We start from the raw sequence: 57671 nt of genomic DNA on the forward strand, positions 1-57671 counted from the left end.
CTGTTGTTCTCATAAACACTTGAAACGTTGAACCATTCATGCCTTCTGATTCTAAAAAGCAGTTATGACATGTTTGTAGTCCAAAATCATTAGTATGTCCTTCACATCTGCCGCATATTGCATTTGGCGTATTGCTAAAAATATTATGAGGCGATATCACGCGTTGTGCTGCCTCGTTCATATAAATGACCTTCCCCGCTCGATCGATAAAAATAATCATTTCAGATGTAACGCGATAGTAAGCGTTTAAAAATTGAGAGAGTTCATCATTTTTTGGTTCCACTATGTCATCACCTTATCTTCACTTGTTAAATTTCCAATACCTTTAATCTTTGAAATGTTTTGCGCAATCGGCGGCAGTGGTTTATGTGCTCTTTGTCCAAATAACAACACCCCTTTAACACGATGATTGTGCCAAAGCGGTATCGCAAGAAGTGAAGTCAGTGCCTCACTCATAATAATTGGAAAATTAAACAAAGTGTTTTGAATATCATCTGCAGTAGCATCAGAAATAATCATAGGTTTCCCCGTTTTCATGACATTACCTGCAACACCTCGGCCATGCCTTAAGACGATACGTTGATAACGATCATTAAGATTGCCTGAAACGTATCGCCATTTTATTTTAGTCGCGACATGGTCTTCTATAGGTAAGGCGATGCCAGCAAAATCAAATTGATATTCATGACGTAGTCTCTCTAATTCGTCTTGATACTCATACTGAGTAAAATCAATCTGTTTCACAGTCATCACTCCATATTAAATTAAACTTTATGCTTTCGGTAAATAATATAACTACGGCTTGCATACGAAACTGGTACGCTCCACACATGAACTAAACGTGTAAAAGGCCAACATGCCATAATAGTAAATCCTAATAGTACGTGTAGTTTAAATGCAAGTGGAACATGAGTCATTAACGTTGCATCCGGACTTAACATGAACAATCCTCTAAACCATATTGAAATCGTTTGACGATAATCAAAGTCTGGCGTTGTTGCATTTGTAACAAGTGTCGCATAACACCCAACAAATACGATAATTAACAATAGAATATTCACGAAAATATCTGATGCTGAACTTAATCGGCGTACATTTTGTTTTGTAATACGTCGTGCTGTTAATAAAAACATACCGATTAATGTTATTATACCAAAGATACTTCCAATATACACCGCGCCGATATGATACAAGTGATCAGATACACCAAGCGCTTCAAGCCAATGTGCTGGAATTAACAATCCTACAACGTGCCCCATAAATACTGGTATGATCCCTAAGTGGAATAATAAACTGCCCCATTTCAATTGTTTCTTTTCAATAAATTCACTTGATTTCGCAGTCCATGAAAATTGATCAAATTTATATCGTGCAATGTGACCAATGACAAAGATTGCAAGACAAAGATATGGAAAGATAATCCACAAAAACTGATTAAACATGTTGTGTCACCTCGTTGTCTTGTACAATACATCGTTTTAACGTTTCGCGAAGCCCGCGTATTAAATGACTATATGGGTTCTCTTTTTCTTCTAAATACTTCATAACTGGATACGTACCATCTTCAATAATCATGATGAGCAATTGGACATTCTCTTGTGCGCGACTATCTCCATCAAATTGTGCAGCATATAAAAATTCAAGCATTAACGGAAGATAATCTGACAGTTCAGAGCTCGGCATTTCGAGTCCAAACATTTCATAAAGCACTTTAAGCTTCGCAAGCATTTGCCCACGCTCTTTTTGTGTATCAAACTTATTGAAGGTCATATATAGCGTCGTTTTTTTGTTAAAATCAAACGTATCTGTGTACAGTGCTTTAATTTCTGACAAACTTTTCTCGTACATTCGTTCACGATATTGTTTCACATGAGGATACGCAGGGTGATCCTCAGTGAAAATATCGTTAAATGTTTTAGGATGAAAGGTTAACTTTTCCGGAAAACTCAATTGCTGACTCATATATCCTAATGTATCTTTATAATATTTCAGCATCTCAAGATCAATCACGGAAAATCCCTCCATAGAAATTATCATTATAAATTTCTTGTCCTGTTTTACCACCAGCACCTACTGGTACACCGCAACCATCACAGTTTGCACCAAAATGTTCGCCACCATAGCCTTGACTTCCTTGTGCAGTGTAAGTATCCATGTATTGCTCTTTATGTGATGTTGGAATAACAAAACGGTCTTCATGCTTAGCAATCGCAAGTAAACGATACATATCTTTAGCTTGTCGTTCAGTTAAGCCAACACGTTCTAATCGTGACATATCAAAGTCACGGCCAGTGTTTTGTGCACGCATATAACTTCTCATCATCGCCATACGTTGTAAAGAACCTTTAACCGCTTGTGTATCCCCTGCTGTAAATAATTCTGCTAAATATTGCACAGGTAAACGCATTTCTTCAATAGCTGGGAAAATTGCGTCAGGATTATGATTTGAATTTTTACCTTCAAAATAATTCATAATCGGACTTAACGGTGGGCAGTACCATACCATTGGCATTGTGCGATATTCTGGATGTAATGGGAAAGCAAGTTTATACTCAATTGCCAATTTATAGATTGGTGAATTTTGAGCCGCTTCAATCCACTCTTGCGCAATACCGTCTTTTTCAGCTTGTTCAATGACATCTTCATCAAATGGATTTAAGAATAAATCAAGTTGTTTTTCGTATAAGTCTTGTTCGTTTTCAGCTGACGCTGCTTCTTGAACACGATCTGCATCATATAAAAGTACACCTAAATAACGCATACGTCCCGTACATGTTTCTGAACACACTGTTGGAATGCCCGCTTCAACACGTGGGAAACAGAACGTACATTTTTCTGCTTTATTCGTTTTCCAGTTGAAATACACCTTTTTATAAGGGCACCCTGTCATACAATAACGCCATCCACGACAAGCCTCTTGGTCAACGAGTACAATACCATCTTCATCACGTTTGTACATAGCACCTGATGGACATGATGCTACACAACTTGGATTAAGACAGTGTTCACATAATCTTGGTAAGTACATCATAAACGTTTGGTCAAAATTAAATTTAATATCTTCTTCGATTTTCTGAATGTTTGGATCTTGTGGTCCAGTAATGTGGCCACCTGCTAAGTCATCTTCCCAGTTAGGCCCCCAATCAATATCCATACGGTTTCCTGTCATGACTGAATGTGCTTTCGCAACAGGTGTATGTTTAGCATCTTTCGCAGTTGTTAGATGTTCGTAATTATAAGTCCACGGCTCATAATAGTCTTTGATGACTGGCATATCTGGGTTATAGAAAATTTTCCCAAGGGCGATTTTATTAATACGTGTGCCTGACTTTAGCTCGAGTTTTCCTTTTTTATTGAGCGTCCATCCCCCTTTGTAACGCTCTTGATCTTCCCACTTTTTAGGATATCCAATACCGGGTTTAGTCTCTACGTTATTGAACCACATATATTCTGCACCCGGTCGATTTGTCCATGTGCTTTTACATGTCACACTACACGTATGACATCCTATACATTTGTCTAAGTTTAATACCATTGCCACTTGTGCTTTAATCTTCAAGCCAGTCCACCTCTTTCATCTTTCTTACCGCAACATATACGTCACGTTGGTTTCCAATTGGGCCATAATAGTTAAATGAATAACTAATTTGCGCATAACCACCCATTAATTGTGTTGGTTTTAAATGAATACGTGTAGGGGCATTGTGCGATCCTCCACGAGTACCTGAAATTTCTGAACCTGGTGTTTCGATATGTTTATCTTGTGCGTGATACATAAACATCGTTCCACGTGGCATACGATGTGATACAACTGCACGTGCTGTTACAACACCATTTCTGTTATATACTTCTAACCAATCGTTATCTTGAATATCATGTTGTGCTGCGTCTTCATTTGAAATCCATACTGTTGGACCACCACGGAATAATGTCAACATATGTTGATTGTCTTGATATGTTGAGTGAATATTCCATTTACCATGTGGTGTTAAATATCTTAATACAAGTGTATCTACGCCACCTTTTACAGTTTTATCTTTTGTGCCGAATACCATTGGAGGCAATGTTGGCTTATACACTGGTAATGACTCACCAAATTGTAAAAAGACTTCATGATCAATATAGTAACTTTGACGTCCCGTTAATGTTCTAAATGGTACTAATCGTTCAATATTCGTTGTAAACGGTGAATAACGACGTCCTTGTTTATTAGAACCTGGGAATACTGCTGTCGGAATAACTTCACGTGGTTGTGATGTAATATTTAAAAACGTAATTTTTTCAGACGCACGTTCAGCTGAGATATCTTTGAGTTCCATACCTGTTTGTGTCTCAAGGTCTTCATAAGATTTCTGTGAAACGCGACCATTTGAAGCGGATGAAACATTTAAAATCACATCAGCGACTTTACGTGCTGTATCGATTCTTGGCTTATTGTGTTTCACTGAATCATCATCCCAAGTTCCTACAATACTACGTAACTCATCATATTCTTCTTTTACTGAGAAACTTACACCATGCGCGCCGACTTTACCATTTTCAAGTAATGGTCCGACTGACACATACTTATCATAAACATCTGTATAAGTACGATCGACTACCGCGAAGCCAGGCATTGTTTTACCAGGAACCGCTTCAATATCACCTTTTGTCCAATCATGAACTTTACCATACGCTAGAGAAATCTCTTGTTTAGAATCATGTGCTAACGGTGACGTTACAACGTCTTTGAATGTGCCTGTTAAATGCACTCTAGACATTTCTGAGAATGTTTTACTTATCGTTTTGAAAATGTCCCAATCTGAACGTGATTCCCATAATGGATCAATAGCAGGATTAAATGGATGAATAAATGGATGCATGTCTGTAGATGAAATATCATGTTTTTCATACCATGTTGCTGCTGGTAATACGATATCTGAATAAAGTGGTGTAGCAGTCATACGGAAATCTAATGATACGAGTAAGTCTAATTTTCCAACTGTATCTTCACTCCACTCAATTTCTTCAGGTTTATCTGTTAAGTTCGGTTCTGCCATTAATGCTGATTTCGTTCCAAGCAAGTGTTTCATAAAGTACTCTTGTCCTTTAGCAGAACTTGAGATGAGATTCGAACGCCATACAAATAATGTTTTTGGATGATTTTTACGTAATCCAGGATTTTCAATCGCAAATTTCGTTTTACGTGTTTTAACATCTTCAATCGCTTTTTCTAAAATCGCTTCGTTTGTAAATTCTCCACGATCTCTCGCTTCTTCACCCCATAATAGACTGTTACGATCAAACTGAGGATATGATGGTAACCATCCATTTCGAGCTGCTAAGACGTTATAATCAGCTGGATGTTGTAATTTAATATTTTCTGCCAATGGTGAAGCTAAACGATCCACACCTGACTCCTCGTATTTCCATTGATCTGTCGCAAAATAGAACCAGCTTGTACCGTTTTGTAAACGTGGTGGACCTTGCCAGTCTTTCGCAAAAGCAATAGTGCTCCATCCCTCAATTGGACGACATTTTTCTTGACCCACATAGTGCGCCCATCCGCCGCCATTGACACCTTGACAACCACATAAGATGACTAAGTTCAGTACCGCACGATAGATTGTATCTGAATTAAACCAGTGATTAATACCAGCTCCCATGATAATCATAGAGCGCCCGCCTGTATCAATCGCATTTTGTGCAAATTCACGTGCCACTTGAGTAACTAAATTCGCTTTAACGCCAGTCACTTTTTCTTGCCAAGCTGGTGTATAGAATGAGTTTTCGTCGTCAAAGCCTTTGGATTCTAATGGATGATCAAAACGCTTAACACCATATTGACTTGCCATTAAATCATAAATCGTTGTAATTAAAGTTTCTTCGCCATTTGCAAGTGTTACACGACGTACTGGAATTGGTCGTTCAAATACACCATTGCCATTGTTATCGAAATAAGGGAATTGAATTGTTTCTATCGTATATTGACCCTTCGCAACAGTCATCGCAGGATCAATCGTTTGACCCGCTTCATTTTCAAGTTTTAAGTTCCATTGTTTTCCTTCTTCCCAACGTTGACCCATCGTACCGTTAGGAACTTGAATGGTATCTGTTAGTGTATCAATGACAACAGGTTTCCACTCACTATTTTCAGTTGTACTACCAAAGTCACTTGAACGTAAGAAACGCCCTGCTTTATATCCATTTGCATCTCGATCTAATCGAATCACAAAAGGCATATCCGAATATTGTTTTGCATAATTAATGAACATTTCTGACGGTTGTTCTTCATAAAATTCTTGTAAAATCACATGCGTCATCGCTTGAGCCAAAGCCGCATCTGTACCTGGATTTGGTGCTAACCAATTATCCGCAAACTTTACATTTTCAGCGTAGTCTGGAGCAACAGAAATCACTTTTGCACCTTTATAACGCACTTCTGTCATAAAGTGAGCATCTGGTGTACGCGTTAAAGGTACATTAGACCCCCACATCATAATGTAAGATGAATTGTACCAATCACTAGACTCAGGTACATCCGTTTGTTCTCCCCAAATTTGTGGAGAAGCAGGAGGTAGGTCTGCATACCAATCGTAGAAACTTAACATTTCTCCACCAAGTAAAGAAATAAAACGAGCACCCGCAGCATAACTAATCATTGACATCGCTGGGATTGGGGTGAATCCTGCAATACGGTCAGGACCATCTTTTTTAATCGTGTAAATCAATTGAGCCGCAATCAATTTAGAAATATCTTTCCAATTGACACGGATATGACCACCCTTACCACGTGCCTTTTTATAAATCATTGCTTTATCTTCATCTTCTACAATAGAGGCCCACGCCTTAATCGGATCACGATATGTTTCTAGTGCTTCTGTCCATAATTCCCAAAGTTTTCCCCTTACATAAGGGTATTTCACACGTAACGGACTGTATTCGTACCACGAAAATGACGCACCACGAGGACATCCACGTGGTTCAAATTCTGGCATATCTGGACCACAGCTTGGATAATCAATCTGTTGATTCTCCCACGTAATCACACCATTCTTTACAAATACCTTCCAAGAACATGACCCCGTACAATTCACACCATGTGTTGTACGCACAACCTTGTCATGACTCCATCTTTCTCTATACATCTTTTCCCACTCACGACTTTTATGCTCTAAAACTGACCAGTTCCCATTAAACTTTTCAGTCGGCTTAAAGAAATTCAATCCAAATTTTGCCATCTTCATCCTCCTCAATACACATCGGCATTCCTACTTAACTCAATTGTACAATTGTTCACAAATTCACGATATTAGGGAAATACCTAAAAATAACAAAAAAAGACTATAAAAAAGGTCATTGAGAGAGCGGTTTGGATTCGAGCAGAACCATAGCAATTCAAGAAATTGTTTACAATTTTGAAGAATTGCGAAGTTCTGTTGAGAATTCAGCTCTCGAAATGCCGTTCATCACCAAGGTTGTTGAGAAAGCGGTTAGGGTTTTAAAGAACCACTTCATATGGAGTCTCTTATCTAAAGGTTACTAACCACATTAAGCCTCCAGATGTTAGTGGTTCTTACAAATGCGACTAAGCGCATTTGTTCATTTAACACATGCACGTCATGGAATTCTGTTGACCTTATCAATATATGCAAATGATGCGTTGATTCAATGATTAATATGTAAAAAGGAATATAAAAAAGAGACCAGGTTGACCACTTATAAGTGTTCAATCTAGCCTCTTATTGTGATTACTATTGTTTTTGTGACTGTTTACGTCTATAACTTACTGCTAAAGTACCAACACCAATCATTGTTAGTCCTAATCCTAATGGTAGTGTTTCAGTAGTACCTGTTGCCGGCAATTCTGATGCTGCTGTTGCTTGGCTATGATGATTTGAATTTCCATCAGATGATGCCATTTTTATTGTTGGGTGTGATGCTTCTAAAGGTGCTTCTGTACTATCTGTTGTACTTTCCATTTTTGAATTGTTAGTTGTGCCTGTAGCAGTCTTAATTGTTGTGATTGGTATAACATTAGATGTTTGTGATTGTGTGCCATGTGTCACTTTTGTTGTTGGTTCGTGTGTTGCTACATGGTTTGGCTCTTCAGATACAACTGTGTCACTCGTTGTGTGTTGTGGTACAGTTTCTGGTTTTCCAGGTACTGTCGGTTCATTACGTTGAGACTCTTTTCCAACTGATGCGCCATTTTCTTCAATAGCTGAACCTCCAGTAGATGATGTGTCTTCTGATGATGTTTGACCTGATGATTCTGGTAAACCATTAATCATACGTACTGGTTCTGTTGTATCATATTGTGATAGATCTGCTTCTTTGAGATATTCAGCAAATACTTTGTCTAAAGAAACTCCTTCTTCACGTGGTCCGATTAACATATCGTAACCATCTCCACCTGAAGCTGTAAAATCATTTGTAGCAACATAATATGTGCGATTTAAGTCTAATGGTTCATATTGCTTTGTATCTTTATTGAGTACTTGAATTTCGTGAATACGTTGTCCTGGTTCTAGGTTCATATCATAATATACACGAATTGAATTTGAAATTTGAAGTAAGCCACCACTTGCAGCAAGTTGTTTTTGGCCATCTTTTTCTACTAGTTGTGCTCCTAAACTATGTTCAAATGCTTTTAAAACGTCTGACCCTTTAACTTGAATTTGAGCGATTGTATTTCCAAATGGTAAAACAGTGATGATATCATTTAACGTCACTTCACCTTTTCCAAGTGAAGCACGAATGCCCCCACTATTCGTTACCGCAAAGTCAGAAGGATGACTAAATCCAGTTTGACCATAAGATTCCATTGCATCGGCTATCGCATTACCAAGATTCGTTTCTCCAGTACGAACCGCGTCTCGCTCACCCATGAAATCAATCGTGTTATTTGGAATGATAACTTCTGATGTTGCTTTTAAATAAGCTTGGTTCGCATTATCAACTTGTTTTTGTAACGCAGCATCAGGTTGAATATTCGTTGTATCTTTCACTGAAATTAGTGATGCTTTTGCATTGTCAATTTGTGTACCATTATGGTCAAAAGTAATTTTTCCTACATTCGCAAGTGCTGTTCCTGTTTGTGCTAAAAGATTAGACCCAAACGTTTCTCCATTTTGGAGCACTGTATGAGAATGACCATCGATTACAAAAATCGGTACGTTATAATTTTGGTTTTGACTCAGTTGCTCTGTCAGATAATCACCGCGCCATTCTTTTTTGGTTGTTTCATCGATACCAAGATGAGATAAAATGACAAAAGTATCAACTTGTCCATTCAAACGATTCATCTCACGTGTAACACTTGTTAATGGATCTTCAAATGTTACACCTTTGATGCCTTCAGGTCTTGTTTTGGTTTGAGTTTCTGGTGTTGTTACACCAACGATACCATACTTCATTCCATTTTTTTCGATGATGACAGAAGGTTTAAACGCTAGCTCTCCGTCTTTGTATACGTTCGAACTAACGATTGGGAAATTTAACATGCTTTCTAATTTCTTAAGTTGATCATATCCAAAGTCAAATTCATGGTTTCCAGCAGTCATCGCATCATATCCGACAGCATTCATTGCTTTTGCCATTTCTTCACCTTTAGATTGGTTTGAAAGTGGTAAACCTTGGAATGCATCCCCTGCATCAACCATTAAATCTGGTTGTGCTTGTTCTTTAATTGTTTTTAATTTAGGCATTCCGATGACACGTCCGTCTTCTTCAACAATACGACCATGCATATCATTAGTATGTAAAATCGTACGTGTATCTGTATTTGCTTGTGTAGTTTGTGCATTAGGTTGTTGTGCTGCACGTAAAGTTGATTGTTGCTTTTGTTCATCTTGTACACTATTTACATTTGGTACAGATTGGGTTTGAGTTGAATCTTGTGTTGTTTGTGTCTCATTTGATGAGATTGTGGACTTGTTTTCTTGCGGTGTTGTTTCACTTGATGCAGTATTTTTAGCTGTTGGTGTAGATTCAGTTGTTGTTTGTGTTTCAGTTTGTGTCGCATCTTGTTGTGTTGCTAATGGTGCTGTTGGCTCTGATGTACTTGCTTTTGTCACATTATTTTGTGATACAGTCGTGTTCGTAGTCTCTGAGTTTTGAGGTGATTCAGCTGTTTGAGGTTCTACAGTTGTTGTGACCGCTTCACTAGCAGCTGTTTCAGTTACACTCGTATCACTCGATTGTGTTGACGGTACTTCTGTGGAAGATGCTATCGTATTATCTGTCTTAGCAACTTCTGAAACTGGTGCTTCTGTTGAATCTACAGTCGCTGCTTCTGTTGGTACACCATTCCACACTAGAAGTAGTCCGATAACACAACATAATGTGAGTACAAAAGGTATTATCCTATGCTTCATGTTAATCCTCCTTTTTATTGTATTCTCATTTATCCTAGCACATTTCATATGATTTGAATTAAGATTTTGTGAAATTCATTTGTGATTTATGTAAATTTTTTGACCATCTTAAAAAAGGTCAAGATTTTATGTAATTAGCGTTGAGTTAAATCTAATGAATGATTTAAAACTCTTACATCACATTTTATCTTGACCTTTATCAATTAATATTAAAATTGTTCAATTGCTTGTATTGTCGACTGATGAATCAGCTCTGTTATTTTCTCACGTTGTGTACGATGGTAGTGTTCATCATCTCGATAATCGAGATATGCAACCTTACCTTCTTCGTATAATTCATAAGCACGTGATAAACATTGTGCTCTAGGTCCTTTGAGCAGTACAACATTTGGAACTAATGGGAGTGAGGCATCAGAGCGAATATCTCTTGCTACATCACCGACAATTGTAATACCCGGACCAATTCGTTCTGGTAATTGCGATAATTGATCAATAATCGTGTGAACCGTGCCACTGATAATAAATTGATCATGACGTGATGCATTAAAAATAACTACCACTGGAAAATCCTTTTGAATATGGGTTTTAATTTGATTCATGATAATAGGTAAACGTTTAATTCCCATATAAATTGCTAATGTCCCATTATGTTCTAGCGTTGTAATATCAATATCATTTTCTTCATTTTCCTTAAAATGTCCTGTAGTAAAAGTGATATTCGTCGATACATTTCTTTCTGTTAATCCTCTACCCAGTTGACTTACCGCCGCACTTGCTGCTGTAATACCCGGAACAATCTCAAAATCAATACCATGCGCTTTCAATGTTTCAACTTCCTCAACAACACGTCCAAATATTGCCGGATCTCCACCTTTTAGACGTACGACTGTTTGATGTTGTGATGCTTTTTCAACTAACAAAGCATTAATGCGGTCTTGCTTAATATATTTAGTGTAAGGTGTTTTGCCAACGTGAATCCATTCTGCTTTCGGGTCAGAAAGTTGTAATATAAATGGATGAACGAGTTGATCATATAAAATCACATCTGCTTGTTGAATACATCGCTCTGCTTTTCGTGTAAGATAGAGCGGGTTCCCAGGACCCGCTCCTACCAAGTACACTTTCGCTTTTACAGACATATATAAATATCCCCATCAATCACTTCTACAGGATAAGTTGCGACACAACCTTCATCAGGTTCTTGTACTTCACCTGTATTTAAATCTATTTTCTGGTCATGTAAGGGACAAAACACGTAATGTTCACTTACTGTACCTTCAGATAGAGGGCCTTGTTTGTGCGGACAGATGTTATTAACAGCTTTTATGTCACCATTTTCCATTAAAAACAGTCCAATTTCTGTATCCTTTACTACTACTTTCTTACCAATTAAAGGAACTAAATCTGTGATATGTGCAACTTTTACCTTCTCTTGTAACATGATTTTACACCTTCTCAACTTCAAATATTTTTTGTTTCATGTCATCGTTTACAATGTCGCTCCAAGGCTCATCAGATACCGCTGCTTTTGCTTCCATAATGCGGTCAAACAGTGCTTGTTGTTGATCAGGGTCTAGTACGACTTCTTTAATATGGTCAAATCCTAAACGTCTTAACCAAGGTGCTGTACGCTCTGCGTAGATACCTGTCTCTCTATAATATTGCATGTATGCACCGCAAAGTCGGATTACTTCATCTTCTGTTTCAACTGTTGTTAAGTGTTCGGCAACTTCAACTGTTGTACCACCGTTACCACCTACATAAATTTGGAAACCATTTTCAACACCAATGACACCAAAATCTTTCACACCAGATTCGACACAACTTCTCGGACAACCTGATACACCCATTTTAAATTTATGTGGTGTATCGATGTATTCAAATGTTTTTTCCAATCGAATACCTAGACGTGTCGTATATTGTGTACCAAATCTACAAAATTCTTTACCGACACAGCTTTTAACTGAACGTGTTTTCTTCGCATAAGCTGAAGCTGATCGCATACCTAATGCTTCCCATACTTCTGGTAGCTCTTCTTTTTTCAAACCATACAACCCGATACGTTGTGATCCTGTCACTTTAACGAGTGGCACATTATATTTTTTAGCAACTTCACCTAGACGAATCAGTTGATCAGCATCTGTTACACCACCACGCATTTGTGGAATCACTGAGAACGTACCATCCTTTTGAATGTTTGCATGATAACGTTCATTCGCAAAACGTGACTCACGTTCATCTTCATGGTCATGTGGATAGACCATATTTAAATAATAGTTAATAGCTGGTCGACATTTCGGACAACCACCTTTGTTTTTAAAGTCTAAAACGTGACGTACTTCTTTTGAAGTTTTGAGGCCTTTCGCACGAATTTGTGTGACAATCTGGTCACGTGTTAAGTCCGTACAAGCACAGATGCCTGTCGGTGCACTTGCGACAAAATCGTCACCTAAAGTATGTTCTAATAATTCAGCAATTTGAGGTTTACACTTACCACAAGAATTTCCAGCTTTTGTCGCCTTTGTCACTGCATCTACTGAAGTTAATCCTTGATCTTGAATGGCACTAACGATGGTACCTTTACATACCCCGTTACATCCGCACACCGTTTCATCGTTATCCATATCTGCAACACTAATCGCATCTACTTCGCCTGCTTTATGCAAGATTGAAACGAGTGTGTAATCGTCAATCGTATCGCCTTTTTTCATCATGTTATAGAAACGATTACCTTCTTCAGTGTCTCCATATAATACCGCACCTACGATAGAACGATCTTTAATAAATACTTTCTTATAGATATTATCTACACTATTAAACGTTTCTACACCGTGTATGTCGTCTGTCTCATTAATGCGACCAGCACTGAATAAGTCACATCCAGAAACTTTTAAAGATGTAAACGTTGTTGAACCTTGATACCCTTCAGTTGGTCGACCTGTAATATGATCAGCTAATACTTTTCCTTGTTCATATAAAGGGGCAACAAGTCCGTATACTTTAGAGCGATGTTCTGCACATTCACCAACAGCGTATATATTCGGGTCACTTGTTTTCATGTAATCATCAACAACAATACCTCGACCAATTTCTAACCCTGCAGCACGTGCTTCTTTCGTTACTGGACGTATACCTACTGCCATGACTACCATATCCGCTTCAAGCACACGACCATCGGATAAGCGAATCGCTTCGACATGCGTGTCACCTATAATTTCTTGTGTATTCGCTTGTAATTCAAACTTTATTCCTTGTTTTTCTAAATCAGATTTCAGTAACTCTCCGGCCTTACGATCAAGTTGTACTTCCATTAACCATTCCGCTAAATGTACAACGGTTACATCCATACCTTGATCAACTAAACCACGAGCACATTCTAAACCTAGCAATCCACCGCCAATAACAATGGCTTTATGTTTTGTTTTCGCAGTTTCTAACATTTTTTCAGTGTCATCAATCGTTCTAAATCCAACAACACCTTCTAATCGTGAACCATCAATTGGTAAAATAAATGAATCAGATCCAGTTGCGATAATCATTTGATCATATGACACAATTTTACCTTGTTCTGTTTCAACATTTTGGTCGTCGCGATTAATTTTAACCACTTTGTCTCCTGTAATCAGTTGAATGCCATGTGATTCATACCATTCATAAGGATTCATAATTGTTTCTTCAACTGTCATTTTGTTTTGTAAAATGTTTGATAACATGATTCGGTTATAATTTGGATAAGGCTCTTTACCTATAATTGTAATATCAAAACGATCAGGATCACGTTCTAAAATTTCTTCAATTGTTCGAACGCCTGCCATACCATTTCCTATCATTAATAACTTAGTTTTTTGCATCATAATCCCCCTCTAATGATTTTAAAAATGCTTCAAGTTTTTCTGCATAATATTGTGTTTTTTGAATAGATTCTCCATCAGAACTGATATTGAATGTTACACCATCAAACGCCACAGTTTTCATATTAAAAAAATCAGATTGCGAACGGTCTCCCGTATGGTTCACCCATTGATGTCTCTTTGCATCTAAACGTACACGGTCGTTTACATCTTTATCATTTGTCGCAATGATAATTAAATCTGCTAATGCAATATCCTTCGCCTCATATTGCTTAGAAAAGCATTGTATATGAGCTGGTAAGTCCGCATTTAAAAATAAGGAATCAAAAGTCGGACTCACAATATCAATCGTGCAGTCTTCACCCTTAAGTTTCTGAAGCTTTCGCCATGCAATTTTGCCTCCACCTACTATGACAATGTGCTTTCGTTTAAGATTGAGTTGTATCGGATACATTGGACGCCTCCTCTAACTCATGAATACGTGCTAAAATCACATCTTTCAATATCGGATGAAAGTTAATAGCAGAAGTGAATACAATATCACTGGATAATTGCATCGCTTCAATTTGTCGTTTCGTACGATTGACTAAAAACCCATCGTAAAAGAAATAAGGAATCACTAGTATCCGTTGAAACCGTCGTGCTAGCGGTGGTAACGTTGCTTTAAAATTCAAATCACCATAGACCATTGCCGAAAAACACGCGTAGTCTAGTTTGGTAAGATGATTTGAAATGCGTTTTAAAGCGTTATCTGGCTCTTCAAAACGTTTATTACCATGTGCCAACACTACAATCGCTGTGTTATCATCAATTATTGCTTGATAATTTTCAATTTGTGCACGAACCCAAGTTTCCATTTTGTCATGTGTACCTAAAGGCTTCGCAAGTTGAAAGTGAATGTTTGGATAACGCGATTGCCATTCTGTTTTCATTTCGATAATATCTTCAAAATAATGGGATGCTGTAAATAGTAGTAATGGTACAATTTGAATGCGACGATAGCCTTGGTCAATACTTTGCTTGATACAGTGATTTAAATCGCGTGTTTCACTTTCTAAAAATGCAATGTCATAATCTAATTGCGTTCCTTCAAACAGTGAGTGCGTAAATCTCAGTAACGTTTCATTCAATTGTCCTGTTCGCATACCATGAATAACTAAAATGACTTTTCGCAACGTTACCACTCCTTTCAATTTCATTGTAAAATATTTCGCCGCTCTTTTGTGAGGTTATTCACAATAAAATAAAAAACTAGGGAATCCCCTAGCCTCTATGTTCAGGGGATTCCCTAGTTCGTTTGATTAACCCATGGCGGTGGTGCTAATAAGTCTTTATTATAACGTTCTGGAATCAAGACTTTAACCATCATTGCACCAATGTCACCTGTTTCATCTTCTTGTTCAAAAAATGTTTCATATCCACGTCTTTCATATAAATCTTTTAACCAAGCCATTTTGCGTGCAGAGGTCCCTAACACAACTGCAGGCGCTTTTAACGTATCTCTTAATATTGTTTCTTCAACATATTTCATAATGCGATCTCCATAGCCTTGACCACCAAAATCTGGATCTGTCGCAAACCACCATACGAATGGATATTTGGATACAGGATCTTTAGGCTCCCAAGGATATCGAATTGAAAGTGTTGAAATAATACGTCCATCTTTTTCTAAAACAAACGCTGTATTATATTTAATGTTCTTTTCAATCATTTCAACATCTGCATTAACAGAGGGCCATTCTATACCAACTTCTCTTAGCGGTGTAAAAGCGCGATACATTAATTTTTGAAGTGCTTCAGCATCTTGTAGTGTAGCCATACGAATTTTTTCTTTTGACATAAACATGCCCCCTTATTTTACTAGTGATACTTATAGAGTAGCAGAATCTGAAAATCCCCTCAAAATATGTGAACCCATTTTTCAAACTAAAAATAAAAAGGTTGAGACAAACAACTTCATACTCCTAGAATCTCGTTTGAATGATTCTAAAAGTAAACATTTGTCTCAACCTCTAATACTGTTGATCGTTACTTACGACGTGAACCATTGAGATAAGCATAAACTAATCCAATTAAGATTCCTCCGCCGATATAGTTTCCGATAAATGCAAACACGATGTTTTTCAATACGCCTAACCAAGACACTGCATCAATGTTATAGAAAATCATACCTACGAAAAGACCAGCATTATATACAACGTGTTCATAACCCATAAACACGAAAATAATAACACCGACTGCAATAAAGAAAGCTTTAGATAAACCTTCTTTAAATTGCATAGAAACGTAAATACCAACATTGATAAAAAAGTTAGCAAAAATCGCTTTCACTAAAATCGCGTGCCAAGTTGGCTCAATTGTTTTAGCATCAACTGTTGTTGTTAATGCAGCGATCATTTCAGGTGTCATCACTTTTGTAAAATACATTAAAATAAACAAAACAAATGCACCTAAAATGTTCCCTAAGAAACAAATGAAAAATAACCATATCGTCTTAGCAATAGTAACAGTGCGATAATAAACCCCTACAGTTAAATACATAAAATTACTTGTTAATAACTCAGAGTGCGTTAACACAATTAAAACTAAGGCGATACTAAATGCAATCGCTCCCATTAAATTAACTACCCCAGGCAGCGCACCATGCATTTGTGTTTTCATAGCCAACATAAATACTGTCACAATGGCCAATAAGAATCCAGACATCATGGATTTCAGTATGTATCTTGGCATCGCTCTATCAAGCATGACCTCTTTCATCGCAGCAGATGAAACAATACTTTCCACTGTGTCACGTGATGCAAATGAATCTTCAACTGATTTTGTTGGTTTTTGAATCCCCATTTTGAAACCTCCATATATGATATTTTTTCAAAAAATTAAATCAGCTTGCTATATCTATCATACATGAAAAACAAAAAACTTTGGGACAAAACCACCTAAATTTTTAACAGAAACGAATCATAAGTAAGATTAGAAATTAAAATACTATTGTGTGTATTTATCTCTAGTGATTTACGGCTTTCAACTATTTGCTATAGAAACTAGAATCACCTACTTCAGACCCTATTAACGATCCATTTTAGCGCGTTTCATAACTTTTAATCCATAAGAAAATACACCAAAGCCAATTGTTGTTTCTATTAACCAACGACATAATCCTCGCTGAGACAATGTACGTCCTGATAATGCTGCAATGCCACTACTGATAATATACAAAACTAAAATCTTCATATAACGCTTATTCATCTTTCTTCCTCCTCAAATATTACTAACACTATCATAAACAATCACTGAGTTATATTTGTGACAAACTAGCGAAAATCTGAACTAGCGTTAAAATTAAGGACATTCCCTTGTTATAATTTCATCATTTTATTTAACAATCATAGCAAAAGCCCTCATTGTAACAGGCATTGAAACATGCATATTACAACAAGGGCTCATTATATTTCTCGAGAAATAATATCTTTATATAGAAAATATTATCATGTTAGTTTTATAATAAACCAATCCATTTCCAGTAAGTCATACTAAACAGCACAACCAGTAAATAGCCAATCACTGTGATTGGAATACCTACTTTTAAGAAATCTTTAACAGTGAATGTTTCAGTACCGTAAGCTAACATACCTTGAGGTGAACTTACCGGTAATAAGAAACCAAAGCTGATAACGAATTGTTGTATAAGTACAAATCCGATAGATTGATCTCCTAGATTAATTGTTGATGTTAATGAAATAAACACCGGAATTAACGCTGAGGCTAAACTTGTAGCACTTGCAAATCCTAGGTGAATTAGAATATTAAATAAAGAAATAATCGCGATTGTTGCGATAATTGGCATACCTTCTAAACCAATAAAACCAAACGTTTTATCACTTAACCATTGTGCGGCATTTGTTTGAAGTAAAACCGTTCCTAATGAAATACCAACACCAAATACGATAATCGTTCCCCATGGAATACGACTTTCCGCTTCTTTCCAACTCATAATACCAACCTTAGGTAATAACATAAATGAAAGTGCGATAACCGTAATCGATGATGAATCAATCGGATGAATTAACTTTTCAGTTGACCACATGATAAGTAGAAATAAAGAAATCGCAATCAGACGCCACTCACTCGCTTTTACAGGACCCAATTCGTCTAATTGTTTCTTAACTAACTGTTTACCACCTTCAATTTCTGTTTGTTCTGGTGGTACAACTTTTAACATGATGAAATATAAAAGGATAGACATGATAATTGACCAAGGTGCAGCATATAAGAACCATTCACCCCATGACACATCATGACCTAATTGGCCGTTAATAAAGTTAACGGCTACAATATTTTGTGCTGCAGCTGTTTTAATCCCAATATTCCAAATTGACACAGCTTGTACAGCTGTAATAATTAACAACGCTGCAAGTTTACTATCTTTACTCACACCAAATGCGGCAACCATTCCAAGTAAGATTGGCACTACTGCACCCGCGCGAGCTGTTGCTGATGGCACAAAGAAAGCTAAAATAATCGCAACTAAAATTGCACCAATGACAATATTCTTTGTTTTATTTCCTACAAGTAATAACACCCATAATGCTAAACGTTTGTGTAAGTTAGTTACTTGCATAGCTGTTGCTAAAAATAACGCAGCAGCAACTAGCGCAACTGCACTAGAAGAGAACCCACTAAATGCTAATTTCAGGGCATTACTTGTACCAAAGAGGTCTGAACCACTAATAACCTCTCCACCTACTTTTGGATTGCCCAAACTCTCGGTTAAATTCTGTACAGGACTAAATCCAAGGAACAGAATAATTAACCCCATAATTAACGTTGCAGAGACCGGGTAACTTACCGCTTCTGTCACCCATAAAATGACCGCAAACGCTAAGATCGCTAATGCCGCTTTACCCATTACAGGTAAACCGTTGCCTGCTGGGATTAACATAATACCGATTAACACTATAAAACTAATAATTAACCAGATAGGCTTAAATGTTGTTCCAGTTTTTTTACTCATCGTCAACCACTCCCCTTTTTTCTTTATTTTAACAATAAATTGATGACTTTACATTAGTTAGTTTGAGATTTCACAATCTTTTTAAATTTTATATTGTAAAATACTCAATTTCAAGTCTAAGATGTTCGGAGACGTTGATCGCCTTCTTTAATCCAAGAGCGACTTACCATAATTTTGTAGATAATCCAAGTGATGACAATAGGTAGTATAAAATGAAACACTGCAATTAAGACATACGTTTCAACCGATGATCCCATTGTATGAATCGTCATGATTTGTCCAACGAAACCACTCGTTCCCATACCTGCTCCTGCCGCATTGTTCGTCATAGGAAATAACGTTGTCATAATCGGTGCTATGATGGCGCCAGATAAGGTAGGTGGCACTAAAATGAGCGGTCGCATTAAAATATTCGGGACTTGTAACATACTTGTACCGATACCAAGCGAAATGACACCGCTAATACCATTGTCTTTATAACCTGTAATAGCAAAACCAACCATTTGGCAAACACAACCAATTGTTGCTGCACCTGCTGCAAGTCCTGATAAATCTAACATCAATGCAAGCGCTGCACTCGAAATAGGCGCTGTTAAACATAACCCAAAGATCACAGACACAAGTATCCCCATAATAAACGGTTGTTGTTCAGTCGCAACAATAATCACACGACCTAGTGCTACCATAAATTGATTTAAAATAGGACCTAAAAATTTAGCAATCATACCACCAATAATCAGTGTCAGTAACGGTGTTAAAATAATATCAATTTTCGTCTTTTGCGCATAAAACCGACTCAACTCAACACCAATCAATGCTGCGATAAAAGCACCAACAGCACCGCCACCGAAATGATCAAACCCTAACATACCAACCGTAACAGCTGCGAAAATAACCAGCGGCTTACTTTTAAGCCCATAAGCAATCGCTGCACCAATTGCAGCACCAGTTAAACTTTTAGCCACATTACCAATATCAACTAAAAAACTTAAATTTAACTGCGGTATCAACGTTTGATTTCCAATCGTCTCAAGAATCAAACCAATAATCAAAGAACTAAATAAACCAAGCGTCATATAACTCAAGCCTTCAATAAACCAACGATGCAATAACCGCTTCATAACATCCCCCTCATTAAATTAAAAAATAAAAACATACATATCATATTATAGCAAAAAGGTCATTGAGAGAGCGCTTTGAATTTTAAAGAACCACTTCGGATGGCGTTACTTTTCTAGAAATAATCAACCATATTAAAACTCCAGACGTTAGTGGTTCTTACAAATGCGTTCAAGCGCATTTGTTCATCTAACACCTGCACGTTGCGAAGTTCTGTTGAGAATTCAGCTCTCGAAATGCCGTTCATCACCAAGGTTGTTGAGGAAGTGTTTAGCGTTTGAGCAGAACGATAGCTACGCTCAAAACTGGTTTTTAGTTTTGAAGCGAAGCGAAAGTTCTGCCGAGTACGCTACTTCCGAAACACCGTTCATCACCAAGGTTGTTGAAAAAGCGGTTAGAATTAGAGTAGAACGTAACAACTTGTAAAATCGTAGTTTGATTTTATCAAGATGTGGAGTTCTACCGATAATTCTGCTTTTGAAACACCGTTCATCGCCTCCCACCAAATATGGCAAAAGGTCATTGAGAGAGCGCTTTGAATTTTAAAGAACCACTTCGGATGGAGTCACTTATCTAGAAATAATCAACCATATTAAACCTCCAGACGTTAGTGGTTCTTACAAATGCATTCAAGCGCATTTGTGCATATAAAACCCTATGTAACAGATACAAATCCACGACAAAAAGGCACTAATGCGTGGGGTTGCCGCATTAGCGCCTATAAAATCAACTTTGTCCTATTGTCAATTTAAGGAGGTTTCGGGATATTATGAAATATACAGAAATGAGAGTAAAATTGATAGCTCATTTCGGAAAGCCACTTTATTTTAAGTCTCAGGTATCTTCTATTTCAATCGAACAGTGAACACCCTCTGTACGTGTATCAACTGTTCTATATTAATCATACCCTTATTTTAGAAAGAATACATCGGACGTTAGTTTGGACTTTCAATCAGACTAGAGGACTAGATATATTTTTTGGATTTACATCATATTTTTCGTTTACAAATCGTAATGGTTCCTATATAATAATTTTTGAGGTTAGACATTAGACTATTCGCTCTAACGGATTGATGAACGGTATCTATTTTTTGTTAAACGTTATTCGTTTATATGTTTAGGCCTTTATCTATAATGTCGAATCCTCTATATGGCGCATGTCATACTTTGATTAAGTATGCGTCATATCATATATTAGCTAGGTGTCAGTCATTTTCTAACTTGAGTCTTCCATAAACTCATAGTTACATTGTTATAAGTTTGAGTGTAGAAAATCACTCGAGCTTCTCTTCCCCAATCATGGAAGTTGAGATAACTAGAAGTTAACGTTTACTATCGGTACCCAATCAATAGTTAACTGTAAATCACTTCTTTCTCAACTTCCATTTATTTTTTTGCAATCTATTAATTTCATTATATTTAGAATAAGTCAAATTAATTTACCTTTTTTCTACCTCTCGTTACAATAGAATTAACATTTGATTCTGTATTACAGTTTTAATGCTTCATATTCGTATATGGTATAACTTTCATTAAACTGTTGTAGAGTATCAAATAATACAAATTGGGAGGCAGAAATTATGAGTGTAAATATTAGAGATTACATTTCCGAACAATATGATTTATTCATTGGTGGGGAGTTTGTTAAGCCAGAATCTGGTGAGTATTTAGATGTATACAATCCTGCAACAGGAGAAAAACTTTCTCGAGTTGCCAAAGCAAATGAAGCTGACGTAGATAAAGCGGTTAAAGCTGCTCAAAAAGCTTTCCCTGAGTGGAGCCGTAAACCAAAGCAAGAACGTGCGGACTTATTACGCAAAATCTCTGAAAAAATTTTCGAGAAAAACGACTATTTCGCAACAATTGAAAGTTTAAACGCAGGTAAAGCAATTCGTGAATCATCAAAAATGGATATTCCATTAACTGCAAGACACTATCAATATTTTGGAAGTGTAGCTGATACAGATGAAGGTACACTTAACAATATTGATGATAATACAATGAGTTTAATTCAACATGAACCAATTGGTATCGTTGGTGCGGTAGTAGCTTGGAACTTCCCAATGTTACTAGCATCATGGAAACTTGGTCCAGCACTTGCTGCAGGTAATACAGTAGTAATTCAACCATCATCTTCAACACCATTAAGTTTAATTGAATTAGCAAAAGTATTCCAAGAAGTATTACCTCCTGGTGTTGTAAACGTAGTAACAGGTAAAGGTTCTGAATCTGGTAGTGCCATTTTCAACCATGAAGATATTGATAAATTATCATTCACAGGTTCTACAGCTGTCGGATATAAAGTAGCTGAAGCTGGTGCGAAACGTATTGTACCTGCAACATTAGAACTTGGTGGTAAAAGTGCTAACGTTATCTTAGACGATGCTGATTTAGATGTAGCACTAGAAGGTATTCAACTGGCTATCTTATTCAACCAAGGTGAAGTATGTAGTGCAGGTTCACGCTTAATTGTTCACGAAAACATTTATGATGAGTTAATGCCTAAATTAATTGAAGCATTTAAAAATATTAAAGTCGGTGACCCACTTGATCCAAATACACAAATGGGTACACAAACTGGTCAAGCTCAAATTGATAAAATTCAAAGCTATATTGACTATGCAAAAGAAAGTAATGCAAAGATTCACGTTGGTGGAAATCGCATCACTGAAAACGGCCTAGATAAAGGATTCTTCTTTGAACCAACAATTATTGAAGTTGAAAATAGTGACGATAAACTTGCGCAAGAAGAAATCTTTGGTCCAGTGCTTACTGTCATCAAAGTTAAAGACGATCAAGAAGCTATTGATGTCGCTAATAACTCTGAGTACGGCCTAGCTGGTGGTGTATTCTCAACAAATATCAACCGTGCATTAAGAATTGCTAAAGATGTTCGTACAGGTCGCGTATGGGTTAATACGTATAACCAAGTACTTGAAGGTGCCCCATTTGGTGGTTACAAAAAATCAGGTATTGGACGCGAAACATATAAAAATGCAATTCAAAGCTATCAACAAGTTAAAAATATCTTTATTGATATTAGTAACGAAACAAAAGGTTTATACTAATCTAAACCTAAAAGACCCCACACTATTTAGTGTGGGATCTTTTTTGCATTAAAATTTTAGATAATAAAATTTTATTTATTTTATATAAAATGATAAAATCATGGCTTTTACATTTAATAATCTTCCAATTGAATAACTTTAGATGAATTTCATTAAGCTGCTACAAGCGTAAGTGCATATGCATATAATTTTTCAGCATCACCGAAGCTCAAATCATCAATTGTGCGATATCCAGAACGTAAGTCAGAAATAACACCTTGATTTACACCAGTATGATGATAAATCTCATAGCATCCTTGATTAGAATTAATAAGTTCTACAATAGCTTCTCTCATTCTAAACACTTCCTTTTATATTTTTTACTTTCCCTATCTATAGTGTAACCTTTCATGCTATAAATGAATACCTTTTTGTGATTGATTTCACATAATGTTCAAATATCATCTCTATTGTTTCTATTTGAAATTATAAATCTTTTTATGACATAATAACCATAAAATTAAAAATGATAAAACCAATATAATTTATATTTTTAAATCCTCTACTATAACTTTCAAATCTTTCAAAATTATGCCTCTGAAAATTAGGAAAATTTAATCTTCTTAATGTCATAAAATCGTCACAATATCACTTATGCTTAAAAACTTTAACGCTTTAATGTGAAGTAGCGTAAAAGCGTTAAGGTGATATAAGGCTTACCGCATTTATATATTTCACAATCTATATAAAAAAATTAATTGATTTTTTAAAATTGTTGATAGATGTCATCTTATAAGATTCAAAGGGGTTGCACGCGCTTACAATACGCTTTATTATTGTGGTGCATTAAAGAATAAATAAAACAAAAAAATATATTTTAGAGAGAAGGAAATGGTTATGGATTTCATTTTAGGGATTGGCACATTACTTGTCGTTTTATTAGCGATGACTTTATTTTTAAAGTTTGCGCCAAACGGTAAGGTAAGTTTACAAGCACTTTCAGGTGCTGCGTGTGCGACATTTTTACCTGAAGCGTTTTTAAAATATGCAATCGGGGGAACGCTTCCTGGTCAAATCGGTGAATATTTTGTTAAATTAGGGGATTTCACTGGTGGATTAAGTGGGATTGCAGTCGGAATTCTAACTTGTATTAAATTCGGTGTAAATCCAGTATTCGCTGTATTAACAGGCCTTGTATTAATCGATTTCAAACTTTTACCTGCGTTTATCGCAGCATACTTTGTTGCTTTTGGTTTAAAAGCAATTGAAAAATATGTTCCAGAAGGTATTGACCTTATTGTTGTGATTTTATTATCACCAGCAATCACATTTGCGATTGCATCATTAGTATCACCTAGCGTTATCGCAGTGTTAAAACAAATCGGTACAGCAGTTACAGCTGTAGGTGACAATAACCCTTACGCACTAGCACTTGTTATTGGTGCGATTGTTCCAGTTGTGGGTATGACACCATTAAGTTCTATGGTATTTACAAGTCTTCTTGGTTTAACAGGTATCCCAATGGCAATCGGTGCTCTTGGTTGTATGGGTAGTTCATTTGTAAACTATGTTATGTTTAGAAAGTTACAAATTGGTAACAGAGGTAAAGCATTTGCAGTTGCAGTTGAACCTTTAACTCAAATTGATACAATCGCGAAGTATCCACTTCAACTTTACGGTACGAACGCTATTGTAGGTATGGTTAACGGATTAATCATTACTGCAATGGGTATTGTAGTAAACCAACCAGGAATGGCAACACCAATTGCGGGTCCAATCGTAGCATTAGGATTCAACGACAACATGAAAGTTATCATTACTGTAATTATTGTTGCGATCACTAGCTTAATTTTAAGTTTCATCATTGGAACAATTATCAGCAAGAAAAACCTTAACTTTAGCTTTAAATCAAGACAAGTTGAAAATCAACAAGCATAAACTTAAGTATAAATTAAGGAGTAGATAAATTATGGCACGTACTAAGGATTACCAAAGTGCATTTGATATTATTGGTCCAGTTATGATGGGGCCTTCAAGTTCTCATACTGCGGGGGCAGTTAAAATTGCACAAGCTGCAAGAGCTGTATTAGGTGATACACCAGACTCAATTAAAGTACACTACTATGAATCTTTTGCTGAAACACATAAAGGTCACGGTACAGACTTAGCAATCATCGGGGGATTGCTCGGCTTTAGTACTTTTGATGAACGTATTAAACAATCAACAAAAATTGCTAGAGAGCAAGGCATTCCTTTTGAATTTATCGAAGAAGAAGGTGCAAGTTTAGGTGAACATCCTAACTGTGCATTAATTATTATCGAAAAAGGCGATCGTCATGTTGAGTTAAACGGTATCTCAATTGGCGGTGGCGCATTTAAAGTTAAGAGTATCCATGTTAATAACATGTGTATCTTGCTTTCACATACACCAAATATTCTTGTGATTGATGGAGCATGTGAAATCTCTAAAATCAATCACTTAATTAACGAAATGGTTGAAAAAAATGTAGATATTAACGAAGAAATTAAAACAATGAGCGACGGACGTTGTCTACTTGCTTTACATTTAAATAAAGGAATTAAAGAAGAGTTATTAGAAGATTTAAGAGAAACACACTCTGACTTAAACTTCTCGTACATTCAGTAATTGAGGGGGACTATAATAATGTTTGATACAATGAAAGAATTAATAGAATACGCAGAGCAAAATGATAAAAGCTTTTCCGAAATCATGATTGAGCATGAAATGGAAACACGTGGTATGTCACGTGAAGAAGTATTTGAAATGATGCAACAAAACCTTGACACTATGCGTGATGCTGTTAAAAAAGGTACAACAGGTGAAGGTGTTAAAAGTGTAACTGGTTATACAGGACAAGATGCGATTAAAGTTCATGAATATAACCAAAAACATAAAGCATTATCTGGCTATGACATGATTTCAGCTGTTGAAGGTGCAATTGCAACAAACGAAGTGAACGCTGCAATGGGTATCATTTGTGCAACACCTACAGCAGGTTCATCAGGTACGATTCCAGGTGTACTATTCAAATTAGAAAAATCTCATGGCCTTGATAACGATCAAATGATTAAATTCTTATTCTCTGCTTCAATGTGCGGTATGATCGTTGCAAATAACGCATCAGTAGCTGGAGCAACTGGTGGTTGTCAAGCAGAAGTTGGTACAGCTTCAGCGATTGCCGCAGCAGCTGCAGTTGAAACATTTGGTGGTACACCACAACAATCTGGACATGCACTTGCTATTAGCTTAAGTAACTTACTTGGATTAGTATGTGACCCTGTAGCAGGATTAGTAGAAATTCCATGTGTGATGCGTAATGCTATCGGATCAGGTAATGGTTTAATCTCTGCTGACTTAGCACTTGCTGGTGTTGAAAGTCGTATTCCAGTAGATGAAGTTATTATGGCTATGGATAAAATTGGCCGTAACTTACCTGCTTCATTACGTGAAACTGGTATCGGTGGTTTAGCTGGTACACCAACTGGTCAAGCAATCAAAGAAAAAATCTTTGGTGAATCAAGTAAAAATGAACTTTTCTCATAATATATTTTACTGATGGGCAATTAACGCCCATCAGTTTTTTACTTTATTTTACGTAATGTTTGCTTTTGATAGCATTCTGAATGAGTTCTTTTCACAACATATTTAGACTCTTTTTGTTCTGATTCTTTGTGTTGAAGTTGAAATACAACAAAATTATATATGAAAAAGATAATGATACTGAGTGACAACGACTGCATTAATAAATATTCCCAAGTCCCTGCGATAAGATAAGTTTCTGCAATAGTTGTTGTTACGACCATTGCTATAAATAACAACATTAGTTTTTTTAGCATATAGCTCATCCCCTTTTTATCTCTCAAACTACATCCCCTTTGAATCTTACTATTAGTTATACCATTTTTTGTCATGAAAAGATAGTACTTTTCAGAAAATTCTTTATCCAATGTATCCTTCATTTAAATCAAAAAAATCGGAGCACTTTATCCGTGCATCCGATTATCAATATATTTTTATTTTTTACGATGTTGTTTAAAGTCGATAACTTTTCCTCTTTGTTGCTGTTCTTCTTGATCCATAATTTTCATATACTCTTTAAAGGTATAACCATGGTAGAGCCAACTACGTATTTTCATAAAAATAGGTTTGACTACATTCTTACCCGTTGAAGCTACACGTTTTTTTAAGATACCATCTTCAACCATAGCGTTAAGTACATTATCGATCATATCATAAGACACTGCATGTCTCATCATTGTTAAAAGTTCAACAGCTAGCTCATCAGGTATTGCATTTAATGGATTATTTTTGATTACATTTTTATCCAACCATGTTAGAAAGTCGATTTGTGTTTCTTCATCTATACCCATAACCCACTCTTTGTATCTCAACATTTCTTCGATCGTCTCTGGCATATAATAATTGGCATCCTTCATAAAATGTGGATAATCGATTACTTCAAGTTCTAAACCTTTACTCACGATGACCCCATTTTCCTCTCTAAAATTAATCATTTCCGGATTCACACGTTCTACGCGATTAATCCATTTTTGAATGTCTAATAAAGAATAAGATTCACCCAGATATTCACGATATACTTCTTGCAATTGCGTAAATGTATACAATCCATATAAGTTCGTAGCCGCCTCTAATAAATCATACGCCAGTTGTATTTTACGTAGTGATTCATTTTGTTTAATATATTGTTCAACCTTATCTAAAATTTCGTCAGGTATCCATGGATAAACATAGCCATCACCTTCGTCAACACCAAATAAGATAAAGTTGTCTTGAATTTTGAGGCGTGTTTCAAATGAATCTCCCCATGCGTTATATTGATTTGTCATAATTAATGCAAGCTTTTCATCTTCATTAAATCTATCTACTGTTTGATTAAAGTACTCTTGAGTTACTAAGTTTGTAATGAAATGATACAACATTTCATCTTTGTTGAGACTTGAATATCCTTTAATACCATATTGCTTACATAAATCCTTGATTTCTTTCACTTTATAGTGATGCATTAATGTTGTAATACTACTGTGTCCACCCCACAAAGATTCTGCATCAAAACCGCCTAACATATCATTCATTTTTTCATTAAAAAGTGCTCTCTCATCATCCGATAGACCCGCTAATAGCAAATCCATTTCATCTTTAAATTTATCCACGATTCATCACCCATGCTTTATATTTATTATTATTTACTATTGTAATGGTATTTAATTCATTTGTGAAATCAAATTACCATTTATTACGCAATTTTATGTATATATTTCGATACATTTGATTGATTTTCCTACCTAAAAAAGACTAGGTCAATGCAAGGAGGCTCGCCACCTCACTTACATGACTCTAGTCTTTAAGTCATTATTTAAATGATTTAAGTGCTTCAGCTACATCTGTATCTCCTGTTAACACTTGGAATTCTTTACCGCGATGCGCTGAATCTGTTGCTACTTCATATAAAACACGCGCTACATCTTCACGTGGAATTTCACGTTTATCAGGGTTTTCGAATAATTCAGCTACAACTACTTTGCCAGTACCTTCATTATCTGTTAATCCGCCTGGGTGTACGATAGTCGCTGTTAATGAACTATGTCTTAAATAGTCGTCCACATAGTGTTTAGCAATTGTATATGGTTTTAAATCTGGTACAGCATCAAATGCTTCGCGTCTAGAATCATATGTTGATACCATCACGAAATGTTCGATATTCGCTTTTTCACTCGCTCTTATCGCTTTAACTGCACCATCTAAATCAACAATGATTGTTTTGTCAGCACCAGTGCTACCACCTGAGCCGACTGAGAATATTACTTGATCAAAGTCATTAAAGATGTGTTGTAGATCTTCAATTGATTGCTTTTCAACATCAACAATTTCAGCTTGAATACCATCTGATTGTAGTGCTTCTTTTTGTTCATTTTGACGTACACCTGCAACAAAGTCCTCATTATTTTCTTTCATAAGTTGAACTAATTTACGTCCTACGCCACCATTTGCACCTAAAATTAATGTTTTTGCCATTTTTAATGACCTCCTATATCTAAAGTGAAATCAAAATCTCAATCTTTTTTTCTACATTATCATTATGCGATTAAAATGTGTTCCAACAATAATATTCCCAATTATTACCCAACTTAATCATGATATGTTTAGATTTTCAAATTTATCAACGTTTTATTTATTAATTGTGACAACTTTTCAATCAAAATATTTCCGAATTGTGACACTTCATAAAACGCTTACAGTTATATAGTGATTGAATTCACAATTAGTGTTACAATGATTGTGAAATGATGAACATATCGATTGGAGGTTTATTATGATTAAGGATAGTAAAACAACTCATAATGCTTGGGAAGGGTTTACAACAGGACGTTGGACACGTAACGTTGATGTACGTGAGTTTATTCAATTGAACTACACTGGTTATCAAGGCGATGATAGTTTCTTAGCAGGTCCAACAGAAGCTACTCAAAAATTATGGGATCAAGTAATGCAATTAACAAAAGAAGAGCGTGACCGTGGTGGCATGTGGGATATGGATACAAAAGTACCTTCTACTATTTTATCTCATGATGCAGGATACCTTGATCAATCTTTAGAACAAATTGTTGGTGTTCAAACAGATAAACCATTTAAACGTTCAATGCAACCTTTCGGTGGTATTCGTATGGCAAAAGCAGCATGTGAAGCTTATGGATACGAATTAGACAAAGAAACTGAACATATCTTTACAGAATATCGTAAAACACATAACCAAGGTGTATTCGATGCTTATTCTAAAGAAATGTTAGCATGTCGTAAAGCAGGTATTATCACAGGTCTTCCTGATGCTTATGGTCGTGGCCGTATCATCGGCGACTATCGTCGAGTAGCATTATATGGTATTGACTTCTTAATGGAAGAAAAACAACGTGATTTTAACAACTTATCATCTACTATGACTGAAGACACAATTCGCTTACGTGAAGAAGTTTCAGAACAATACCGTTCATTAAAAGAATTAAAAGAACTAGGTAACATCTATGGTTTCGATTTAAGTCGACCAGCTGAAAATTTTAAAGAAGCTGTACAATGGTTATACTTAGCTTATCTTGCTGCAATTAAAGAACAAAACGGTGCTGCGATGAGTTTAGGTCGTACATCAACATTCTTAGACATCTATGCTGAACGTGACTTAAAAGCAGGTACAATTACAGAATCTGAAGTTCAAGAAATCATTGACCACTTCATCATGAAATTACGTCTTGTTAAATTCGCACGTACACCAGAATATAATGCGTTATTCTCTGGAGACCCAACATGGGTAACTGAATCTATTGGTGGTGTCGGCATTGATGGTCGTCATATGGTTACGAAAAACTCTTTCCGTTTCTTACACTCATTAGACAACCTTGGCCCAGCACCAGAACCAAACTTAACTGTACTTTGGTCAACACGCTTACCTGAAAACTTCAAAACTTATTGTACGAAAATGAGTATTAAAACAAGCTCTATTCAATACGAAAACGATGATTTAATGCGTGAAAGTTATGGCGACGACTATGGTATTGCTTGTTGTGTATCTGCAATGCGTATTGGTAAACAAATGCAATTCTTTGGCGCTCGCGCTAACTTAGCGAAAACATTATTATATGCGATCAATGGTGGTAAAGATGAAAAATCAGGCGCTCAAGTTGCACCTAACTTCGCACCAATTACATCAGACGTATTAGACTACGATGAAGTGTATAAACAATTTGATGAAATGATGGAATGGCTAGCTGGCGTTTACATCAACTCTTTAAATGTTATTCACTACATGCATGATAAATACAGCTACGAGCGTATCGAAATGGCATTACATGATACTGATGTGCACCGTACAATGGCAACTGGTATCGCTGGTTTATCTGTAGCAGCAGACTCATTATCTGCAATTAAATATGGTGAAGTTCGTCCTATCCGTGATGAAAATGGTCTTGTAGTAGACTTTGAAACTTCTGGCGACTTCCCTAAATATGGTAACAATGATCCTCGTGTTGATGATATCGCAGTGCAACTTGTTGAAAGCTTCATGAAAAAATTACGCAAACACCAAACTTACCGTAACTCTGAACATACAATGAGTGTGCTTACAATTACATCAAACGTTGTTTACGGTAAAAAGACTGGTAATACACCAGATGGACGTAAAGCAGGCGAACCATTTGCGCCAGGGGCAAACCCAATGCATGGTCGCGACTCAAACGGTGCATTAGCATCATTATCTTCAGTAGCAAAATTACCATATGACTGCTGTAAAGATGGTATTTCAAACACATTCAGTATCGTACCAAAATCACTTGGTAAAGAAGAACATACGCAACAACAAAACTTAGTTGGTATTCTAGATGGTTATGCATTACAACACGGTCATCACTTAAACATTAACGTGTTCAATCGTGAAACATTACTAGATGCTATGGAACACCCTGAAGAATATCCACAATTAACAGTACGTGTATCAGGATATGCAGTTAACTTTATTAAACTTACACGCGAACAACAACTAGACGTTATCTCACGTACTTTCCATGAAACAATGTAATCATAATTTGACTTAATAGAAAGATGAGGGATTCAAAATGAAAGGACATATTCACTCTGTTGAAAGTTTAGGTACAGTAGATGGACCAGGTCTACGCTACATTATCTTCACGCAAGGTTGTTTGTTACGCTGCTTATATTGTCATAATCCAGATACTTGGAAAATTAATGAACCAACGCGTGTCGCAACAGTAGATGAACTTGTCTCAGAAATCGTCCCTTATCGCCCATATTTTGAAGCATCTGGGGGCGGTGTAACAATCAGTGGTGGTGAGCCACTCTTACAAATGCCCTTCATCACCGCCCTATTTAAAGAACTAAAACGCCATGGTATTCATACTTGTATCGATACATCATTAGGTTGCGCCAATGATTCCAAAGCTTTTAAACGTCACTTTGATGAAGTATTACCTTATACAGATCTATTGATGGTCGATATTAAGCATATTAATAATGAAAAACATAAAAAATTAACTGGCCAACCCAATACGCATATATTGAACTATATTCGCTATTTAGCTGAACAAGATAAACCGATTTGGATTCGCCACGTACTTGTACCGGGTCTCACAGACGCCCCAGAAGACTTGCGTGCACTAGGCGATTTTATTAACCAACTCAGTAACGTTGTGAAGTTTGAACTATTGCCCTATCATCAACTCGGCGTTCACAAATGGGAAGCACTCGGAATTAACTATCAGCTAAATGACGTTACCCCTCCTAATGACGAAGATGTAGAAAAAGCTTATGCGTTAGTCGGTTTTAAAGGCCATACACCTTTAACGCCCGTATCCAATTCATAATCCTTTAAATGATATAAAATTGCGTACTTGTCTACTCCCCCGACAAGTACGCTTTTTAATTGTTTAATCTATTTTAGCACCTTATAACTTCTGAATTATTTGAATATTTTCAAAACACCTATTGTAATCATATATATTTTACTTCATAATATAGTCATCAATGATTTTTCATTTAGTTGTTTAACCCAATGTAAAATGTAGCAGATGTTATGAACATATCGACTAAATGAATACGTTACATATTTTTAAGGATCATCACTCATTTCATACTGATCCTTATGTTCTAGCCATTACGACAAACTAGGGGGATTTTTTATGGAAACAAATCAAGAAAAAATGACAATTAAAAAGTTTAGTTTCAACGTTTTAAATGGACTTGCCATTGCGATTGTCGTTGGTCTCATCCCGAATGCCGTATTGGGAGGACTCTTCCAATATTTAAGTCAATTTAGCTCTGTATTTGGTACATTACACCAAGTTGTACTCGGGATTCAATATACGCTACCAATTCTTGTAGGTGTATTAATCGCACTACAGTTCAAATTTAATCCTATGGCAATTGCTATTGTAGGATCAGCGTCCTTTTTGGGGTCAGGGGCTACACAAGTTACTGAAGCAGGATGGCATATTATTGGTATTGGGGATTTAATTAATACGATGATTACCGCAGCAATTGCTGTATTACTTGTATTATGGCTTGATGGTAAACTTGGAAGTTTAAATATCATTTTACTACCTATTTTAGTAGGTGGCATTCCTGGCTTTATTGGATTACTTACACTACCTTATGTCAGCAAAATCACACTAGCAATTGGTGAAGTTGTTAATACATTTACACACTTACAACCTGTATTAATGTGTATTTTAATTGCAGTGCTATTTTCGTTTATTATTATCTCGCCTGTTTCTACAATTGCAGTAGGATTGGCAATCGGCATTTCGGACATTGCTGCTGGTGCGGCGGCGCTTGGTGTTGCCACAACCGCTATTGTGTTATTTATTGGTACGTTACGTGTTAATAAATTAGGTGTACCCATTGCAATTTTGCTCGGTGCGATGAAGATGATGATGCCAAACGCAATACGTTATCCTATTATTTTATTACCGATTGGACTCACTGCGGCTATCACTGGTGCATTTGGAGCGCTTGTTGGTATAGAAGGTACAAAAGAAAGTGCAGGATTTGGGATTGTTGGATTGGTCGGCCCTATTAAAGCCATCGAATTAATGAATTCAGGTGCTTGGACATTAGTGCTTGTTGCTTTGGCTTATATTATTGTGCCGCTGATTTTTGGATTTATCATTAACTATGTCTTATCACGTGTACTAAAGTTATATACATCCGAAATTTACAAATTTGATGCTGATCAATAGTCTTTGACACTCAATAAATGAAGCGGACTCAACTTAGTATAGTTTACATTGAGTTGAGTCCGCTTTCTTACGCGCTATAACGATTATTGTTTCATTTGACGTTTAGGTTTTGCTGAATACTTACTATGTACGCGCATCATCGTATCGATACGACTTTCTGCTAAGTGTTCTGCTGCTTGTAATGGTAAAATATCTTGCTCTTTTGCAATCGCGAATATTTTATCCATTTGATCATAAATTCCTTTAATTTTTTTCGTAGCACGTTCACGATTGTACCCTTCAAGTTCATCAGCAACATTAATCACACCACCACTGTTTACTACAAAGTCTGGTGCGTACATGATGTCACGTTCTTTTAACATTTGACCGTGTTTATCCTCTTCTAATAATTGGTTATTCGCACTACCACATACCATCTTTACTTTAAGCGCTGGAATTGTTTTATCATTTAAAATACCACCTAAAGCACATGGTGCGAAAATATCAGCATCAACACTGTAAATATCATCAACACTTACAGCTTCAGCTCCAAAATCATCCACAGCACGTTGAACTGCTTCTTCATTAATGTCAGCAACAATAAGTTTTGCTCCTTCTTCATGTAAAAATTCACACATATTATAAGCAACATTACCGACACCTTGTACTGCAATTGTTTTACCGTCCAGGCTATCATCACCAAATGCTTCTTTAGCAGTACGTTTCATTGCATAATATACACCGAGTGCTGTCATCGGACTTGGGTTACCACCTGATCCGTACGATTCACTGACACCACAAACATATGGTGTTTCTTGATAAATCATATCCATATCTTCTACGGTTGTACCGACATCTTCTGCTGTAATGTAACGACCATCTAAACTATTAATATAACGACCTAACGCTCTGAAGAATGCTTCTGATTTATCCGTTTTAGGATCTCCAATAACAACCGTTTTAGCACCACCTAGATTTAAACCTGCAGCTGCATTTTTATAAGTCATACCACGTGCTAAACGCATCACATCAACAATAGCATCTTCTTCAGAATCATAATTCCAAAAACGACATCCACCTAATGCCGGTCCTAATGTTGTATCATGTATACAAATGATTGCTTTTAATCCACTTGTTTCATCATGACAAAATACAAGTTGCTCGTAATCATATTGCGCCATTTTTTCAAAAATCATTTTCATTCCTCCTCTTTCTCTCTCCCTAGGATTACACCATTATCATAACATGTAAACGGTCTCAATGTTTTCTGAAAAATATAGTATAATATTTATTTTATTCTGTAGACGCTTTAAAGTAATAAAATAAAATTTAAAGATTACCTTAACAATCAATAATTAATGATATTAGAGTATTTCTATCATATTAGAAGTGATTGACACTATTTTATTTCTGTATTAAATCATTCATTTATAATTCCGACTTTACCGATAATATTTATTATGATAACTTTATGTGAGAAAGGAGTTACATCATGTTAAATGTCCAAAATTTAAATCATTATTATCATAATCAAAAAGTTTTAAATCAAATTTCTTTTTCTCAACCTAAAGGTACAGTTACAGCTATTATTGGCCCAAGTGGTTCAGGAAAAACTACGCTCTTACGTACTTTAAATGTACTAGCTAAACCTCAATCGGGTATTATCGAAATTAATCATCATGCTGTGGACTTTAGTAACATACATAAAAAGGATATTGCACAATTACGTAAACAATCCGCAATGGTTTTTCAAAATTACAATTTATTTCAAAATAAAACAGCACTTCAAAATATTACAGAAGGACTAATTTATGGGCAAAAATATTCAAAATCAGATGCCGAACAACGTGCTTACGAATTATTAGAAGAAGTAAACCTTAAACCCTTTGCGCATCATTATCCTATTCAGTTATCAGGGGGACAAAGCCAACGTATAGGCATTGTTCGTGCACTAGCACTTGACCCTCATTTATTGTTGTTAGACGAACCAACATCAGCTCTGGATCCTGAATCGATTACAGGCATTTTAAATCTTATTAAAACAATTGCACAACAAGGAATGACAATGACACTTGTTACGCATGAAATTCAATTTGCTGCAGATGTTGCAGATCGAATTTTATTCCTAGATCAAGGTGAAATTGTAAAATATGGCACGCCAGAAGAGGTTCTAAATGACACAGCGCATCCGCGTATTCAAAAGTTTTTAGATCGGATTCAGTTAGGGACGGTGAAATAATGAGACACATCATCAAAATCCTACTTGTGTTAACAATACTTGCTACGCTCACGAGTTGCCAGAATCAAAACGCGACTGATACTACGCAACGTCAACCTGTCAAAGTAGCGCTATCCGCAGAAATTAATCCTCCCTATCTTTATACTGATCAAAATAATCAGTTTATCGGATTAGATATGGATTATATGAAATTATTAGAACAAAAGTTACCACAATACGATTTTCAATACGAAGTGGGTCAGGAAGAATCTAATTTGATTGGTATTGGTGCAGGAAAGTTTGATATGGGCATTAACTGGTTTTTTAAAACACCTGAACGTGAAAAGAAATTTTTATATCAAGACGAACCTTATAGTTACTCTTTAACAATGCTTGCTGTCCATCGTCAAAATCAAGATATCCATCAACTTGACGACTTAGTCGATAAGAAATTAACACCTATGGCACCGAGTGGAGGACTATTTTCAATTCTAAGTCAGTACAATAAAACACACGACCCAAGTATTCCACTTGATATCATTCAAAATCCATCAAACGGTGATCATTTGAAAATGGTAGGACAACAACGCAGAGATGCGATGTTCATTAACTGGAATACGTATACTGCAATTCAAAAAGAATTACAACAAGACGTAAAAATAGGCGGTATTGTCACAAAAGAACCGATCCACATCATTTATAACAAAGAACACCAACAGCTTCATGACGATATTGATCAAGCAACACGTGAACTTAAGGCAGAGGGCGAATTACAAAAGTTGTCTCGAAAATATTTTGATATTGATATTTATCAAGATTTAGAAACGATTAATCAAAATAAAGCAGAACTGGAGGTAAACTGACATGGAGACGAACTGGGCGCATTTATTTCAACAAGTTTTACAACAATTACCGCTTACTTTATTCATGATTGTTGTTTCCCTCTTTTTCGCATTACTACTTGGGCTCGTCTTAACTATAATTCGTATTCGACGCATCCCTATATTAAACGCTGTGATCCGTGTATTTCTATCATTCACAAGAAGTACACCTTTGATTTTACAACTTTTCTTAGTATACTTTGCGTTGCCTCAGATACTGTTGTTAGTCGGGATTGACATTAATCATTGGGGACGATTGTTTTTTGTAATCCTTGCATTCACATTACATACAAGTGCGTATTTATCGACGATTATGTATGCAGGATATCACTCTGTATCCTATGACCAAATTGAAGCCGGTTTAACGGTTGGAATGCGCTATGATCAGATTTTAAGACGAATTATATTACCACAATCATTACGAAACATATTACCTAATCTCACAACACAAGTGATTGAATTAATTAAAGATACATCGCTCGCATTCACGATTGGTATTATTGATATGATGGGCCAAGTACAATTGATTATTGGTAATAACTATGGTCTCGGTATGTTAGAGGTGTATATCGTGATTTCCATTATTTATTGGGCACTCGCTTTGATTGTTCAAGGTGTACTTACTTTGGTTTCAAGACGTACGAACCGCCCATATCAAACGTAAGGAGGCATCAAAATGTCATTTATCATCACAACCTTTTTAGAAGTACTTAAAGGATTACCTTATACTCTACTCATTACGTGCATTGCGATGCTCATAGGTTTTTTAATTGGTGGGCTATTTGCGTGGATTCAGTTAAAGCCTATTCCTGTACTCAGTCAATGTGTAACGGTTTATAACTCATTTATTCGTAGCACACCACTGATTGTACAGTTATTTATTTTTTATTATGGCTTACCGACGTTGATTTTATGGATCAATCATACTTTTCAACATGATATTAATCCCGATATTATGCCACCTTTAGCCATTGCATGTGTTGCATTTTCTTTTCACGCGATTGCTTATTTATCTGAAAGTATTAAGAGTGGCTTATTATCAGTACCACGTAGTCAAATGGAGGCTGCACAAACTATCGGATTAAGTCAGTGGCAAGCGTATCGTCGTATCATAATTCCACAAGCTTTAGGTTACGCTTTACCTAATATTGAAAATCAACTGATTATGTTAATTAAAGGAACGTCGCTTGCTTTTGCGATACAAATTCCTGAAATCATTGGACGTAGCCAAGTGATAGCAAATGAAGGATATCGCTTTGTTGAAGTATACACAGTCGCTGTCATTTTCTATTGGGGCATTGCGATACTGTTAGAATTTATTTTTCATCGCTTTGAACTCAAAACAACACGTTACCTTAGAGTCAAATCATCTTAAGTGCAATATAGGTAATCAGCATCCTATTTTAATTGTTTTTAATCACTGAATATAGCTGTTTCCCTAATGTTCATTACCTCACAAACTTTGTATGATAAGAGTAATTACAAAGTTTAGAAGGGATGTTATTTCTATGATACAACATACTGAAAAAGTAGCCGATGTTGTGACAAATTATCCAAAAACAGCAGATGTTTTTCGTCAATATGGTATTGATTTTTGTTGCGGTGGTCAAATCGCGATTGATAAAGCGGTTGAAAACAATAAACGTGTTGATCTCAAAACATTGTTAGAAGCATTAAATGAAGCAGCTCAAGTGCCAAGTAGTGGTATGGAGCCTAACTTTTTAAATGTACCATCACTCATTCAATATATTCAGTCACGTTATCACGAAACGTTAAAAGAAGAGTTCAAACAACTAACACCTTATGTCACAAAACTTGCTCGCGTCCATGGTCCTAATCACCCTTATCTTCAAGAACTTAAAACCGTGTATGATTCATTTAAAACCGCTATGTTAACACATACTGATGAAGAAGATCATGTTTCATTTCCAAAATTAATTCAGGCGCACCATGGTGAAACGGTTGAAGACTTAGACGCTACAATTCAATCTTTAGTTGACGATCATACAGGTGCAGGCAACAAACTCGAACAGATGCGTACATTAACTAATCATTTCCAACCACCTTTAGAAGCTTGCGGAACTTGGCGATTAGTGTATCATCGTCTTGAAGCATTAGAAAAAGAAACACATCAACATGTACATCTTGAAAATCATGTTCTGTTCCCTAAAGTCACTGTCTAAATAAAGACAAACGTAAAAAATAAGAGGTTGAGACACAAACCTTAATGGTTCCGTCTCGACCTCTTTTCAATTGATTATTATGTAGATGCTGAGCTTGCAGCATTTTGACGCGCTTCTTGAAATTCATAATAAATTTGAAATAATAATATAAGTAACATATCACTATAAGGTGACGGCTCAATAAATAAATCATGACGCGATGCAATTTTGAAAAGCTCTGACTTTGTTGTCATAACTACATTTTGCATATCATCAGTCACTTTAACTGCCTTTTTAAATAAAGATGACGTCAGTTCTAATTGATACCCAGATACATCTTTAAATACTAACTTACTACGCCAACTGAGTTTAGTGCGTAATTCTCCAATATAATGGTCATCTTCATATAGTTTCCATCTTTGTTTGAGTGGTGATGATAAAAATGATTCACGTTCTGACCTCAAAGTTGTCTGATTATCCGTAATGGTAAAATTATGTTTCAAATGACCAAGATACCCACTGACTTTTTGAAAGTCTGATTGATAATATAATGCCATTTCAAACACGACTTCATCTTTTTCATTTTGTATAGGTATCGTTTTCGTGGAAGCATTAAAGAAATTTTCTTTATAATGATATGTATGTTTCAAGATACAAGTCTCCTTACATTCTATTTTGTTACCTTATAAAATTTAGCTATTTGATAGGCTAGGCGTTCTAAATCAACCTTACCGTCTTTGAGCGCTTCTTTTAATGTTGTCGGTCCTTTTGATACACTAAATACAGCATCAATTCCATGTGCTTCTACTTGTTCGAAGCCTTCTCTAAGCACTCCTGCTATAGCAATGACTGGTTTTTGGTACACTTTAGCCGCTTTAGCAACACCGATTGGCGTTTTACCATAGATGGTTTGACCATCTATACTCCCCTCTCCTGTAATTACTAAATCACTTGATTGCACATAGTAGTTAAAACGCGTTTTCTCAAGTACGATCTCTATTCCACGCTTTAATACAACATGAGGAAAAACTAATAATGCTGTTCCTAATCCTCCCGCTGCACCCGAGCCTGGAATATGCGCGAGATTTCGTCCGATTGTGTGTGCTAATACAGTGTGATAATGTACCATCCCCGCTTCTAGCACGTCAATCATCTCAGGTGTGGCGCCTTTTTGAGGGCCATATACATGTGTCGCACCATTCAAACCTATTAAAGGATTCTCAACGTCACATGCCACTTCAATCGAAATCGCTTCTAAACGTGTATCTAAAGTTGAAAAATCAATAGAGACGATATCTTTTAAATACTGTCCGCCATACGGGATTGCTCGTCCATCCTTATCTAAAATTTGTGCGCCAAGTGCTTGTAGAAACCCTATGCCTCCATCATTCGTAGCACTCCCACCAATACCTAATATAATATGCTTTGCGCCTCGATCTAATACATGTTTCACCAATTCACCAGTACCATACGTCGTTGTACGTAATGGATTACGTGACTCTAGAGAGATTAAGTGTAAACCTGACGCCTCTGCCATTTCGATTATCGCTGTTTGACTTTCCTCTACAAAACTATATTGCGCGTGAACCGGATCACCAAGCGGCCCTGTCACAATATGAGTATGTATATTGCCTAATAATGCATCATGTAATGCTCGAAACGTCCCTTCACCACCGTCTGCCATAGGAAGCTTCGTATATGTTACTGTATCTCCAAACACACGATACCACCCTTTTTCGATAGCAGTCGCTGCTTCCATCGCTGTCATACTTTCTTTAAATGAGTCTGGCGCAATCACAATATGTTTCATAGTAACACCTCCTGAAATTTTTCATAGCTATAGCTATCATTTTCAAAAAAGCAAGGTCGAAATATATACTTTTCAAACCTTGCTTCATAATGGTTACGCTGCTTCAGCGACATAAATTTTTCGGGTTTTCCAAACGCCTGTTGCTTCATCGTAGTCATCACATGTAATTAACGTTAATTGATCTTTTGTCTTATTCATCTCATCTAAAACCTCAACTTGATAAGGATCGACATCTTGAATCGTTGTAATCTTATAGCGCCGTTTGTCTTTACCAACTGTAAACGTAACCTTATCGCCCTTTTTAGCCTTATGCAAATCTGTAAATTGATAATTCAATGCGTAATCCGTATGCCCTGCAATAGCAATATTTTGATCACTTAACGTTTCATCCGCTTCTGCAAAGCTCACACCACGTTGCAATTGTTGTGGTGTCGCTGGACCTGGATAGACGGGTTCTTTAATGTTTACTGACGGTACTTCTAATACCCCAACAACTTTCGATTTATCTTTAGGCACTTCTGGTGTTTGAGATTGTTTTTCTTTCGAACTCGACTCATAAGCTTCTATTTTATTCTGATTATCCTGATGAATAAAATACGCCTCGATTTTAGGTTTAAAAATGAGATAAATACCGCCAAGTATCAAAATTACTCCTAAAAGTGGCATTAAAATACGTGATACATTTTTCATACTAAGAGACGTCCTCTCACTGTAAATTTACATTCATTGTACCATATTCAATCGATAAAATAATACATTCTGATAGTCATACAAAAAAAGGTAGATGAACGGATAGCTGAGTCAAACGCTTTTTCAAACGCTTGAATCATTCCGCTTTCATCTACCTTATTAGATTACTTTGCTTCTTTACGAATTAATGGTTGGTCTGGTTTTACGAAGAACCATAAAATCACACCTAATACGACTAAGATTAACATCGAACGTAATGTTGCATCCCAACCCATTTTTTCAGCTAAAAATCCTGCAAGTGTCGGGCTGACCATTGCTCCAATATTACCCCAAAGGTTCATCCAACCTGAAACTGTTCCAGAGAAGTTACGACCAATGTCAGTAGCTGAAGCCCAGCTCATTACCATAGATAATCCAATACCACCAAGACAGAGTGACATCCAGAAAATATTACCTGCTAAACTATCAGAAGCTACTGCAAAGTTTAGTGAAATACCAAATACAATAAACCCAACTATTGCAATTGAAGCACGTGCAATAAAACGAGAACGTCCTGTGCTTAAAATTTTATCAGAAATAGCGCCACCAGCCATGATTAAAATAAACATGAGTAACCAAGGAATACCTGCAATTTTACTCATAGTAATAAAATCAACATGGAACTCTTCCATAAGATAAGTTGGTAACCAAATTAAGAATAATGTAATACAGAACTGAACAATGAAATATTGTGCAGCAATTGCATAGAAACTAAAACGTGTAAAGAAAATACCCCATGGTGCAGATTTTTTCTCAGTCTCTACAATATCTCTATTTTCCAAAATAAATTGTTTCTCTGCTTCATTGACCATTTTGTGATGTTCTGGTAAGTCTTTTGCGATAATTACCCATAAAATAGCAATTAAGAATCCTATAACCCCGAAAATATAGAATACTGCTTGCCATCCGAACGCATTATATATCGCAATCGTGATAAAAGGTGCGATAACTGGTCCAAAATACGATCCAGCTAACAATGCACTCGATGCACGCCCTTTTTCATTTCTACTAAACCAATGTGTGTTAAACACCGCATTTGATGGATACATTGGTGCTTCACCAACTCCGAATAAGAAACGTACAAAGAATAGTAAACCATGGTTTTTTACAATCCCTGTAAGAATTGTAAAAGCACTCCACCACAGTAATGCGATAGATAACATTTTTTTAGGACCAAACTTCTCAGCTAAAATCCCTGATGGTACTTGCATTAACGCATACCCTAATGCGAAGAATGATGCTAAGTAACCAAATTGTGTTTTTGTTAGATGTAAATCTTCCATCATTGGCCCTGCAATATATGAAATATTAGAGCGGTCCATATACGCAATTACCCCGATTAAAAAGAATAAACCTGCGAACATCCAACGTACTTTTGTTCTTTTTTGACTCATAATAATATACCCCGCTTTCATTCAGTCATCAGATGACCTATTCAATTAGCTTCCTGATAATACCACATAACGTAAGCGTTTACAATAGTTTTTATTTATTTTGATTCAAAATTCAATTGTGCAAAATATCACATAGTCCTAACCACTTGAAGGATTACATTTCTCTTCGCTACCATAGTATTATGTTTCTAAATGATGAAAGGATGTTTAAATGAAACGATTACCTTTAGGTTTTATCATCAAACTCATTATTTTGAGTTTAATGATTAACTTTACAATCGATCAATTATTACCCAGTGTGACACGTACGAGTAGTTGGCTCATTGAAGGGTTACTCACCATTGTGTTATTAATTGTTTTAACACTATTATTTTTTAATGTTAAAACTGGCAGAGCTAAAATGATTCCACGTCAACCACTTGTCTACATTTTCAAATTACTCGTCCTAGCAACTTTAGTTTATTACAGTGTCATCTCATTAGTGCATCTTCATATGTCATCTATTCTAGGTTCGATTATTATTGGTGCTTTGACTGGATTTATTACTATGCTTTTAGCAAACTTCTTCTTCAGTCGTCCACCGATAAAACGCAAATAAAAAAGCTCAGCACAAGGTTTGGGTTCAAACGATGAGGACAACATAAACTCAATGTCCTCGCCCTAATACCCATGACCTTGTCTGAGCTTTTTCTATTATTTAATTACATTTGATGTTGATGGCGATATCGACCATGTACAAACCAGTACAGCAAAATAGCAAAAAATAAACAGAAACCGACAATAATGTACATCATACGATAACCAACAATCGGTGTAATGAGTCCAAGTAATGATGGTCCAAATCCTATACCGACATCTAAACCAATGAAAAATGTTGAAGTGGCTAAACTGACTTTGTCACGATCCGACACTTTAACAGCCGCTACATTCCCAACAGCTGTCATACTACCATAACCAATACCAAGTAATGCACCCGATAGTAACAACATCCATCCTGAAGACGTCATAGCAAGCACTAATAATCCGACACCAAATATAAATAATACTGGATAAGCCACAACATTTTCATGATAGCGATCCATTAAACGACCTACAAATGGACGGGTCACAATTGACGCAATGGCGTAACAAATAAAATAATAACTTGCGACTTGCGCAAGATCTAAGAAATTAGCATAAATCTGAATAAATGATAAAACTGATGCATAACCGAGTCCACAAATTAAAACGACTATCGCAATTGGAATCGCAGGCGTTGAAATAAATTGCGAAATATGGAAGGATTTATCTTCAGCACGCATCGGCTTTGCTTCAAATTCGACATGTACAAAAATAGCAAGTACTAACGCCATAACCGCAATGACAACACATACCATAAATAATACAAATGCAGAATAATGGTTAGATAAATATAAACCTAAAAATGGCCCAATTGCAGCACCTAAAACCAAGCTTAAACTAAATAAACTAATACCTTCAGCACGACGACTTTGTGGCGCAATCATAGCAACAATTGTACCTGTTGCAGTCGTCGCAACTGCCATAAAAATCCCATTTAAAAAACGCGTAATAATTAAGAATATTAGTGAACCTTCTATAAAATAAAAACATTGCGTCACTATAAAAAAGAATGTCCCTAGTAACAAAATTTTCTTAGGCCCTACAATATCTATCAAACGTCCCGTCACAAACCGTCCAACTAAAGCCCCAACAATGAAAATACCTGAAACTAATCCAGCAATACTTTCAGATACATGATAAACATCTATCGTATACTTTGCGATGACAACAATTAGTAAATACATCGCCAAATAAATTGAAAAACTCACACTAAAATTAACAATATAATCCTTTGTAAACAAACGTTCTCCCTTAGTAGACACAATCAAACCTCCTCAAAATAGTTTGCCTAGCTAACCAATGCTTTACATTTTATCAGAAACTGGATTATTGAGAAAGTGCTTTGAATCATAGAAAACTACCTCATAGCGCATCACTGATTAAAATATCATTTATCTGGTTTATCAATATTAGTGATGCTTACACACGTATTTGTTCATTTAACATTTGTGTATTATGAAGTGCTTCTCATCTCTCTTTTCTCACCGCTTCACCACATATTTATGATAGTCTCAATGTCATTCATTATTGATACTACCTATGTTTTCAATCCACTTCACTATCACAGCCATTTGTTCCATTACAGTATCGAATATGGTTTAATATAGATGTAAGCGCTTATATTATAGTGATACAACATGCGCATTGCTTTCAGCATACATTCTTTTTGATTTTCTGATTGTGAGAATGTAGCCTTAAAGAAAGCAAGCTTAAAATATAGAAGAGGTGTTACAATCCATGCTTGAAGATGAACTCAAAAAACAATATCTAGATTTATTAGCTGAAAAGTATGATTCTGAAGAAAAAGTAGCTACTGAGATTATTAATCTTGAATCTATACTCGAACTCCCTAAAGGAACAGAACACTTTGTCAGTGATTTACATGGAGAATTTCATGCCTTTCAACACGTATTACGCAATGGTTCTGGTAATGTTAAATCTAAAATTCTTGATATTTTTGGTTATCGTATTCCAGAAGATGAGATTAATGAATTGATTGCTTTAGTTTATTATCCTGAAGATAAACTAAAAATGATTAAAAATGCCTTTAAAACTCGTGATGAGCGCTATGAATGGTATGAGCGAACAATTCCTCAACTTCTTGAAATCATTACATACACATCATCTAAATATACACGTTCTAAATTACGTAAAGCACTTCCCCAACAGTACGTGTTTATTATCGAAGAATTACTGTACAAAAGTAATAAATACAATAACAAAAACAGTTATTACTCAAATATCATGCACCAAATCATCAAGTTAAATCAAGCCGATAAACTTATTATTAGTTTAGCAAACACGATTCAACGTTTGGTCGTTGATCACTTACATGTTGTAGGAGACATTTATGACCGTGGTCCACATCCAGATAAAATTATGGATACGTTAATTGATTATCATTCTGTTGACATTCAGTGGGGTAACCATGATGTCTTATGGATGGGGGCGTTTTCAGGGTCTAAAGTATGTCTAGCAAACTTACTTCGAATTTGTGCGCGCTATGATAACTTAGACATTATTGAGGATACGTATGGGATTAATTTACGACCGTTACTCACTTTAGCTGAGAAACATTACAACGATAATCCTGCTTTCCGTCCTAAAAAACATCCTGAAAAAACACCTTCAGAATCTGAGAGACTGCAAATCACAAAAATTCATCAAGCGATTGCTATGATTCAATTTAAGTTAGAAGCACCTATTATTAAACGCCGTCCTGAATTTGAGATGGATGAACGTTTAGTATTAGACCGTGTAGATTATGATAGAAAAACACTAAATATCAATGGAAAAGATTATCAACTTTTAAATACATGCTTTACAACGATTGATCCTAACGATCCTACCAAACTATTACCTGAAGAAGAAGAGGTTATGAATCACCTTCTCACATCAATTCAAGAGTCAGAAAAGTTACGTCGTCACGTTGACTTCCTTATGAAAAAAGGAAACCTATACTTACGCTATAATGGTAACTTACTCATCCATGGCTGTATTCCTGTAGATGAATCAGGTGAAATGGAAGGCATGGAAATTGATGGGAAATTCCTTGCAGGTCGTGCCCTTATCGATGCGTTTGAAGAACACGTGCGTTTAGCTTATGACCATATAGATGTTGAAGATGATATTTCTACAGACTTAGTATGGTATCTATGGACCGGAAAATATTCATCACTCTTCGGTAAACGTGCTATGACAACATTTGAACGTTACTTTATTGAAGAAAAAGAAACACATAAAGAAACTAAAAACCCATACTATCACCTACGCGAACATGAGGATATGGTGAAAAAAATGTTGGAAGAATTTGAAATGGATCCAAATCAAGGTCGTATTATTAATGGACATACACCTGTTAAAGAACGTGACGGTGAAAATCCAATTAAAGCGAATGGTAAAATGCTTGTCATTGACGGTGGTTTCTCAAAAGCATATCAATCTACAACAGGGATTGCCGGTTATACGTTACTCTACAATTCTTTCGGTATGCAACTTGTAGCGCATCAAGAATTTAACTCAAAAGAAAATGTACTTCAAACAGGTGAAGATGAATTATCAATTCGCCGCATTGTTGATAAAGAACTTGAACGTAAATTAATTCGTGATACAAATAAGGGTGAAGCACTTCAAAAAGAAATTGAAATGCTCAAAGCATTAATGAGTTATCGTTATATGAAATAGTGTCCCCTACTTCCTTAAACATCTTACGTCGTGAAGCTTGAATATCACTTCACCTCGTAAGATGTTTTTTGATGTAATTAGCAAAAATATCTCATTTAAATTCGCATTTTTTGAAGTATCGGTGTAAAATTTGAGAGTGCGAAATTCCAAAATTTTCAGTTCGCATCATTTCATAAGCAAATGTGCTATGACATTATAAGTATTTACCTTGATTTTACATGAAGTCTTATGTGTAATATAATGATGTAAGCGTTTACTTATGAAGTGCATTTATTGGAGGGGTTATGTGTGTATGATGTTTTAGAAAAAATCAGTAGTCTTTTATGGGGGGCACCCAGTCTCATTCTATTGACCGGGACAGGGTTATTTTTAACCATTGTTTTAAAAGGACTACAATTCAGCAAATTACTGCATGCGTTTAAACTTGCCTTTATTCCAGATAAAAGAGAGGCTGAGAGTGCGGGGGATATTAGTAACTTTAAAGCACTTATGACATCGCTTGCTGGGATGATTGGTAATGGTAATATTGCTGGTGTTGCCACTGCTGTGACTTTAGGGGGTCCTGGAGCAGTGTTTTGGATGTGGGTTGTCGGCTTACTCGGTATGACAACGAAATACGCCGAGGCTTTATTAGCCATGAAATATCGTGTGAAAAATAAAAATGGCGAATATTCAAGTGGGCCAATGTATTACATAGAACAAGGATTAGGTCATCGTTTTAAATTTTTAGCAGTTGCATTCGCTGCTTTCGGTGCGTTTGCTGCTTTAGGTATTGGTAACAGTGTACAATCAAATACGATTGCTGATGTCATGACAACAAGTTTTAACGTACCTGGTGCGATTACAGGTATCATTCTTGTGATTTTGATTGCTTTAATCATTTTCGGAGGCTTAAAACGTATCAGTAATGTGGCCGGCTTCTTCGTACCAATGATGGCCATTTTCTATATCGGTGCAGCGGTGACAATTTTACTAATTAACTACGATAAAATTATTCCTGCATTTGGCTTAATTTTTCACTATGCCTTCTCACCTGTATCAGCAGCTGGAGGTTTTTCAGGAATTATGGTCATGCAAGCTGTACAAAATGGGGTATCTAAAGGGATTTTCTCTAACGAAGCTGGTTTAGGGACAGTTGCGTTAATTTCAGGAAATGCGAAATCTGAACATCCAGCAATTCAAGCTTTAGTAGCCATGACAGGTACATTTATCGTAACGATTGTAGTATGTACAATGACTGCACTTGTCCTACTTGTAACAGGCTACTGGGACCCAACAGGTGGCTTAATTTCAGGTGTTACACATGATGCTAATCTTGAAGCTGGGGCTTTAACAAGTATGGCATTTGGTTCTAGTCTAGGAACACTGGGTGAATATGTAGTATCACTCTCTGTCATCTTCTTTGGATTCTCTACAATCATTGCATGGTTTGTGTATGGTGCAAAATGTTTTGAGTACCTATTTGGTGTCCGTTTTGTAATGTTATACGGTGTCGTATACGTTGCTGCAACATTCATTGGTACTGTCGCAAACTTACGTACAGTATGGTTATTTGCAGACATTGCGAACGCCTTAATGATGATTCCAAACTTAATTGGTATCTTATTCTTATACAAAGTGATTAGAGCATTAACAAATGATTACTTTAAACCATCTATTCACCATTCATAAAAATACAAAACTCGGATGACGTCTCAACTGTCAATCCGAGTTTTACTTTTATCTTGAATGTTTTTAAAACGATGGACAGGGTATTTTTTAATGAGGTGAAAATAAATGAAACAACAAGCAGTAGATCAAATTAATGCAGTGATTCGTGAATCTCGTATTGGTGTCCTTTCAACGGCGATTAACAACATACCCAACAGTCGTTATATGATTTTTTATAATGACGGATTGGACTTGTATACGAAAACAAGTAAACAAACGCCGAAAATTGAAGAACTACGCAGTAATTCCAACGCGCATGTCTTACTTGGATATGAAGAAGGTCAACATCAACCTTACATTGAAATCGAGGGACAAGTTGAAATTGTGACGAATCAAAACACAATCGACTGGTTATGGAAAGAGCAAGATCATAGCTTTTTCGATTCAAAAGATGATGCAGATTTAGTTGTTATTCGCGTCATTCCATCTCGCATTACGTTATTGAACAGCAAAGATAGCGATACACCTATCACTATTGATGTTAGTCACTTATAAGCAAATTGAATATGAGACACATGATGAGAACCACTAACAGATGCAAACTTGAAGGACAAATTGAAACCTAAAAGTTACTACATCTCGAAGTGGTTCTTTAGCATTCAAAACGCTCTCTCAATGACCTTATCCTTGTTGGAGTTGGTACATTTTGTGATAGATGCCGTTTTGAGCGATGAGTTGTTCGTGTGTGCCTTGTTCGACGATTTCGCCTTTGTTGAGTACTAGAATTTGGTGTGCATCTTGTATCGTAGACAGGCGATGGGCGATTGCGATTGTAGTTCTGCCGTCGCGCATTTTAGTCAATGATTGTTGGATGTGTGCTTCTGTTTCTGAGTCAATGTTCGCTGTGGCTTCATCTAAAATCAAGATTTTAGGATCCATAGCCATTGTGCGTGCGAATGCGATAAGTTGACGTTGACCACTAGAGAAGGTACTTCCTTTTTCAATCACTTTATGTTGATATCCACCGTCTAGACTTTCAATAAATGTATCAGCATGTACAAATTGTGCTGCTGCTTTGACTTGTTCAAATGTCATAGTTGGATGATACATTTTAATATTCGATTCAATTGTACCGTAAAATATAAAAGGATCTTGTAGTACCAAACCAATATGTTGCTTCAGTTGTTGTTTCGAAAATGATTTAATTGAAACACCATCTATCTTGATATCACCACGATGAAATTCGTAAAAACGCATGAACAAGTTGATGATTGAACTTTTCCCTGATCCTGTATGTCCTACAAGCGCTACCGTTTCACCAGGTTCCACAGTGAAATTAATATTTTTCAATACATCGTGTTCTCCATCATAACTAAATGAAACATTTTCAAATTCGATACGTCCTTTCCCAATTTTAGCGCTGTTATCAACATCTTGCGCTGGCTCTAATGTTTCGTTATCCATCATTTTAAAAACACGACTTGCAGAAACAACTGCTTGTTGAAATAAGTTTAAATTTTGACTCACTTGGTTAATCGGTTCAAAAAAGCGTTGCATATATTGGATAAACGCATATACTACACCAGCTGTGACAACGTGACTAAAACTCATGAATCCAAAGTATGCGAGTATCATGACTACTGCAAATGTAGACAGCATTGTAATCGCTGGTCTTAAGAGCAAGCCATCCAGACGTATCGTTTTCATTGAATAGTCATAATGTTCATCATTAATAGTTTCAAATTCTGATCGTAAACGTTGTTCTTGATTAAATGCTTGTATTATTTTCATACCTTCTATGGATTCACCTAATTTCGCATTTAAATCAGATAAACGTTGACGTGTTTGATAAAAATAGACAGAAGCGTACTTGCGATATAATCCTAAAATAATAAATATAATAGGAATAAAACATAATGCGAAGAAAGCAAGTTTAATGTCTAATAAGAACATCATCACAAAACTTGCGATTATCATGAAAAAGGCAATCAAAAATGATGATAATACACCTGTAAACATTTCCACGATAGCTTCAGTATCGTTAGTTAGTCTCGATACGATACTCCCACTTGGCGTTTGGTCATAAAAACGCATCCCAAGTCTGCTAATTCTATGAAATGCCTCAATCCGTAATTGTTGAATGACTTTAAATGCTAAGTATTGTAAGTAGTAAATACTTAAATACGTTGTAATAGCACCGATTACTTCAACACCGATAAAAATAATGAGCAAAAATGTAAGGTCACGTTTTGGAAAGTGATTCACCGTTAAATATTGGTCAATAAACACTTTTACAAGATACGGTACTGACATATTTGCAGCTGTAGATATAATAAGAAATCCTATTGCCAGTACAATAAGCTTCTTAAATGGAAAGGTGTAACGGAGCAAGCGCCATAACGCATGCAATTGTTGTTTAAACGAAAGTTGTAAATTATTGTCCTCTCTCTTATTCACGATGGCCACCTCCCACTTCACTTTCTAGATCACTCGTTAACTGACTTTGCATCGCTTGTGCATTGAACGTCTCATAATACCAGCCTTTTTGTTGCATTAATGTATCATGTGTACCTCGCTCAACTACTGTGCCATCTCGCATTACGATAATTAAGTCAGCATGCATCACAGCACTCATTCGGTGTGCTGTTACGATGTTTGTCTGTCCTTGACGTGCTTCTTTTAAGTGCTGTAAGATTGCGGTTTCTGTTTCAGCGTCAACAGCTGATAACGAATCATCTAATATCAGCACTTCCGGTTGAGTAATTAAAGCACGGGCAATCGAAATCCGTTGCTTTTGTCCTCCTGATAATGATACCCCGCGCTCCCCGACTACCGTATCATAAGCCTCAGGTAATGATAAGATATCTTCATGAATATGACTAATCGTACTTGCTCTGTACAATTCATCTTCTGAACTATGAGGCGCACCAAACAAGATATTTCCTCGTATTGTTGATGAAAATAGGAAATGTTCTTGAGGGACATATCCGAACTGTGCACGTAATTGCTCAATATCATAATCTCGTATCGGTTGATTTCCACACAAAATATCTTCAGGACGCTCTGTATCAAATTCTCGCAGCAGTAATCGAATGAGTAAGCTTTTACCTGCTCCTGTCGGTCCGACAATCCCTACTGTCATGCCTTTCTTAATTTCAAATGTGACATGTTCTAATTGTGGTCGTGTATCACCTTCAAATTGAAAATGTTGAATATCAAACTGAATATTTCCTTTTGGTGCTTCCTTTATTTTCGGATCATGCTCAATACCACTCGGTTCACGTTCAATCTCTTTAATACGATCATAGGATGCAGCACCACGTTGAACGATATTAAAGAAAAAGCCTAAAGCAAGTAGCGGCCAAACGAGCATACCTAAATATGTTGTAAATGTAATGAGTTGACCGATAGTAATACTGTCGTTGGTTACCATCATTGCGCCATAAATAACACTTAATAAATAACTTAACCCAATAATGGTTTGAATCGTTGGATCGAATAGTGCATCTATTTTAGAAACGCTCAAGTTCTTAGCAACGACACGATTACTTAAGTTTGTAAAATCCGCTTCATCGCTCTCTTCATAACCGAATGATTTAATCACTTTAACCCCTGCAACGCTCTCTTGTGTCTTATCATTCAGTTGACTGAATGCGCCCTGCGCCTCTTTAAATCCTTTATGCAATAAGCGCCCGTAATAACTTGTAAGTATCACTAAAAACGGAAGTGGCACCATTGCAATTAACGTTAATTTCCAACTAATAGTTGTCGCCATTACGACTAACGTCATGCCGCCTGTAATCACTGCGTCTGAAATCGTTAATACACCAATACCTGCAGTACTTTGAACAGCACGGATATCATTTGTCGCATGCGCCATTAAATCACCAGTTCGATATTTTTGGAAAAATGACGGACTCATTGAAGTATACTTAAAATATAAGCGTTGACGTAAGATTCGTCCGAGTTTTGCACTTGCGCCAAATAATTTCAATCTTGAATAAAAACGTAAGAAATATACAAGAATCCCTGTACATGCAATAATCAGCAGGTAGCCTGTTAGATTTTGATATGTGAGTGTACGCTGTGTCATATGGTCGATAACAATCCCAATCATCTGTGGTGGGACGAGGTTTAAAAAGGCAGTAATCATCAGCGTTATGAATGCTAAAATGAATCGCTTTCGCTCACGTTTAAAAAACCAGCCTAATGCTTTAAAAATACGCAAGTTCAGTCACCTACTTTCTTTTAGTTCTAGTTCAATTGCAATTCAATATTTACTTTACAACACATGTCAAGTATACCTTGAATTTTGCATTATTAACTTCATGATATACAATAGTGTAAAGTTCTCAAAATTTTTTGTCTATTATATTAAGTTTTAATAGGTTATAAATAGGATATCTATAATTACAAAATAAATATAGGAGGTCTTATTGTGTCAGAGATTACAGTCACCCCTGCATATAAAACATTACCAGAGGCAGGCTTTTTAAATTACTTAGCGATGCAAGAGATGACACACCCTATAGTAGGTACAAATAGCAGTCAAACGATAGAAGCGCGCTTATATCATTTATGGCGTCAGCGCAATAATCGATTTAGTTATGATTATAGTTGGTGTGCTAAAATAGATGGGCATGTTGCTGGTATTGTTACAGCACTTCCTGTTCAAGAACTTGAACGCATTGAAAAGCATACGGTATGGCAACTCATCAAAATGCGCGGATTTGATTTAATCCATCATCTTTACCATTACTTTAGTCAAATTCGTGCTTTACTCGCTTTAAAAGAAGGCTATCAAGATGAATATCATATTTCATTATTAGCCATTATGCCAGAGTATCATCGTCAAGGGGTCGCTACACATTTGTTGGCACATGTCGAACAATTCGCCAAACATTTAGGCTACCGTAAACTGTCACTGACTGTCAAAAAAGACAACGACAATGCAATTCGTGCTTATCAAAAAAGTGGCTTTATGATTGTGAATGAAATTGACGAAGCTCCTTATCATTTATACCGTATGATGAAAACATTAGAACTTTAAACAAATATAAGAAGGAAAAGAGGAAAATGAATGTCAAAATTTGATCACGTGCATCCACCTCAAAACTTTGCACGCCACCACAAAACTTTATTAGTAGTTAAACATTATACGTTTACATGTGATAATCGGATTTACTTTTCTGAGACGAATCATATCGATTTAGAAGATCACACCTACCATTTAGAAATGGAAGTTTGGTCAAAAACAGACGACCACGGATTAGCTGTAGACTTTAATGTTATTGATGATATTTATAAACAATATCTACAACCTTATTTAGATGGACAATTATTGAATGATACACTTCCTGACATGAACACAACTGTTGAAAATATTGCACATTGGATATGGTTACGTTTCAGTGAACATCTACCTGAAGATGTTTCTATGAACAGTATTGCACTGTATGAAACACCTGACCAAGGTATTCGTCTCACACGTAACATAATGGCTCAATAAAAAGTACACCCCATTTAGCCTCTATCTTCAGACTAAATGGGGTGTGATTTTTAATATATCAATGATAAGCATGAATAATTTGTTCGATGACATCAACGAGCTCAGCTTCACGCTCAACATAACGATCTGCTTGGTAGCCTTCTTTCGTTGCAGGGCGATTACGTCGATTAAACCAAACGACTTGCCATCCTGCATCAATTGCTCCTACTACATCATTCTCAAAATTATCACCAACATAAAATGTAGAGGTTGGATCTAACTCTAATGCTTCAATTACTTTATCAAAAATAATACGGTTTGGCTTTGATACTTGATGTGCACCAGAAATGTAAATATGCGATTCAGGTATCCATTGTGTAAGGTTAAGTGCCTCAATTTTTGCACGTTGTCGATCCGCTTCGCCATTCGTGATGATACCCAGTACGATAGGTTGGGTAGATAATGTCGACAATAAGTTTCGCATCGTATCAGATAATTCAATACGTTGTTGCGCAAACTCATAATCTTGTTGAAATGCACGTGCCTTTTTTTCAGGTAATGCAATATCAAATTCATTCACCGCTTCAGTAATGCGATACACATGCATCTCACTCAACGTCATACGACCATTTTGAGTAGCTTCAAATACTTCATCACTATAAGCTCTGAAACGTCGATACAATGCTTCTACACCCATATCACTATCCGCAAAATGTTGGTAATATGCATACTCAAAAGCTTGTAATTGATCATATAACGTGTCATCTAAATCAAATATAAGGGCTAAAGTCACTCGTGTACCTCCTAGATTTATCTCATCCTATTTAGCATTATGGATTGTCTATATCTATATACCCACTTTGAATATCATATTCGCATATTTTACAAATTGATGCTATTGTTTAACACTATTATTTTCTAAAGCGTGTTGCAGTGTTTGAATAAATTCGATAGTTGATGGAATGCCATCCTCTTTAAAACGTCTCACAATTTCACTACCGATAATAACACCGTCTGAAGCTTGAGAAATGTTTTGAACATGATCTGCTGTACGTATACCAAAACCAGCAAGTACTGGAACAGACGCTATACGTTTAATTTCTTCAATATGTTCTAACAATTCTGGATGGAATGTGCCATTTTTACCTGTTACTTCATTCATTGTTACCGTGTAGATGAAGCCTTCTGCATGTTTCGCGATATGTTCACGTCTTTTTGGGTCGGCAGTCATCGCAATTAATGAGATGAATTTCAACTTACGATTCGGATATTTCTCTTTCAATTGCTCAATGTATTCATGTGGCATATCTGGAATAATGAGTCCATAAACACCAGCGTCTTCCGCTGCTTTAAAAAAGGCCTCTTCTCCGTAAGTTTCAATAGAATGCGCATAGGTCATTAACACAACTTTTGTAGACAACTGTCCTTGAACAGACTTCAAGTCATCAAATACATCTTGAGTTCGTCTTCCAGATTGAATGGCGCTTTGACCCGCCTCCATAATGACAGGACCATCTGCTACTGGATCAGAATATGGAATTCCAATTTCCACATAGTCTACACCTGCTTGATCTAATGCACGTAATTCATCTAGCATCGTTTGACCACCCATAATATACGTCACAAATTGCTTATGCATCTGTTTCTCCTCCTCTATTTTGTGTGTATTCACGAATTGTTTCCATATCTTTATCACCACGTCCAGAAACCGTCACTACAATGATGTCATCTTTATCCATTGTCGGTGCTAATTTTTCAACATAGCTCAACGCATGCGCACTTTCAATAGCTGGAATAATCCCTTCTAATTTTGAGAATCGAATTAATGCTTCCATCGCTTCAGTATCTGTTGCAGTTTCATATTTGACACGTCCAATATCGTGGTAATAACTGTGCTCAGGTCCTACACCTGGATAATCAAGTCCTGCTGAAATTGAATGTGCAAGCTCAATTTGGTCTTGATCATTTTGAATTAAATACATTTTAGTACCGTGTAGAATACCAACTTTTCCTTTATTAATCGCTAGTGCGTGACGATTTGTATTTGCACCTTGCCCTGCTGCTTCAACACCATATAATTTCACATCGCTATCTTCAACAAATGGATAGAATGTTCCAATCGCATTTGAACCTCCTCCAACACATGCCACAACTGCATCAGGTAAACGTGACTCTTTCTCTAAAATTTGTGATTTAATCTCATCACCAATTACGCGTTGGAAATCTCTAACCATTGTCGGGAATGGATCAGGTCCTAATGCAGACCCTAGAAGATAATGTGTATCTTCGACATGTGCAACCCAATATTGTAACGCTTTGTTCACAGCATCTGAAAGTGTCCCTTGTCCATCAGTAACTGAGACAACTTTTGCACCTAATAGCTCCATTCTAAATACGTTTAACTGCTGACGGCGTATATCCTCTTCACCCATGAATACGATAAGTTCCATATCGAATAACGCCGCAACTGTCGCACTCGCTACCCCATGTTGACCTGCACCTGTTTCAGCTACAAGTTTACGTTTCCCCATGCGCTTAGCTAGTAACGCTTGTCCAAGTGCGTTATTAATTTTATGTGCACCTGTATGGTTCAAATCTTCACGTTTTAAATAAATTTTCGCGCCGCCTAATGCTTTTGTATAAGAATCTGCGTATGTTAATGGAGATTCTCGTCCTACATAATGTTTAAGATAATATTGATACGTTTCTATAAATTCCGGATCATTTTTTGCTTCATTATAAGCTTGTTTTAAATCTTGAATTGCTGGCATTAATGTTTCTGGTATATAACGTCCACCAAAATCTCCGAAAAACCCATTTTGATCAACTTCTAATTGTATATTTGACATGTGATAATCTCCTTTCAAAATATGCATAATTTCCTTCA

General features: G+C 36.2%; 50 protein-coding genes (1 of these 50 only partly in view). 18 read left to right on the top strand and 32 right to left on the bottom strand.

The features are described 5' to 3' along the window. From HHH54_RS01805 to HHH54_RS01885, 17 genes are all read right to left on the bottom strand, one after another. Window positions 1-286, bottom strand: the beginning of a protein-coding gene (locus HHH54_RS01805) for a sensor histidine kinase (RefSeq protein WP_432813787.1). Its footprint begins 758 nt before the window's first position; only the first 286 of its 1044 coding nucleotides appear in the window; the start codon lies at window positions 284-286; the stop codon falls past the left edge of the window. Continuing rightward, on the bottom strand, window positions 283-744 hold the full coding sequence (nreA, locus tag HHH54_RS01810; protein ID WP_198617119.1) for a nitrate respiration regulation accessory nitrate sensor NreA: 462 nt from the start codon (window positions 742-744) through the stop codon (window positions 283-285). Before nreA ends, HHH54_RS01805 begins: the two co-directional genes overlap by 4 nt. Window positions 745-764: 20 nt before the next feature. Beyond that, complete coding sequence (gene narI, locus HHH54_RS01815; RefSeq protein WP_198617120.1) at window positions 765-1442, bottom strand: respiratory nitrate reductase subunit gamma; 678 nt, start codon at window positions 1440-1442, stop codon at window positions 765-767. Beyond that, window positions 1435-2010, bottom strand: a complete 576-nt coding sequence (narJ, locus tag HHH54_RS01820; RefSeq protein WP_198617121.1) for a nitrate reductase molybdenum cofactor assembly chaperone — start codon at window positions 2008-2010, stop codon at window positions 1435-1437. Before narJ ends, narI begins: the two co-directional genes overlap by 8 nt. Beyond that, entirely contained in the window at window positions 2003-3559 is a 1557-nt protein-coding gene (narH, locus tag HHH54_RS01825; protein ID WP_198617122.1) for a nitrate reductase subunit beta, read from the bottom strand. Before narH ends, narJ begins: the two co-directional genes overlap by 8 nt. Beyond that, window positions 3549-7220, bottom strand: a complete 3672-nt coding sequence (locus HHH54_RS01830; RefSeq protein ID WP_198617123.1) for a nitrate reductase subunit alpha — start codon at window positions 7218-7220, stop codon at window positions 3549-3551. The genes narH and HHH54_RS01830 overlap by 11 nt, the downstream gene beginning before the upstream one ends. Window positions 7221-7733: 513 nt before the next feature. Then, complete coding sequence (locus HHH54_RS11385) at window positions 7734-10358, bottom strand: 5'-nucleotidase C-terminal domain-containing protein (protein ID WP_198617124.1); 2625 nt, start codon at window positions 10356-10358, stop codon at window positions 7734-7736. A gap of 209 nt (window positions 10359-10567) precedes the next feature. Continuing rightward, entirely contained in the window at window positions 10568-11497 is a 930-nt protein-coding gene (cobA, locus tag HHH54_RS01840; RefSeq protein WP_198617125.1) for a uroporphyrinogen-III C-methyltransferase, read from the bottom strand. Further along, window positions 11488-11799 (bottom strand): nitrite reductase small subunit NirD, encoded by a 312-nt coding sequence (nirD, locus tag HHH54_RS01845; RefSeq protein ID WP_198617126.1) that lies wholly within the window; start codon window positions 11797-11799, stop codon window positions 11488-11490. Before nirD ends, cobA begins: the two co-directional genes overlap by 10 nt. Before the next feature lie 4 nt (window positions 11800-11803). Continuing rightward, window positions 11804-14209, bottom strand: coding sequence for a nitrite reductase large subunit NirB (gene nirB / locus HHH54_RS01850; protein ID WP_198617127.1), 2406 nt, complete (start codon window positions 14207-14209; stop codon window positions 11804-11806). Beyond that, window positions 14196-14663, bottom strand: a complete 468-nt coding sequence (locus HHH54_RS01855; RefSeq protein WP_198617128.1) for a precorrin-2 dehydrogenase/sirohydrochlorin ferrochelatase family protein — start codon at window positions 14661-14663, stop codon at window positions 14196-14198. Before HHH54_RS01855 ends, nirB begins: the two co-directional genes overlap by 14 nt. Continuing rightward, a complete protein-coding gene (locus HHH54_RS01860; RefSeq protein WP_198617129.1) occupies window positions 14638-15384 on the bottom strand; it encodes a sirohydrochlorin chelatase in 747 nt (248 codons plus the stop codon). Before HHH54_RS01860 ends, HHH54_RS01855 begins: the two co-directional genes overlap by 26 nt. Window positions 15385-15497: 113 nt before the next feature. Continuing rightward, window positions 15498-16049, bottom strand: coding sequence for a GNAT family N-acetyltransferase (locus HHH54_RS01865; RefSeq protein ID WP_198617130.1), 552 nt, complete (start codon window positions 16047-16049; stop codon window positions 15498-15500). A 188-nt stretch (window positions 16050-16237) separates the two neighbouring features. Next, window positions 16238-17053, bottom strand: coding sequence for a formate/nitrite transporter family protein (locus HHH54_RS01870; RefSeq protein WP_198617131.1), 816 nt, complete (start codon window positions 17051-17053; stop codon window positions 16238-16240). Window positions 17054-17278: 225 nt separating this feature from the next. Further along, complete coding sequence (locus HHH54_RS01875; protein WP_198617132.1) at window positions 17279-17458, bottom strand: hypothetical protein; 180 nt, start codon at window positions 17456-17458, stop codon at window positions 17279-17281. A 250-nt stretch (window positions 17459-17708) separates the two neighbouring features. Continuing rightward, the gene (locus HHH54_RS01880) at window positions 17709-19223 is read right to left on the bottom strand and encodes an SLC13 family permease (protein WP_198617133.1); all 1515 of its coding nucleotides are present in this window, start codon (window positions 19221-19223) and stop codon (window positions 17709-17711) included. A gap of 116 nt (window positions 19224-19339) precedes the next feature. Then, window positions 19340-20344, bottom strand: coding sequence for a PTS sugar transporter subunit IIC (locus tag HHH54_RS01885; RefSeq protein ID WP_198617134.1), 1005 nt, complete (start codon window positions 20342-20344; stop codon window positions 19340-19342). A gap of 1578 nt (window positions 20345-21922) precedes the next feature. Between HHH54_RS01885 and HHH54_RS01890 the strand changes: the two genes are divergently transcribed. Next, the gene (locus HHH54_RS01890; RefSeq protein ID WP_198617135.1) at window positions 21923-23410 is read left to right on the top strand and encodes an aldehyde dehydrogenase family protein; all 1488 of its coding nucleotides are present in this window, start codon (window positions 21923-21925) and stop codon (window positions 23408-23410) included. Window positions 23411-23562: 152 nt separating this feature from the next. Here the strand turns inward: HHH54_RS01890 and HHH54_RS01895 are convergent, their stop codons facing one another. Further along, entirely contained in the window at window positions 23563-23745 is a 183-nt protein-coding gene (locus HHH54_RS01895; RefSeq protein WP_198617136.1) for a hypothetical protein, read from the bottom strand. 541 nt (window positions 23746-24286) lie between these two features. Here HHH54_RS01895 and HHH54_RS01900 point away from each other — a divergent pair. The 3 genes from HHH54_RS01900 to sdaAA are packed head-to-tail and all read left to right on the top strand — an operon-like array spanning window position 24287 to window position 26954. Then, a complete protein-coding gene (locus HHH54_RS01900) occupies window positions 24287-25327 on the top strand; it encodes a PTS sugar transporter subunit IIC (RefSeq protein WP_198617137.1) in 1041 nt (346 codons plus the stop codon). Between the two features lie 31 nt (window positions 25328-25358). Continuing rightward, window positions 25359-26036, top strand: coding sequence for an L-serine ammonia-lyase, iron-sulfur-dependent subunit beta (gene sdaAB, locus HHH54_RS01905; protein ID WP_198617138.1), 678 nt, complete (start codon window positions 25359-25361; stop codon window positions 26034-26036). Between the two features lie 18 nt (window positions 26037-26054). After that, on the top strand, window positions 26055-26954 hold the full coding sequence (gene sdaAA, locus HHH54_RS01910; RefSeq protein ID WP_198617139.1) for an L-serine ammonia-lyase, iron-sulfur-dependent, subunit alpha: 900 nt from the start codon (window positions 26055-26057) through the stop codon (window positions 26952-26954). Window positions 26955-26992: 38 nt separating this feature from the next. Here the strand turns inward: sdaAA and HHH54_RS01915 are convergent, their stop codons facing one another. From HHH54_RS01915 to HHH54_RS01925, 3 genes are all read right to left on the bottom strand, one after another. Continuing rightward, window positions 26993-27247, bottom strand: a complete 255-nt coding sequence (locus HHH54_RS01915) for a hypothetical protein (RefSeq protein ID WP_198617140.1) — start codon at window positions 27245-27247, stop codon at window positions 26993-26995. Window positions 27248-27424: 177 nt separating this feature from the next. Further along, window positions 27425-28582, bottom strand: coding sequence for a Rho termination factor N-terminal domain-containing protein (locus tag HHH54_RS01920; protein WP_198617141.1), 1158 nt, complete (start codon window positions 28580-28582; stop codon window positions 27425-27427). Window positions 28583-28781: 199 nt separating this feature from the next. Next, the gene (locus HHH54_RS01925; protein WP_198617142.1) at window positions 28782-29444 is read right to left on the bottom strand and encodes an SDR family oxidoreductase; all 663 of its coding nucleotides are present in this window, start codon (window positions 29442-29444) and stop codon (window positions 28782-28784) included. A 298-nt stretch (window positions 29445-29742) separates the two neighbouring features. On the opposite strand from HHH54_RS01925, the gene pflB reads away from it, so the two are divergent. The 3 genes from pflB to HHH54_RS01940 all read left to right on the top strand — a co-directional run bounded on the left by pflB (window position 29743) and on the right by HHH54_RS01940 (window position 34168). Beyond that, window positions 29743-31992 carry a formate C-acetyltransferase gene (gene pflB, locus HHH54_RS01930; RefSeq protein WP_198617143.1) on the top strand — a complete coding sequence of 750 codons (2250 nt, stop codon included), beginning with the start codon at window positions 29743-29745 and terminating at the stop codon, window positions 31990-31992. A 37-nt stretch (window positions 31993-32029) separates the two neighbouring features. Continuing rightward, window positions 32030-32794: a pyruvate formate-lyase-activating protein gene (gene pflA / locus HHH54_RS01935; protein WP_198617144.1), complete on the top strand. Its 765-nt coding sequence runs from the start codon at window positions 32030-32032 to the stop codon at window positions 32792-32794. Between the two features lie 315 nt (window positions 32795-33109). Further along, entirely contained in the window at window positions 33110-34168 is a 1059-nt protein-coding gene (locus HHH54_RS01940) for a PTS sugar transporter subunit IIC (RefSeq protein ID WP_198617145.1), read from the top strand. Between the two features lie 83 nt (window positions 34169-34251). Here HHH54_RS01940 and HHH54_RS01945 read toward each other — a convergent pair whose 3' ends face one another. After that, entirely contained in the window at window positions 34252-35343 is a 1092-nt protein-coding gene (locus tag HHH54_RS01945; protein ID WP_269814009.1) for a Glu/Leu/Phe/Val family dehydrogenase, read from the bottom strand. A 296-nt stretch (window positions 35344-35639) separates the two neighbouring features. On the opposite strand from HHH54_RS01945, the gene HHH54_RS01950 reads away from it, so the two are divergent. From HHH54_RS01950 to scdA, 5 genes are all read left to right on the top strand, one after another. Continuing rightward, window positions 35640-36386 (top strand): amino acid ABC transporter ATP-binding protein, encoded by a 747-nt coding sequence (locus HHH54_RS01950; RefSeq protein WP_198617147.1) that lies wholly within the window; start codon window positions 35640-35642, stop codon window positions 36384-36386. Then, a complete protein-coding gene (locus HHH54_RS01955; RefSeq protein WP_198617148.1) occupies window positions 36386-37228 on the top strand; it encodes a transporter substrate-binding domain-containing protein in 843 nt (280 codons plus the stop codon). The genes HHH54_RS01950 and HHH54_RS01955 overlap by 1 nt, the downstream gene beginning before the upstream one ends. 1 nt (window position 37229) lies before the next feature. Continuing rightward, window positions 37230-37910, top strand: a complete 681-nt coding sequence (locus HHH54_RS01960; RefSeq protein WP_198617149.1) for an amino acid ABC transporter permease — start codon at window positions 37230-37232, stop codon at window positions 37908-37910. Window positions 37911-37922: 12 nt separating this feature from the next. Further along, window positions 37923-38621, top strand: a complete 699-nt coding sequence (locus tag HHH54_RS01965) for an amino acid ABC transporter permease (protein ID WP_198617150.1) — start codon at window positions 37923-37925, stop codon at window positions 38619-38621. A gap of 133 nt (window positions 38622-38754) precedes the next feature. Beyond that, complete coding sequence (gene scdA, locus HHH54_RS01970; protein ID WP_198617151.1) at window positions 38755-39429, top strand: iron-sulfur cluster repair di-iron protein ScdA; 675 nt, start codon at window positions 38755-38757, stop codon at window positions 39427-39429. A 77-nt stretch (window positions 39430-39506) separates the two neighbouring features. Here scdA and HHH54_RS01975 read toward each other — a convergent pair whose 3' ends face one another. From HHH54_RS01975 to HHH54_RS01990, 4 genes are all read right to left on the bottom strand, one after another. Beyond that, window positions 39507-40058, bottom strand: coding sequence for a tubby C-terminal domain-like protein (locus tag HHH54_RS01975; protein ID WP_198617152.1), 552 nt, complete (start codon window positions 40056-40058; stop codon window positions 39507-39509). Between the two features lie 20 nt (window positions 40059-40078). Next, window positions 40079-41218: a glycerate kinase gene (locus HHH54_RS01980; RefSeq protein WP_198617153.1), complete on the bottom strand. Its 1140-nt coding sequence runs from the start codon at window positions 41216-41218 to the stop codon at window positions 40079-40081. 93 nt (window positions 41219-41311) lie between these two features. After that, window positions 41312-41908 (bottom strand): class A sortase SrtA, encoded by a 597-nt coding sequence (srtA, locus tag HHH54_RS01985; RefSeq protein WP_198617154.1) that lies wholly within the window; start codon window positions 41906-41908, stop codon window positions 41312-41314. A gap of 164 nt (window positions 41909-42072) precedes the next feature. Continuing rightward, window positions 42073-43341, bottom strand: a complete 1269-nt coding sequence (locus HHH54_RS01990) for a pyruvate MFS transporter (RefSeq protein ID WP_198617155.1) — start codon at window positions 43339-43341, stop codon at window positions 42073-42075. Between the two features lie 211 nt (window positions 43342-43552). Here HHH54_RS01990 and HHH54_RS01995 point away from each other — a divergent pair, with 211 nt between their 5' ends. Beyond that, window positions 43553-43939 (top strand): hypothetical protein, encoded by a 387-nt coding sequence (locus HHH54_RS01995; protein ID WP_198617156.1) that lies wholly within the window; start codon window positions 43553-43555, stop codon window positions 43937-43939. Between the two features lie 103 nt (window positions 43940-44042). Here the strand turns inward: HHH54_RS01995 and HHH54_RS02000 are convergent, their stop codons facing one another. Next, entirely contained in the window at window positions 44043-45224 is a 1182-nt protein-coding gene (locus HHH54_RS02000) for an MFS transporter (protein WP_349771823.1), read from the bottom strand. Between the two features lie 475 nt (window positions 45225-45699). Here HHH54_RS02000 and HHH54_RS02005 point away from each other — a divergent pair, with 475 nt between their 5' ends. The 3 genes from HHH54_RS02005 to HHH54_RS02015 all read left to right on the top strand — a co-directional run bounded on the left by HHH54_RS02005 (window position 45700) and on the right by HHH54_RS02015 (window position 49851). Then, window positions 45700-47646: a fructose-1,6-bisphosphatase gene (locus HHH54_RS02005; RefSeq protein WP_198617157.1), complete on the top strand. Its 1947-nt coding sequence runs from the start codon at window positions 45700-45702 to the stop codon at window positions 47644-47646. A gap of 288 nt (window positions 47647-47934) precedes the next feature. Further along, window positions 47935-49317 carry an alanine/glycine:cation symporter family protein gene (locus HHH54_RS02010; RefSeq protein WP_198617158.1) on the top strand — a complete coding sequence of 461 codons (1383 nt, stop codon included), beginning with the start codon at window positions 47935-47937 and terminating at the stop codon, window positions 49315-49317. A 105-nt stretch (window positions 49318-49422) separates the two neighbouring features. Next, window positions 49423-49851, top strand: a complete 429-nt coding sequence (locus HHH54_RS02015; protein WP_198617159.1) for a pyridoxamine 5'-phosphate oxidase family protein — start codon at window positions 49423-49425, stop codon at window positions 49849-49851. A 126-nt stretch (window positions 49852-49977) separates the two neighbouring features. Here the strand turns inward: HHH54_RS02015 and HHH54_RS02020 are convergent, their stop codons facing one another. Then, the gene (locus HHH54_RS02020) at window positions 49978-51753 is read right to left on the bottom strand and encodes an ABC transporter ATP-binding protein (protein ID WP_349771824.1); all 1776 of its coding nucleotides are present in this window, start codon (window positions 51751-51753) and stop codon (window positions 49978-49980) included. Next, window positions 51746-53524, bottom strand: coding sequence for an ABC transporter ATP-binding protein (locus HHH54_RS02025; protein ID WP_198617160.1), 1779 nt, complete (start codon window positions 53522-53524; stop codon window positions 51746-51748). Before HHH54_RS02025 ends, HHH54_RS02020 begins: the two co-directional genes overlap by 8 nt. Window positions 53525-53734: 210 nt before the next feature. Here HHH54_RS02025 and HHH54_RS02030 point away from each other — a divergent pair, with 210 nt between their 5' ends. Together HHH54_RS02030 and HHH54_RS02035 are read left to right on the top strand one after the other, a co-directional pair. Beyond that, on the top strand, window positions 53735-54346 hold the full coding sequence (locus tag HHH54_RS02030) for a GNAT family N-acetyltransferase (protein ID WP_198617161.1): 612 nt from the start codon (window positions 53735-53737) through the stop codon (window positions 54344-54346). Between the two features lie 30 nt (window positions 54347-54376). Then, window positions 54377-54805: a 6-pyruvoyl trahydropterin synthase family protein gene (locus HHH54_RS02035; protein WP_198617162.1), complete on the top strand. Its 429-nt coding sequence runs from the start codon at window positions 54377-54379 to the stop codon at window positions 54803-54805. A 58-nt stretch (window positions 54806-54863) separates the two neighbouring features. On the opposite strand, the gene HHH54_RS02040 is transcribed toward HHH54_RS02035, so the two are convergent. The 3 genes from HHH54_RS02040 to trpB form a co-directional block, all read right to left on the bottom strand. Then, window positions 54864-55577 (bottom strand): HAD family hydrolase, encoded by a 714-nt coding sequence (locus HHH54_RS02040; RefSeq protein WP_198617163.1) that lies wholly within the window; start codon window positions 55575-55577, stop codon window positions 54864-54866. Window positions 55578-55679: 102 nt separating this feature from the next. Next, complete coding sequence (trpA, locus tag HHH54_RS02045) at window positions 55680-56423, bottom strand: tryptophan synthase subunit alpha (protein ID WP_198617164.1); 744 nt, start codon at window positions 56421-56423, stop codon at window positions 55680-55682. Next, complete coding sequence (trpB, locus tag HHH54_RS02050; protein WP_232796210.1) at window positions 56416-57633, bottom strand: tryptophan synthase subunit beta; 1218 nt, start codon at window positions 57631-57633, stop codon at window positions 56416-56418. Before trpB ends, trpA begins: the two co-directional genes overlap by 8 nt. Between the last annotated feature and the right edge of the window lie 38 nt (window positions 57634-57671).

It is taken from the genome of Staphylococcus canis, assembly GCF_016238445.1.
In the GTDB taxonomy this organism is placed as follows: domain Bacteria; phylum Bacillota; class Bacilli; order Staphylococcales; family Staphylococcaceae; genus Staphylococcus; species Staphylococcus canis.

Excerpts from the sequence above, each read along its gene's own strand:
- narI (WP_198617120.1), bottom strand. The coding sequence starts at position 1,442 with ATGTTTAATCAGTTTTTGTGGATTATCTTTCCATATCTTTGTCTTGCA.
- HHH54_RS01830 (WP_198617123.1), bottom strand. The coding sequence starts at position 7,220 with ATGGCAAAATTTGGATTGAATTTCTTTAAGCCGACTGAAAAGTTTAAT.
- HHH54_RS11385 (WP_198617124.1), bottom strand. The coding sequence starts at position 10,358 with ATGAAGCATAGGATAATACCTTTTGTACTCACATTATGTTGTGTTATC.
- cobA (WP_198617125.1), bottom strand. The coding sequence starts at position 11,497 with ATGTCTGTAAAAGCGAAAGTGTACTTGGTAGGAGCGGGTCCTGGGAAC.
- nirD (WP_198617126.1), bottom strand. The coding sequence starts at position 11,799 with ATGTTACAAGAGAAGGTAAAAGTTGCACATATCACAGATTTAGTTCCT.
- nirB (WP_198617127.1), bottom strand. The coding sequence starts at position 14,209 with ATGCAAAAAACTAAGTTATTAATGATAGGAAATGGTATGGCAGGCGTT.
- HHH54_RS01855 (WP_198617128.1), bottom strand. The coding sequence starts at position 14,663 with ATGTATCCGATACAACTCAATCTTAAACGAAAGCACATTGTCATAGTA.
- HHH54_RS01865 (WP_198617130.1), bottom strand. The coding sequence starts at position 16,049 with ATGTCAAAAGAAAAAATTCGTATGGCTACACTACAAGATGCTGAAGCA.
- HHH54_RS01870 (WP_198617131.1), bottom strand. The coding sequence starts at position 17,053 with ATGGGGATTCAAAAACCAACAAAATCAGTTGAAGATTCATTTGCATCA.
- HHH54_RS01875 (WP_198617132.1), bottom strand. The coding sequence starts at position 17,458 with ATGAATAAGCGTTATATGAAGATTTTAGTTTTGTATATTATCAGTAGT.
- HHH54_RS01880 (WP_198617133.1), bottom strand. The coding sequence starts at position 19,223 with ATGAGTAAAAAAACTGGAACAACATTTAAGCCTATCTGGTTAATTATT.
- HHH54_RS01885 (WP_198617134.1), bottom strand. The coding sequence starts at position 20,344 with ATGAAGCGGTTATTGCATCGTTGGTTTATTGAAGGCTTGAGTTATATG.
- HHH54_RS01890 (WP_198617135.1), top strand. The coding sequence starts at position 21,923 with ATGAGTGTAAATATTAGAGATTACATTTCCGAACAATATGATTTATTC.
- HHH54_RS01895 (WP_198617136.1), bottom strand. The coding sequence starts at position 23,745 with ATGAGAGAAGCTATTGTAGAACTTATTAATTCTAATCAAGGATGCTAT.
- HHH54_RS01900 (WP_198617137.1), top strand. The coding sequence starts at position 24,287 with ATGGATTTCATTTTAGGGATTGGCACATTACTTGTCGTTTTATTAGCG.
- sdaAB (WP_198617138.1), top strand. The coding sequence starts at position 25,359 with ATGGCACGTACTAAGGATTACCAAAGTGCATTTGATATTATTGGTCCA.
- sdaAA (WP_198617139.1), top strand. The coding sequence starts at position 26,055 with ATGTTTGATACAATGAAAGAATTAATAGAATACGCAGAGCAAAATGAT.
- HHH54_RS01915 (WP_198617140.1), bottom strand. The coding sequence starts at position 27,247 with ATGCTAAAAAAACTAATGTTGTTATTTATAGCAATGGTCGTAACAACA.
- HHH54_RS01925 (WP_198617142.1), bottom strand. The coding sequence starts at position 29,444 with ATGGCAAAAACATTAATTTTAGGTGCAAATGGTGGCGTAGGACGTAAA.
- pflB (WP_198617143.1), top strand. The coding sequence starts at position 29,743 with ATGATTAAGGATAGTAAAACAACTCATAATGCTTGGGAAGGGTTTACA.
- pflA (WP_198617144.1), top strand. The coding sequence starts at position 32,030 with ATGAAAGGACATATTCACTCTGTTGAAAGTTTAGGTACAGTAGATGGA.
- HHH54_RS01940 (WP_198617145.1), top strand. The coding sequence starts at position 33,110 with ATGGAAACAAATCAAGAAAAAATGACAATTAAAAAGTTTAGTTTCAAC.
- HHH54_RS01945 (WP_269814009.1), bottom strand. The coding sequence starts at position 35,343 with ATGATTTTTGAAAAAATGGCGCAATATGATTACGAGCAACTTGTATTT.
- HHH54_RS01950 (WP_198617147.1), top strand. The coding sequence starts at position 35,640 with ATGTTAAATGTCCAAAATTTAAATCATTATTATCATAATCAAAAAGTT.
- HHH54_RS01955 (WP_198617148.1), top strand. The coding sequence starts at position 36,386 with ATGAGACACATCATCAAAATCCTACTTGTGTTAACAATACTTGCTACG.
- HHH54_RS01960 (WP_198617149.1), top strand. The coding sequence starts at position 37,230 with ATGGAGACGAACTGGGCGCATTTATTTCAACAAGTTTTACAACAATTA.
- HHH54_RS01965 (WP_198617150.1), top strand. The coding sequence starts at position 37,923 with ATGTCATTTATCATCACAACCTTTTTAGAAGTACTTAAAGGATTACCT.
- scdA (WP_198617151.1), top strand. The coding sequence starts at position 38,755 with ATGATACAACATACTGAAAAAGTAGCCGATGTTGTGACAAATTATCCA.
- HHH54_RS01980 (WP_198617153.1), bottom strand. The coding sequence starts at position 41,218 with ATGAAACATATTGTGATTGCGCCAGACTCATTTAAAGAAAGTATGACA.
- srtA (WP_198617154.1), bottom strand. The coding sequence starts at position 41,908 with ATGAAAAATGTATCACGTATTTTAATGCCACTTTTAGGAGTAATTTTG.
- HHH54_RS01990 (WP_198617155.1), bottom strand. The coding sequence starts at position 43,341 with ATGAGTCAAAAAAGAACAAAAGTACGTTGGATGTTCGCAGGTTTATTC.
- HHH54_RS01995 (WP_198617156.1), top strand. The coding sequence starts at position 43,553 with ATGAAACGATTACCTTTAGGTTTTATCATCAAACTCATTATTTTGAGT.
- HHH54_RS02005 (WP_198617157.1), top strand. The coding sequence starts at position 45,700 with ATGCTTGAAGATGAACTCAAAAAACAATATCTAGATTTATTAGCTGAA.
- HHH54_RS02015 (WP_198617159.1), top strand. The coding sequence starts at position 49,423 with ATGAAACAACAAGCAGTAGATCAAATTAATGCAGTGATTCGTGAATCT.
- HHH54_RS02035 (WP_198617162.1), top strand. The coding sequence starts at position 54,377 with ATGTCAAAATTTGATCACGTGCATCCACCTCAAAACTTTGCACGCCAC.
- trpA (WP_198617164.1), bottom strand. The coding sequence starts at position 56,423 with ATGCATAAGCAATTTGTGACGTATATTATGGGTGGTCAAACGATGCTA.
- trpB (WP_232796210.1), bottom strand. The coding sequence starts at position 57,633 with ATGTCAAATATACAATTAGAAGTTGATCAAAATGGGTTTTTCGGAGAT.